The sequence below is a fragment of the Mesorhizobium sp. ISC11 genome (genome assembly GCF_037162595.1).
GTDB lineage: Bacteria > Pseudomonadota > Alphaproteobacteria > Rhizobiales > Rhizobiaceae > Mesorhizobium > Mesorhizobium ciceri.
Map to the genome: position 1 here is coordinate 6,032,073 of NZ_JAVSPW010000001.1, position 55,494 is coordinate 6,087,566.

Consider the following 55,494-nt stretch of genomic DNA (forward strand, 5'->3'; position numbering starts at 1 on the left):
GCTCGTCGAGGATCAGGATCTCGGCGCCGCGATAGAGCGCCTTCAGGATCTCGACACGCTGCTGCAGGCCGACCGGCAGTTCCTCGATGATTGCATCGGGATCGACTTCCAGCCCGTATTCACGCTCCAGCCGCTCCAGTTCGGAGCGCGCCTTGGCGATGCTCTTCTTCAAGAGCGCATCGCTTTCGGCGCCGAGGATGACGTTCTCCAGCACCGTGAAATTGTCGACCAGCATGAAGTGCTGATGCACCATGCCGATGCCGAGCGCGATGGCGTCATTGGGGGTCTTGATCGAAGCCGGCTGGCCGCCAACGCGGATCTCGCCGCTGTCGGCCTGGTAGAAGCCGTAGAGGATCGACATCAGCGTCGACTTGCCAGCGCCGTTCTCGCCGACAATGCCGTGGATCGTGCCGCGACCGATCTCAAGATTGATGTCCCGGTTGGCGCGCACCGCACCAAAACTCTTGTTGATGCCGATCAACTCGATTGCGGCTTGCGCCATGCAGCCTGTCCCACTCTTATTTTTTTATCGCTTGGTCAAAACGCCTAGCATGACGCTCCGCCCGTGCCAATTGGCGGAGCAGGTTCACTCTCGACAAATCCCGGTGCGCTTGTCAATTTGCAACGTGGCCGGGGCCTTCACATTCGCTAGTATGACGGAGCCGAAATTCGCATTGCGGCGCAAGACATCGCGGCGCAAGACATCGCGGTGAAGACTGGGGAATTCACATGACCATGCCCGCCAACCGGCTGACGACGCTGGAAATCCGCGCCGCCGAGCAGGAGAAGACCATCGAGGAACTGTCCGGCCAGATCGCCGAGCAGTGGAAAGTGATCGAGCGCATGCAGCGCAAGCTCGACGCGCTGACGGATCGTTTCCTGGCGCTGGAGGAGCAGACGGGAGATGAAGTGCCTGTAGCCAAGCCGCCGCACTGGTGAGGAAAAAGGGAAGGGCGCACGCCATGGCCAGTGAAAGCGATCGCATTGCACGGGCCAGCGACTATGTGCGTGGCCTGATGAACGATGCGGAGCGCGAACGGGCCGAACGTGATCTGGAGATCGACCCGGCCTTCCGCGACGAGGTCGTGCGACTTGCCGAGCGCATGCACGTCTTCGACCGTGCCGAACCGGGGGATGGCGAAGAGCGCTGGAAGCAGATCACGCAGCGCATTGGCGACCTGCCGCAGATGCGTAGTTCTGGCCTGAGCGACGCCAGGCCGCCAACCGTGATCCGAAGCCTGTCGCAGCGGCCATACGGCGTCGGCGTCCACGCGCTGGGCGGCCGGCGTGGATTTGTGGTTGCCGCCGGACTGATGGTGGCGTTCGCGCTCGGTTGTCTCGTCGCGAAGCTGCTATAGGCGAGGCCGGCGAGACATCAGAGCCATCGTCTCGCCGTCCGAACTGCATATCTCAACGATGTTCCAGCCGAGGGCCGCGTAGAAACCACGCGCATCCCATGTGTAGAGATAGAGCATCTCGACGCCCCGTGACGCCGCATGGGCTTCCGTTGCCTTGACCAGCGCGGTGGCGATGCCTTGGCGTCGATACCTTGCATCGACAACCAACCCGGCCAGCCATGGCGTCAGATCATGCGCGGGCTCCAATTCGTGGCGGACCAGCAGGCATGTCCCGACCGGGGTGTCGCCGATCCGGGCCACGAATGCCGCCTCGAAACCGTCACCGGCGATCAAGTCGCGAAGCCCTGCAGCATCTTCCCCGAGAGTCCTTCCGGTTCCCTCGAAAAAGGCAGACAGGCGCAGTTGCGCGACCGCTGCTACGTCGTGCTCGCCCATGGGTCCGATCGTCGGCTGCATCTGTATCTCGAAACGGTGTCCGGCACGGAGCGAAGGTTTCGCTCGATCCGGTAAAGGCAAAACCGCCGGGCTGGCGCCCGGCGGTTTGCAGATCATGGCTGTGTGTTCGTGCCGCTCAATAGGGGCAGGCGTTGTCAGTCGTATAGTCGTGTACTTCGACCTTGCCGGCAATGATGTCGGCCTTGGCTTTTTCGACGGCCGCCTTCATCTCGTCCGTCACCAGCGCCTTGTTGTTTTCGTCCATGGCGTAGTCGACGCCGCCTTCCTTGAGGCCGAGATTCTCGACGCCGCCCTTGAAGGTGCCGTTCTTGCCGTCCATGAAGGCGGTGTAGACGGCGACGTCTACGCGCTTCAGCATCGAGGTCAGTACCTTGCCGGGCTGCAGGCCGTTCTGGTTGGAATCGACGCCGATGCCGAGCTTGCCGGCATCTGCCGCCGCCTGCAGCACGCCGACGCCGGTGCCGCCTGCCGCGGCATAGACCACGTCGGAGCCCTGGTCGATCTGCGTCTTGGCGATCTCGCCGCCCTTGGCCGGATCGTTCCAGGCAGCCGGCGTGTCACCCGTCATGTTCTGGATGACATCGGTCGCGCCGGCCGATTTGGCACCGCCGACATAGCCGCATTCGAACTTGCGGATCAGCGGGATGTCCATGCCGCCGACGAAGGAGACCTTCTTCGACTTCGAGGCCATCGCCGCCATGATGCCGACGAGATAGGAGCCTTCGTTTTCCTTGAATACCAGCGAGCGGACATTGGGCATGTCGACGGCGTCGTCGATGATGGCGAAGTTGAGATCGGGATATTCGGCCGCGACCTTCTTCAGCGCATCCTCCCAGGCGAAGCCGGCCATGACGATCGGGTTGTGGCCGTCCTCGGCGAAGCGGCGCAGCGCCTGCTCACGCTGCGAGGCATTGGAGACCTCGAATTCGACGTAGGCCGTGCCGGTTTCCGTCTTGAATTTCTCGGCGCCGTGATAGGCAGCCTCGTTGAAGGATTTATCGAATTTGCCGCCGAGATCATAGAGGATGGCCGGCTGGACATCCGCGGCGAAAGCCGGAAGAACCATTGCGGTTGCGGCCAGGAGGCCGAGAACGATACGTTTCATGTGATCCACACCCTGTCGGTTATTTTTTCCGTTACGCACCGCATGCCGGCCCGGTTCTCCGGCAGGCATGCGACGTCAGCCAGGAGTGTATTCCCTCCCGCTCGGCGGCAATCTGGCATGGCCCGAAACAAAATTCACGCGGAATTTTGACCTTTTGGAAAAGCTTTGTGCAGGCAAGCCGCACCGCAGCTTGTCCTTGCGCCAAGTGTCAGGCGGAGGCGGCGGCAGGGATGGCGCAAGCGACACCGGTGCCTTTGAGGTTGCACGTGCCGTAAGGGTTCTTTGCCAGATATTGCTGGTGATCGGCTTCGGCGAAGTAGAATTCGGCCGCCGGGGCGATCTCGGTGGTGATCCTGCCGTGGCCGGCACCGCGCAGCGAGGTCTCATACGCATCGCGCGAGGCGCTCGCCGCCAACAATTGCGCCTCGTCGCTCGTGTAGATCGCTGAGCGATAGGCGGTGCCGACATCATTGCCCTGGCGCATGCCCTGCGTGGGATCGTGGCTTTCCCAGAACAGCTTCAGAAGCCCAGCATAGGAGACGATCCCGGGGTCATGGACCACCAGCACCGCTTCGGCATGACCGGTTAGCCCGGTGCAGGTCTCCTGATAGGTCGGATTGGGCGTGAAGCCGCCGGCATAGCCGGCCGCGGTGACCCAGACGCCTTCGATCTGCCAGAACAGCCGCTCCGCAGCCCAGAAGCAGCCGAGCCCGAACATGGCCGTCTCCAGCCCCTCGGGATAAGGACCCTTGAGCGGTCTTTTCAAGACCTTGTGCCTGGATGCGGTCGGGATCGCCCTGGCGCGGCCCGGCAGGGCCTCGGAGGGCTTCGGCAGATTGAGCTTCTTGTTCAGCATGTCGCTGAGAAAGAACATGCGCGGGTTTCCCTCTCTTCGCGGAAAGCGGATCAGTTTGCGACGAACTGTCCGGCGCGACGTTGCCGCCTGTAGCCTATCGCATAGAGCAGGAAAGCCAGCACCGCGAACACGGCGAAGCCCGGCTGGTTCAGCACCCAGGCGATGGCGCCATCCCACAGCAGCGGGCTGGTCTTGGTTCGGATGAAGGTCTCGAAGGCGGCCCGCGTGTCGGGCGAGACCGCCAGCCAACTGCTGTTGAGCGGGGTCAGCACCAGCACGGAGGCCGCCACTGTGCGTGTCGCGTCGAGCACCGCCATGATGACGGAAATCGACAGCGCGATCATTGCGGCAAGACGAAAGACGAAGCGAAACATCAGAACCCTCCTCCGGGCTGGTCCTCTCCCGAGGGGCTTTTCAGAGATAGAATGCGCATGGCTGGATCGCAATCGCCATACGCGAATTTGCAGACTCCAAACTCAGGTCAACGGAGGGCCGGACGACAGTCGGTCGGGTCGCTTTTCATTGACATGTGAGGGCAGCTATGCTAATAATTTCGGTATGGCGTTGACTTGCGCCGATGACCCGCCGCACAGGCGGGTTTTTGCGTTTGGTGCTCGCAAACCGACGCGCCGGCGAAGTCTCCAAAGACCGTGTGAACCCGGATTTGTTGCCCGCGCGAATTATGCGGCCGGCTTCCTTTTGTGCCGGTGGACACGCCAGACAGCAAAAACGCCGCCGCCGATGGCGCCGATCACCAGACCGGCCAGGCCGGTGAACACGGCGAAATAGCCGCAGGCGCCCTCGAAACAGCTCATCTCGGTGGCATCGGCGATCAGCGAGCCGATGGCGAATCCGCCCACGGCGCCGATGACCGCGCCCAGGACGATGCCGAGCAGCGCGGCGATGACCGAGACGAAGGCCGATGGGCTCTCGGTTTTAGGATTGACATAAACGGCATCGGCTTCGGATCCATGGCGCAGCAGATAGATGCAGAGCGCGCCGATGGCGATTTCGGCGCCGGTGATGACAAGCGCCTGGCCCGAGAAGACGAATCCCGGCACCGTAGGGGCATAGGCATGGATGACCAGCAGCCCGACGATTATGGCAATCTGCCAGATCGTGAACTGGCGCGGGAAGCGGGCCGAGCGGCCGAAGGCGAGGCCGAGCAGGTAAAGCCCCCATAGGATGGTGACGATGTCGACGACGAGCCCGCCATAGATAAGGTAAAGCACGCTGTCTGGCAGGCCGGTGGCGCCGACCGCGGGCCAGACGGAGATCAGGCCGTAGACCGACCACGCCATGACGAAGACAAGCCAGCCCACCGGCACGAAGGACAGCCCGCTGTCCGGCCGCCTGACTGGCGTCTGTCCATTGCTCGATGTCATGTCCGCACAATGCCCTCGCAAAGCCTCGGCACCCGACAGGCAACTCCGGGGGAAGTCAAGGGCGGCCGTCCCTGCGGTCCTGCCTGTGCACACCATTGCAGCGGCGGCGCCCGCAAAAACGGGCATGCCGGCGGCCTCGTGAAACACTGTGTGGCCGGCAAAGCGAATAGACTGCCGTTATGGCTTGGCATTCGCCGTCGGATCGACTAGATGAGCCCCGCGCCTGTTGCTTCGACGGCTCAGGTGCAGGGGAAGGCGTTTGCTGGTTGGCGACGCCGATGGCGAAAGTTCCGTCTTGCCCCAAGGGAGGTGCATCTCCCCAACCCGCGCGGCAAAACCGGCCGACGCGACATGCATGGACGGAGAGGTGGCCGAGTGGTTGAAGGCGCACGCCTGGAAAGTGTGTTTACGGGAGACCGTAACGCGGGTTCGAATCCCGCTCTCTCCGCCATCCTGCTTCGCTCTACGAGCTTCGCAGGACAAGCCCGAGCCTCTGCGCGAAGCAGGGCGGTAAACATCCCGCCGCGCTCTGCCCTTGAAACCTGCCAATCACAGGAGATGGCATGCCGAACGATGTAATCGTGCGCGACAGCAATGGCGCTCAATTGAATGACGGCGATTCCGTCACGCTGATCAAGGACCTCAAAGTCAAAGGCGCTTCGGAAACGATCAAGCGCGGCACGTTGGTGAAGGCTATCCGCCTGAACGGCAATCCCGGCGAGATCGAATGCAACACCAAGCAAGTGAAAGGCCTGGTGCTCAAGACCGAGTTCGTGAAGAAGGCGTGAGCCTCAGGGCGGCAAGCGATCTCGATGGCTCCTTCGGGATTTTGGAGAGCCTGCCGTCGCCAAGTGGAAGCGGAGCCGTTGAGCGTCCGGCACATGATCGTTGCGCTGCGAAATTGATAATTTCGCCGACCAGGCACAATCAAAAACCGCCAAGACCCAAGTCTGGAACCTCCGGCCTCATTGCGCGTTTCAGGGCGTCCCGTTCGCGGACCCGCCGGATATCTCTCCAAGCGCGCAAAAAAACCAGGAGCCCGCTTCATGCACGACAAGCTGTTTCATTCCCCGGTCGCACTCTCGGTCGGCCTTGGCTTCAAGCGCGAGATTGCGTCGCTGGCCGAAATGCACGACTTCCTCACCAATTGGACGACCTCCCGCCGCGGCCCGCTCTACCGCAACGCGGTGGAAGCATGTGAACTCGCCATCCCAGGCTATGTGACCATCGAGCAGGCCCGCCACGCGCTCGTCCAGTTTGCGCAAGCTTCTTGTATCCTGTGGCCGGACCTCGAGCCGGTGGCGGGCGTGCACGCCGTTGCGCGTGGCTATGGCGGCTACGCCGCCTGAAGATTGATGTTCTCCGTGGCGGGTAAAGCCACACCATCATAGAAGGCCCGGCTGACCCCCAGCCGGGCTTTCCTGTTTCCGGCAGTTCGCAAGGAAATCGCAATCCTGTGGCTGGCCGCGTGCGCGACAATCCCCTGCGTGGAGTGTTGGGAAGAGCCCGCGCAAAAATCTTTATGAAATTCCTATTTCTTTCCACTGCGCCCCGTCTCGAACCTTTATGGCGATCGGGTCCATATTCCCTTCAGAAAACACATTCGGTTTCGTCGCCAAAGATGCGACGGGACACTTTCGATATATTGCGAACTCTCCTGTCAAGTTCGCAAAGTACAAAAGAACAAAAGGAATAAAAACAATGGATATGGCCGTTATCGGAATCGGAATTTTGTTCTTTGCCCTTTGTTTCGCCTACATAAAAGCTTGCGACGCTCTCTAGAGCGAGGCTGAAAAAATGATCGTCGACTATATTCTCGGTGGCGGCGTTACGCTGTTCCTGCTCGCCTACCTGACCTACGCCCTCGTTCGTCCAGAACGCTTCTGAAGGCACGGAAAGCCACAGCCATGACACTGAACGGTTGGATACAGATCCTGGTCTATTGCGGGATCGTCATATTGCTGGTGAAGCCGCTCGGCGGCTACATGCACCGCGTCTTCAACGGCGACCGGACGCTGCTCTCGCCCGTCTTCGGCCCGCTCGAGCGCGGGCTGTACCGTGTTTGCGGAACCAGCGAACGGGAGGAACAGCACTGGACCACCTATGCGGTCGCCCTGCTGCTCTTCAACCTTGCCGGCTTCCTGGTGCTCTACGCCCTGCAGCGCCTGCAGGGCAGCCTGCCCTACAACCCGGCCGGCATGACAGCGGTTGAACCAGGGCTCGCCTTCAACACCGCCGCCAGCTTCATGACCAACACCAACTGGCAGAACTATGGTGGCGAGAGCACGATGTCCTATCTCGTGCAGATGGCCGGGCTGACGGTGCAGAACTTCGTTTCGGCGGCCACGGGCATTGCCATCGCCATCGCGCTGATCCGCGGCTTTGCCCGGGCTTCGGGCAAGTCGATCGGCAATTTCTGGGTCGATATGACCCGCTCCACACTCTATTTGCTGCTGCCGTTCTGCGTCGTGCTGACGCTGGCCTATGTCTGGCTCGGCATGCCGCAGACGCTGGGCGCCTATGTCAACGCCACGACGCTCGAAGGCGCGCAGCAGACCATCGCCGTCGGCCCGGTCGCTTCGCAGGTGGCCATCAAGATGCTCGGCACCAATGGCGGCGGCTTCTTCAACGCCAATGCCGCGCACCCGTTCGAGAACCCCGACGCGATCTCCAACCTGATCCAGATGGTGTCGATCTTCGCCATCGGCGCCGCCTTGACCAATGTCTTCGGCCGCATGATCGGCAACCAGCGCCAGGGCTGGGCGATCCTCTCGGCCATGGGCGTCATGTTCATCGCCGGTGTCGCCATCTGCTACTGGGCGGAAGCCGCCGGCAACCCGCTGGTGCATGCGCTGGGCATCGACGGCGGCAACATGGAGGGCAAGGAGACACGTTTCGGCATCGCCTTGTCGGCGCTGTTTGCCGTCATCACCACGGCCGCTTCCTGCGGCGCCGTCAACGCCATGCACGGCTCGTTCACGGCGCTCGGCGGCATGATCCCGATCATCAACATGCAGCTTGGCGAAGTCATCGTCGGCGGTGTCGGCGCGGGCCTCTACGGCATCCTGATGTACATCGTCGTCGCCGTCTTCGTCGCCGGCCTGATGGTCGGTCGCACGCCCGAATATCTCGGCAAGAAGATCGAGGCCAAGGAGGTCAAGATGGCGATGCTGGCCATATTGTGCCTGCCGCTGGCGATGCTGATCTTCACGGCCATCGCCGTCGTGCTGCCGACCGGCGTGGCGTCGATGGGCAATGCCGGCCCGCACGGCTTCTCCGAGGTCCTCTATGCCTACACGTCGGCGGCGGCCAACAACGGTTCGGCCTTTGGCGGCCTCAGCGGCAACACGCCCTGGTACAACATCACCATCGGCATCGGCATGCTGATGGGCCGCTTCCTGGTCATCATCCCGGCGCTGGCCATTGCCGGCTCGCTGGTGGCGAAGAAAACGGTTCCGGCCTCCGCCGGCACCTTCCCGACCGACGGCCCGCTGTTCGTCGGGCTGCTGATCGGCGTCATCCTGATCGTCGGTGGCCTCACCTTCTTCCCCGCGCTCGCCGTCGGGCCGATCATCGAGCACCTGGCGATGGCTCACGGGCAGACCTTCTGAGGCCGCCATGTCGTGGTTCAATGCCATGCGCCGCAAGGTCGCCCACAGGGACGATCACGGAAAGGAGGAGGGACCTCCTCCTTTCCCGACCCTGTCGACGTTTCTCGGCCTTGCGGCAGTCATGCTCGTCCTCTGGCTGCTGGCCTACGGGCCGCCCCATCTCTTTTCGGCATCCGATCATCCGGTGCCGTCCAACAACACCGAAGCCGGAGCTTCAAAATGAGCAACTCGAAATCAGCCAGCATCATGGATGCCAGCATCCTGCTTCCCGCCATCGGCGGCGCCTTCCGCAAGCTCGACCCGCGCACGCTGGCCAGGAACCCGGTGATGTTCGTCGTTGCCGTCGTCTCGGCGCTCACCACCGTGCTGTTCGTCAAGGACCTGGTCTCCGGCGGCGGCAATCTCGGCTTCACGCTGCAGATCATCATCTGGCTTTGGTTCACCGTGCTGTTCGCCAACTTCGCCGAAGCGGTCGCAGAAGGCCGCGGCAAGGCGCAGGCGGATTCGCTGCGCAAGGCACGCACCGAGACCAAGGCCAAGCTTTTGACCGGTGAAGACCGCACCAAATACAAACTTGTGCCCGGCACCAGCCTCAAGGTCGGCGATGCCGTGCTGGTCGAGGCCGGCGACATCATCCCGTCCGACGGCGAAGTGATCGAAGGCGTCGCTTCGGTCAACGAGGCCGCGATCACGGGCGAATCCGCGCCGGTGATCCGCGAATCCGGCGGCGATCGTTCGGCGGTCACCGGCGGCACGCAGGTGCTGTCCGACTGGGTTCGCGTCCGCATCACCGCCGCCTCCGGCCATACCTTCCTCGACCGCATGATCTCGCTGGTCGAAGGTGCGGAGCGCCAGAAGACGCCGAACGAGATCGCGCTCAACATCCTGCTCGTCGGCATGACGCTGATCTTCGTGCTGGCCACCGCGACGATCCCGAGTTTTGCTTCCTATTCGGGCGGCTATATTTCGGTGACCGTTCTGGTGGCGCTGTTCGTCACCTTGATCCCGACCACGATCGGGGCGCTGCTTTCGGCCATCGGCATCGCCGGCATGGACCGTCTGGTGCGATTCAACGTGCTGGCCATGTCGGGTCGCGCCGTGGAAGCCGCAGGCGACGTCGACACGCTGCTGCTCGACAAGACCGGCACGATCACGCTCGGCAACCGCCAGGCGACGCAGTTCCGCCCGGTCAAGGGCGTCACCGAACAGGAACTGGCCGACGCGGCCCAGCTTGCCTCGCTCGCCGACGAAACGCCGGAAGGCCGTTCCATCGTCGTGCTGGCCAAGGAGAAATACGCCATCCGCGCCCGCGACATGGCAACGCTGCACGCCACCTTCGTGCCCTTCACAGCACAGACCCGTATGAGCGGCGTCGACATCGATGGTTCGTCGGTGCGCAAGGGCGCCGTGGATTCCGTGCTTGCCCATGTCAACCAATCGACGGTCGCAGCCCATGCCACGCGGCCCGGCAGCGATACCGTCAGGGATCTCCAGGCCATCGCCGACGAGATCGCCAAGTCCGGCGGCACGCCGCTGGCGGTCGAACGCGACGGCCGCCTGCTCGGCGTCATCCACCTCAAGGACATCGTCAAGGGCGGCATCAGGGAGCGCTTCACCGAACTGCGCCGCATGGGCATCCGCACGGTGATGATCACCGGCGACAACCCGATGACGGCGGCGGCGATCGCCGCGGAAGCCGGCGTCGACGACTTCCTCGCTCAGGCCACACCGGAGGACAAGCTGAAGCTGATCCGCGACGAACAGGCCAAGGGCAAGCTGGTTGCCATGTGCGGCGACGGCACCAACGATGCGCCGGCCCTCGCGCAAGCCGATGTCGGTGTCGCCATGAACACCGGCACGGTCGCCGCCCGCGAGGCCGGCAACATGATCGATCTCGACAGCGATCCGACCAAGCTCATCGAGATCGTCGAGATCGGCAAGGCGCTCTTGATGACGCGGGGCTCGCTGACGACCTTCTCGATCGCCAATGACGTCGCCAAGTATTTCGCCATCATCCCGGCGATGTTCGCCGTCTTCTACGTCGCACCGGGACAGACGACCGGCCCGCTGCAGGCACTTAACGTCATGCATCTGGCGACGCCGCAGAGTGCCATCCTGTCGGCCATCATCTTCAACGCGCTGATCATCATCGCGCTGATCCCGCTGTCGCTGAAGGGCGTCAAATATCGGGCCATCGGCGCCGGCGCGCTGCTCAGCCGCAATCTTCTCGTCTACGGCCTCGGCGGCCTCATCGTGCCTTTCGTCGGCATCAAGGCGATCGACATGATCGTCACCACGCTTGGCCTCGCTTAACTCTTTGTTTTAACGCAATTCCCTAGGGAAAACCGCTTCACACTTTTCCTGGAATTGCTTTGAGGAACATCTCCATGCTCACCCAGATAAGACCCGCGATCATCATGATCGTCTTCTTCACGGTCCTGACCGGCCTGATCTATCCCCTGGGCATGACCGGCATCGCCCAGGCGCTGTTTCCGCGGCAGGCCAATGGCAGCCTGGTCGAGAGGGACGGCAAGATCATCGGCTCCGAATTGATCGGCCAGGGGTTTGCCAGCGACAAGTATTTCCACGGCCGCCCCTCGGCTGCCGGCGACGGCTACAATGCAGCCGCCTCGAGCGGCAGCAATCTCGGTCCGACCAGTCCCAAGCTGATCGACCGCATCAAGGGCGACGCCGAGAAGTTGAAAGCGGAAAACCCGAACCAGCCTGTTCCGATGGATCTGGTGACGACGTCCGGCAGTGGCCTCGATCCCGACATCAGCCCGGAAGCCGCCTACTTCCAGGTCGCTCGGGTGGCCAAGGCCAGGGGCATCGAGGAAGCCAGGGTCAAGGCGCTTGTCGATGCCCAAGTCGAGGGCAGGGAACTCGGCTTCATGGGTGAGCCTGTGGTCAATGTGCTTGGCCTCAACCTTGCGCTGGACGTAGCGAAAGAGTGAATGGCGGCGGCCGGGGATCGACAGTACCCCCGGCGCCATCCATGATCGATCCCGATGCCTGACGACAGAAGCAGCGACACCAGACCCTCGCCCGACGCACTGCTTGACCATGCCGAGCGGGAGGGTCGCGGCCGCCTGAGAATTTTCCTCGGCGCGGCACCGGGCGTCGGCAAAACCTATGAGATGCTGATGTCGGGCCGCGCCAGGCTGGCCGACGGCGTGGATGTGGTGATCGGCGTCGTCGAGACGCATGGCCGCAAGGAGACGCTGGCCCTGGTCGAGGGCTATGAGATCATTCCCCGCCGCAAGGTCGACTACAAAGGGCGCATCCTCGACGAGATGGATATCGATGCCATCCTCGCCCGGCGCCCGGCGCTGGTTCTTGTCGACGAACTCGCCCACACCAATGCGCCCGGCAGCCGCCATCCCAAGCGCTATCTCGATGTCCAGGAGATCCTGACGCACGGCATCGACGTCTATACGACGCTCAACATCCAGCATGTCGAAAGCCTGAACGACGTCGTCGCCCAGATCACCAAGGTCAGGGTTCGCGAGACGGTTCCCGATTCCATCATCGACCAGGCCGACGATGTCGAGATCATCGATCTCACCCCCGACGACCTGATCAAGCGGCTCGAGGAAGGCAAGGTCTATTTCCCCAATACCGCGCAGCGCGCAATCGAGAACTATTTCTCGCCGGGCAACCTGACGGCGCTCAGGGAACTGGCGCTGCGCCGCACCGCGCAGCGTGTCGACGACCAGTTGCTCATCCATATGCAGGCGCACGCCATTCCCGGACCGTGGGCGGCAGGCGAAAGGGTCCTCGTCTGCCTCGACGCGCGACCTGGAGGAGCGGCCCGCGTGCGCTATGCGCGCAGGCTGGCCGACCGGCTGCGTGCGCCGTGGACGGCGCTGCACGTCGACAGCACGCGCTCGGCCAGCATGCCTGAGGATGACAAGGACCGGCTGGCGACGAACCTGCGCCTTGCCCAGCAGCTTGGCGCCGAGGTGACGACCATTCCGGGTCAGAATGTGGCGCAGGACATCGTGCGTTATGCGACGGCGAACAATTTTACCCATATCGTCGTCGGCAGGCCGACCCGGTCGCGCTGGCGCGAATTGATCGAAGGCTCGCTCACCTATGACCTCATCCGCAATGCCGGCGATATCAGCGTCCATGTCATTTCGGGAAGCGAACGCGGCACCGAGGCGGCGTCGCGGAGCGTCAAGGCGGCCGACGAGCAGTGGCAGTTCGAAATCCGGCCCTATCTCAAGGCGACGGCCTTTGTCATCGGCTCGCTCGCCTTCGCCGTCCTTCTCGATCAGTTTCTCGACGTTCGCAATCTGGCGATCATTCTGCTCATTGGGGTGCTGGCATCGGCGGTGACCGGCGGCCTGTGGCCGGCTCTGTATGCTTGTTTCGTCAGCGCCCTTGCTTTCAATTATTTCTTCCTGGAGCCGCGCTATACGCTGACGATCAGGGATCCGGAGAGCATCGTCGCGCTTGGGGTCTTTCTCGTCGTTGCGGTCATTGCCAGCAATCTGACGGCGCGCGTGCAGCGCCAGGCGGTCGCCGCCCGCTCGCGGGCGCGGGCGACCGAGGATATCTACCTCTTTTCGAAGAAGCTCGCCGGCGCCGGGACGCTGGACGACGTCCTCTGGGCCACCGCCTTCCAGATCGCCTCGATGCTGAAGTTGCGCGTGGTGCTGCTTTTGCCGGAAGACGGGACGATCACCGTCAAGGCCGGCTATCCGCCTGATGACACGCTGGCCGAAGCCGACATCGCCGCCGCCCGCTGGGCCTGGGAGCACAATCGTGCCGCAGGTCGCGGCGCCGACACGCTTCCGGGTGCCAAGCGCCTCTATCTGCCCTTGCGGACAGGACGCACGCCCATCGGCGTCGTCGGCCTCGACAACGACAAGCAGGGACCGTTGCTGACGCCCGAGCAGCAGCGGCTTCTCGACGCACTGGCCGACCAGGCGGCAGTCGCCATCGAACGTATCCAACTGGTCGCCGACGTCGACCGGGCCAAGCTCGCCGCCGAGGCGGACAGGCTGCGCTCGGCGCTGCTCACCTCCATTTCCCATGATCTGAAGACGCCGCTCGCCGCCATCATGGGCGCCGCCGGCACGCTGCGGGATTTTTCAGCAGCACTTCCCGAACCGGATCGGGCCGAACTGCTGTCGACGGTGCTCGACGAATCCGAGCGGTTGAACCGCTTCATCGCCAATCTGCTCGACATGACCAAGATCGAGTCCGGCGCGATGGAGCCGAACTACGCCTTTCACTATGTCGGCGACATCGTCGGCTCCGCCCTGCAAAGGGCCAGGAAAATCATCGGCGAGCACAAGATCGAGACGGACATCCCCAGGGATTTGCCGATGTTGAAGGTCGACCCGGTGCTGTTCGAGCAAGCGTTGTTCAATCTTCTCGACAATGCGGCGAAATATGCCCCGGCCGGCTCGACGATCCGCGTCCAGGGCTGGACCGACAATGGCTCCGTCCTGCTGCAGATCATGGATGAAGGGCCGGGCATTCCTCCCGGCGATCTGGAACGGATTTTCGACACCTTCTACCGGGTGCGCAAGCGCGATCAGATCCGCGCCGGCACCGGGCTCGGCCTGTCGATCTGCCGCGGCTTCATCGAGGCGATGGGTGGCACGATCACGGCGGCAAACCGGACCGACGGTTCGGGCGCGGTCTTCACCATCAAAATGCCCAAGCCGGCAAATCCGCCCAATTTCGACGCTTCGAATACCGACGATGTGGGTGACCTGGCATGACAAACTCGAACGTCAGGATACTGGTCGTCGATGACGAGCCGCCGATCCGCAAGCTGCTGCGCGTCGGCCTCGGCAGCCAGGGCTACGCGATCAGCGAGGCGCCGAATGCCAGGGCGGCCATCGAGCTGATGGAGGCGGAGAAGCCGGACCTCGTCTTGCTCGACCTTGGCCTGCCCGGCATGAGCGGCCATGAGTTGCTGCGCAAATGGCGCGACGACGGCCTCGACATTCCGGTGGTCATCCTGTCCAGCCGGACCGACGAGGCCGGTATCGTCCAGGCCCTGGAGCTCGGCGCCGACGACTATGTCACCAAACCCTTCGGCATGAACGAACTGGTCGCACGCATCCGCGTGGCGCTCCGCCACAAGTTCCAGCAACAGGGCGAGAAGCCGATTTTCCAGACCGGCGATCTCAGCGTCGATCTGGTCAAGCGCATCGTCAAGGTCGAGGGCAAGGAGGTAAAGCTGTCGCCGAAGGAATACGACATCCTGCGCATGCTGGTGCAGCACGCCGGCAAGGTGCTGACCCACCATTTCCTGTTGAAGCAGGTCTGGGGCGACTCGACCGACGTGCAGTATCTCAGGGTCTATGTGCGGCAGCTCAGGCAGAAGATCGAGAAGAGCCCCGATCAGCCGCGCTACATCACCACCGAGACCGGCGTCGGCTACCGCCTGCGCGAGGTCGAATGAGCGGGTTGGGCGCTTCTAGCCAGTAGCTTCCAGCTGCTGGCCAAGCGGCTTGGAAACCCGCAAGGCCGCCAGGCAGCCGACAATGCCGAGCGGGATGAAGGCAAGAAACAGCCAGGACGCGACATTCGCCGCCGCGTCGTGGTTCAAACCTTGCGAAAAGCCGCTGGCATTGGCGACGATGCCGGCAAGGGCTGCACCCACGGCGTAGCCGATGCGCTGCATGGTCGGCACCGCCGCCGAGGCGATGGTCTGCTCGCTCTTCGGGGCGGAGGCGACGATGACGCGTGTCAGGAACGGCCAGGCGATGCCGAAGCCGCCGCCTTGCAACAGGGCACAGATCAGGATGAGCGGGATGGAGCCCAGGGGTATCGTGTAGGCAAAGCCGGCGATGCCGGCCGCGATCATCACCGCGCCGCCGATGATGATCAGCCGCTCGCGCCGCGGGGGCGCGTTGGCGACCAGGATCGACAGGATCGACCAGGCGATCGATTCGGCGGCGATGATGTAGCCGGTGGTCAGCAGCGGAATGTCGTGAAGGCTGGTCAGCAGCAGCGGCCCGTAGACGCCGAAGGAACAGGTGGCCACCGAAAAGGCGGCAACCATGGTCATGCCGGCGCCGACCGGCGTGCGCCATGAGAACAGCCGCGCCGGGAACAGCCGCGAAAGCGGCTTCAGCGCGTCGATGGTGAAGAACAGCAGCAGGCCGATGAGGCCGAAGGCCATCAGCAGCGAAGAGCGTAGCAAGGCGATGTCGACGCCGGCCGAGGCGATCAGCACCACGGCAACGGTAAGGCAGGCAAGGGCCGCGAACGGGAAGGGCGGCGCCCCGCCTGCGCTCGCCTTCGGCCTCGTCGCCTCCGGCGTGTCGAGCACGATGAAACTTGCCAGCGCCATGGCTGCGCCGCCGAGGGTGAAGATGCCGAAGGCCCAGCGCCATGACAAAAGCTCGGTCATGATCGCGCCGAGCAATGGTCCGCTGAAGGCGGCGACGCCCCAGATCGCCGACATGATGCCGAAAAGCTGCGGCCAGATGGCGCGCGAGAACAGTCGTTCGACCGAGACGAAGGCCAGCGACACCAGCGCACCGCCGCCAAGTCCTTCGATCAGGCGGCCGGCGAGGAACAGTTGCATGGAAGGCGAGGTGGCGCAGATCAGGGCGCCTGCTGCGTAGAGCAGGGCTGCGACCACCATGTTGGTGCGCAAGGGGACATAACTCACCAGCCGTCCGGCGGCCGCGCCGGCAACGATGGCACCGAGTTCGTAGATCGCCAGCGACCAGCCGACGAGCTGCACGCCCGCCAGTTCGCCGACCATGGCCGGCATCACCGTTGCCACCATCGTCTCGTTGGTGGCGTGCAAGAGGATGCCGAGGCTGATGAAGCAGAAGCGCGCCAGGTCGCCGCTTGCCCATAATCCGCGCCAGTCGACCTTGTTTGTGCTGATCCCGGTCATTTCCACCCCTGTCTTGCATATCTCGACGCCAGCGCAGGACGCCAGAAGCCAGTACGGCTTTCCGGCAGGACCATGCGGTTCGACAGCGCCGGATCGGGCGCCGCATCGAGGCGTTGTTGCGTTCGGGGCAGGCTTGTAAAACCTCAACCGGGGTTGAGCTCAAGCGGTTTTTTGAGGACCGTTCGCGCGGCAGCCTTTCCGATTGGCGGGTTCGTTGCGCGATCAGTTCTCGGTGCTGCGCAGCTGGAACTGGCTGACGCCGATCGCGAGGTTCATGCCGGTCTGCGTCTGCAAGCTGAGCGGCTGCAAGGTGAAGGCCTGAGCGGAGCCGCCGACCAGGAGATTGGCGCCGGCGCCGACGGCGGCCGTCACCTCGGCGCTGGCGCCGATGTAGTCGCCGGCCAGCGCACCCGGCGCGTAGATGTTCTTCAGCGGCGTCAGCACGATCCACTGCATGACCGTCTGCTTCGTCGTGCCGATGTCGAGGCCGTATTTGTTGACGACGCCGAAATAGGCTTCCGGCGCGAAGCTCTTGTCGGCGGGGTTGAAGGTGCAGCTCAGATCCTTGCTCGAGCCGAAGATGAAGCCGGTGCCGCCGCCAATGGCACAGTCAAGCGTACCGAGCTCTATGCCTCGGTCCTGCGCCTGCGCTGCTCCGACAAACACGGTAGCGAATATGGCAGCAGCAATGGCTGTCTTCAGCATGATGGTCCCCTCAAAAATCAACGGCGCGGAACCATCCTATCTGGTTCCGCGCCGCGGGGTGAGGGGTCATGGAGCGCACGGCTCCATGCGATCACTTGAATGAATGGATCAGCTGGAGCGAGGTCACGGCCACGGCAAGGTTGACGCCGGTCTGCGCCTGGACGCTGAGCGGCTCCAGCATGAAGGCGCTGTCCAAGCCGCCAACCAGCAGATTGGCGCCGCCGCCGGTCACCACGCTCGCCTCGGCGTTGACGCCGTAATAGCTGCCGGCGAGATCGCCTCCGTCACGGTCCCGGGTCGCAGCCAGCACGGCCCAAACGAGCTGGCCCTGATGCGTCTGGCCGACATCGAGGCCGATCTTGGAGATGACGCCTGTGTAAACCTCGGACGGCCCGTGATGATGAGGCCGGAAGACACAGGACACGCCCTTGTTGGAAGCGACGATATAAGCGGTGCCGCCGTCGATGGTGCAATCGAGCGTGCCGAGTTGCAGCTTGCCGGCGCTGGCTGGAGCCACCGCGAACATCGTCGTGGCGAGGGCAGCGGCGCAGGCGAGTTTCTTGATCATGGGAGGGTCCTTTCGCAAATTGCTTTTCGATAACGGCTTGGGAGGCCAGACCGTTCCGCTGAAAACTTGGCGCGATCAAGGCAGGGGCCGAAAGCCTCCTGCCGGGGTTAATGCGCAGTTGCGAAGTGCGTCTTTTCGGACACGCCAAGAATCCCGCGGCACTTGGATGTCACGCGGCTTTGTATGGGAAGCGTTTGCCGAAACCGAGATCAGCTGACGCGGGCGAGGCCATCCTTGGCCGGCTGGTAGGTCGGGTCGAGGCGAACGGCTTCCTTATAGGATTTCGCGGCTTTCGCCTTGTCACCGCGCCGCTCGTAGATCAGCGCCTGGTTGGCCCAGGCCTCGGCGTTCTTGCCGTCGAGCTTGATCGCCATGTTGAAATCGGAGAAGGCGTTGTCCTCGTCATTGGTCGCCAGATAGGAGAGGCCGCGGCCGTTGTAGGGCTCGGCGGCGTCCGGCGCCAGCGAGATGGCGGTCGAGAAATCCTCGATGGCGAATTTGTGCTGGCCCTGGCTCTGATAGATCAGGCCTCGATTGTGGTAGGCGCGCGCGTCGGTCGTATCGAGTTGGATCGCCTTCTGAAAGTCGTTGAAGGCATCCTGGGTGCGACCCGCCTTGCGGTAGAGATTGCCGCGGCCGATATAGGCGGCGTCATAGTTCGAGTTGATCTGGATCGAACGGTTGTAGTCCGCGAGTGCGGCTTCCTGGTTGCCGAGGAAGCGCTGGATGAGCGCACGATTCGAATAGGCCTGGAAGAAATTCGGATTGAGCTGGATGGCTTGATTGAAATCCTTGAGCGCCGCCTGGTACTGACCGCCACGGCCATAGGCCGAGCCGCGCACATTGTAGCCTTCGGGATCCTGGGGATTGCGCTGGATGACCGCCGAGAGCGAGGAAATGTTCTCGCTCGAGCCTTGCGCCTTGTCGATGTTGTTGAATTCACCGGTCGGGCCCGCCGTTTGGCAGCCGGCAAGCGCCAGTCCGGAGAGCAGGGCCGCTGTCAGGGCGAAACCACGCAATGCGGTCCCGCGCTCCACGCTCGTTGCGTTCATGTCTGCCCTGTCCTCACTTCAAGCCGCGTCGTTCAGATCCGGCTCCCCCTCCGGACCGGTCACATCAAAACAAAAAGGTGGCGGCGATTCCACATCGCGCCACCTCTGATATCCTTCGAAAAGGACGAAAAATTGGCGTTAGAACCGCGGCGGACGCGGAGCGCCAGCTGCACCACCAGCGGCGCCGGCTGCAACAGGGCGCGGCGTCATCGGCAGCAGGCCTTCGCGCTGGGCGCGCTTGCGGGCCAGCTTGCGGGCGCGGCGAACGGCTTCAGCCTTTTCGCGGGCGCGCTTCTCGGACGGCTTCTCGTAGTGACCGCGCATCTTCATTTCGCGGAAAATGCCCTCGCGCTGCATCTTCTTCTTGAGAGCGCGAAGCGCCTGATCAACGTTATTGTCGCGGACGAGTACCTGCACGGGCAATCCTGTCTTTCGGGTTTGATATCAACAGGCAAGCGATCATAGCCGCTAGCCTCCGCGGCGGTTTACACCACGAATTGTGGCGGCTGATAGCAGAATCATGCCGCGCTGTCCACAGCGGAAATGAATTTGCGGTGTCAGCCGCAGTCTGTTTGCCTTGAGATAAGGAGCCGACTAGGCCGTCGCGAGGTGCAGCAGCTCGAAATCCTCGAAGAACTCGCCGTAGTCGCAGGTGATCTCCTCGCCCACGGCGATGTCGCGGGTCGCGGTGGCCCCGCCATATTGCGAAAAATCCGTATTCGGATTGCTGGAATGGTTCATGAAGCGGCCATTGTCGACTTCATAGACCATGAAACCTGGCCGGTCGGGGCTGGGATAGGCATAGCGGTCGAGCAGTTCCCTGAGATGCGGGGGGGCCGCTTCGTATTTGTCCATGGGGACCAGTCGGTCGAAATCCGGATCGAGCCGCCAGATCGAAGCCCCTTTCCTGATCGGCTCCGCAGCGAACACGCCGACGCCTTCGATCGCACTCGCAGTCACATAGGTTCTGATCAGCAACATGGTTCCAGACCCCGCTTTTGGACAAAACGGAATCGCCAAATCGCGGCAAAAAATCAAGACCGGTCGTCTGCCTGGCGGCTATGAGCATGCATTCCGGACGCGAAAAGTCTTCACGTCCGGTTGATCGACACGCCGCCATCGGCAAACAGAGCGGCTCCGGTGGTAAAGCTCGAGGCATCGGAGGCGAGATAGAGCGCCGAACGGGCGATCTCCTCCGGCATAGCGACACGCTTCAAAGCATGCAGGCCTTCGACGAAGGCCCGTGATTCCGGGGTCTTGAAGGTTGCCGCCGGCGTGTCTGTGCCGCCGGGCAGCAGCGCGTTGACCCGCACGCCTTTCGGGCCGTATTCGGCGGCAAGCACCTGTGTCAGTCCGATCAGGCCGGCCTTGCTTGCGGCATAACTGGTCATGCCTGGCATGCCGACTGTGTGGCCGACGAAGGTGGAGGTGAAGATCAGCGAACCACCGCCACGCTCGACCATTGGCGGCACCTGGTATTTGGCGCCGAGAAACGCGCTGGTGAGATTGGTGTCGAGCGTCTCGCGCCAGCCTTCCAGCGGCAATTCGGCTATCGGTCCCATCAGGCCGACAGCGCCGGCATTGTTGAAGGCGATGTCGAGCCCACCGAACTTTTCGGCCGCCAGATCGACAAGGGCCTTTGCGTAGGCTTCGTCGCGGACATCGCCGGCAAGCGCGATGGCGATGCCATCGGCATCCGCGATTTCGGCGACAAGCGCGTCGAGCTCGGCCTGGCGGCGGGCGGCGACGATGACCTTGGCGCCTTCCTCGGCAAAGAGTTTTGCCGTGGCGCGGCCGATGCCGGAACTGGCGCCGGTGACGATGGCGACCTTGTTGGCGAGTGCGAACATTTTTGCATCCTTTTCTTCGCGCCGGCTTGACCGGCAGTTGGGATGCTTGGTCGCAGATCGAGGCAAAGCGAGCCACCCGATACTCGCCAAGATGCTGGAAAGCGCCGACGCGCCGGATGCGTCTTTTTCACCACGGCGCAAAACGGCAAGCGCCGTCGCAAACAGCGCAAGGGTGGAAGCGCTGTTTCGCTAGTGATACACCTCGCGCGCCGGGACCGAATGAACGCCGGCCGCCATTCGCGAAGCCTTTTTGGGGCGAGGTTGGGACGTTGAAGAAATATTCGGTATTCGCCATCGCCCGTGAAGCCATGCGCGGTCACAAGGGCTGGGAAGAACAGTGGTCCTCGCCTGAGCCCAGGAAAGAATACGACGTCATCATCGTCGGCGCCGGCGGCCATGGCCTGGCCACCGCCTATTACCTCGCCACGGTTCACGGCATCACCAATGTCGCGGTGCTGGAAAAGGGCTGGCTCGGCGGCGGCAACACAGGCCGCAACACCACCATCATCCGCTCCAACTATCTCTATGACGAGAGCGCCGGCATCTACGACCATGCACTGAAGCTGTGGGATGGGCTGAGCCAGGAGCTCAACTACAACGTCATGTATTCGGCGCGCGGCGTCATGATGCTCGCGCACAATGTGCACGACGTGCAGGTGCTGAAGCGCCACGTGCACGCCAACCGGCTGAACGGTATCGACAATGAGTGGCTGACGCCGGAGCAGGCGAAGGAATTCTGCCCGCCGCTCAACACCTCCAGGGATGCGCGCTATCCGGTGGTCGGTGCGGCGCTGCAGCGGCGCGGCGGCACGGCGCGCCACGATGCGGTTGCCTGGGGCTATGCGCGCGGCGCCTCGGCGCGCGGCGTGCACATCATCCAGAATTGCGAGGTCACCGGGGTCAAGCGGGCGCCCAATGGCGCGGTCATGGGCGTCGACACGACACGCGGCTTCATCGGTGCCAAGAAGGTCGGCGTCGTTGCCGCCGGCCATTCCTCCGTCATCATGAACATGGCCGGCGTGCGTATGCCGCTGGAGAGTTATCCATTGCAGGCGCTGGTGTCGGAACCGGTCAAGCCGGTGGTGCCCTGCGTGGTCATGTCGAACACGGTGCACGCCTATATCTCGCAGTCCGACAAGGGCGAGCTGGTGATCGGCGCCGGCACCGACCAGTATGTCTCCTATTCGCAGACCGGCGGCCTGCACATATTGCAGCACACGCTGGACGCCATCTGCGAGATGTTCCCGATCTTCACGCGCATGAAGATGCTGCGCTCGTGGGGCGGCATCGTCGACGTCACGCCCGACCGCTCGCCGATCCTGGCCAAGACGCCGGTGCCCGGCCTTTATGTCAATTGCGGCTGGGGCACCGGCGGCTTCAAGGCGACGCCGGGCTCGGGCCATGTCTTTGCTCACACCATCGCCAAAGACGATCCGCATCCGATCAACGCGCCCTTCACCATCGAGCGCTTCCGCACCGGCCGGCTCATCGACGAGGCGGCGGCGGCGGCGGTGGCGCACTGATGATGGCTGGGATGGCTGTCGCGATGCCGCTGATTCTGGCGGGGGAACACGTGCTGGCGGGGGAACGGGGCATGTTCCATTTTCCGTCGGCTGACGAAGTGCGCACGCAACCGATCAGCCGCACCGGCAACGAGACCGTCTGGCCGTTTTCGGTCGACGACGGCACGCTGGCCTGCGTCTGGAGCGGCGGCCAGCGGGTGGTGATGTTCTTCGAGGGACGTCCCGAAGGGCTTGACGAAGACGAGACATTCCAGCCGCGTCAAGTCATCGTCACCACCGATCCGATGCAACTCACTCTCGGCAACATGGCGTCGCGCGATCTGTTTCGTCCCGCTGCAAGCGTGGAGGAACGCATCCGGCTCGTCGCGCCGTTCGCGACCCTGGGACAGAAGCTTTGCGATCAACCGGCGGGCGCCCGCGTCGGCCACGGCGAATTGTAGGAACGAACAAATGCTTCTCATCCGCTGCCCCTATTGCGAGGAAGAGCGTCCGGAACTCGAGTTCCGCAACGCCGGCGAGGCGCATATTGCGCGCTCGGCCAATATGGCCGGCGAGAGCGACGACGATTTCGAAAAGTTCTTCTTCATCCGCTCCAACCCCAAGGGCATCATCTATGAGCGGTGGCGGCACATGCATGGCTGCGCGCGCTTCTTCAACGCCGTGCGCGACACCGTCACCGACAGGTTCGTCATGACCTACAAGGCCGGCGAACCCAAACCCTCCAAGCTGCCAGGAGTTGGCAAATGAGCGGCGCGTCGTACCGCATTTCCGGCGCCGGCCGCTTCAGCCAAGCCAAGACCGCGCGTTTCAGCTTCGATGGCCAGTCCTATGCCGGCATCGAGGGCGACACGCTGGCCTCGGCGCTGCTCGCCAATGGCGTCCATCTGGTCGGCCGTTCGTTCAAGTACCACCGTCCGCGCGGCATCCTGTCGGCGGGCGCCGAGGAGCCGAACGCGCTGGTCGAAATCAGGCGCGACGCGGCACGCAAGACGCCGAACGTGCGCGCAACCGTGCAGGAGCTTTATGACGGGCTCGACGCGCAGTCGCAGAACCGCTGGCCGTCGCTGTCCTTCGACGTCGGTGCGGTCAACGACATTGCGTCGCCGATGTTTTCGGCCGGCTTCTACTACAAGACCTTCATGTGGCCGAAGGCGGCATGGAAGAGCCTCTACGAGCCAAAGATCCGCGCCGCGGCCGGTCTTGGCGTTTCCCCGGACAAGCCCGATCCCGACCATTATTCATCGCGCTATGCACATTGCGACGTGCTGGTGCTGGGCGGCGGTGCGGCGGGCATCGCTGCGGCATTGGCAGCGGCGGAGACCGGCGTGCGCGTCATCCTCGCCGACGAGCAGGCCGAGTTCGGCGGCAGCCTGCGTTTCGAGAGCGGCGCGAAAATCGACGGCCAGGACGGTTTTGCCTGGGCGCAAGCTGCCGTGGCGAAACTCACTGCGATGGACAATGTCCGCGTGCTCCCGCGCACGACGGCGTTCGGCTATTACGCGCAGAATTTCGTCGGCCTGGTCGAGCGTGTCAGCGATCATCTGAAGGCTCCCGGCCACGATCTGGCGCGCGAGCGGCTGTGGCAGGTCAGGGCCAAGCGCGTGGTGCTGGCCTCGGGCGCCATCGAGCGGCACATGGTGTTTGCCGACAACGACCGCCCGGGCATCATGCTGGCGGGTGCCGCGCGCACCTATCTCAACCACTATGGCGTCGCGGTCGGCAGGAATGTCGGCGTCTACACCGCCAATGATTCCGCCTATGCGGCGGCGATCGACCTGAAGAAGGCCGGCGTCAACGTGGCGGCGATCGTCGATCTGCGCGACAATCCGACCGGACCGGTGATCGACGAGGCGAGGGCGCTCGGCATCGAGGTCAATTTCGGCCGCGCGGTGATCCGCGCCGGCGGCAAGCTGCGCGTTTCCTCAATGACGGTGCAGCCGAAGAATGGCGGCGGCGAACGCACCATCGCGGTCGATGCGATCCTGATGTCGGCCGGCTGGACGCCGTCGGTGCATCTGTTCTCGCAGTCGCGCGGCAAGGTCGCCTTCAACGACGAGACCAAGCGCTTCGTGCCGGGCACCTATGCGCAGGATTGCGTCTCTGTCGGCGCCTGCAATGGTACCGACGGCCTATCGGCGACGGTCGACGAGGCCTATGCCGCGGGCGCCAAAGCGGCCAGGGATGCGGGCGCCAAAACCGCCAAGGGTACGAAGCCGAAGGTCGACACCTCCGAGAGCTGGTCGCGGGGCATGCTCGGCGCGGCACCCGGCGCCGGGCCGGACACCACGGTGAAGGCGTTTGTCGACTTCCAGAACGACGTCACCGCCAAGGATATCCGCCAGGCGGTGCACGAAGGCATGCGCTCGATCGAGCACGTCAAGCGCTTCACCACCAACGGCATGGCCACCGATCAGGGCAAGACCTCCAACATGCACGGCCTGGCGATTGCCGCCGAGATGCTGGGAAAGCCGATCCCGGAGGTCGGCCTGACCACGTTCCGGGCGCCCTATACGCCGGTGACCTTCGGCGCGATCGTCAGCCATGCGCGCGGGCCGCTGTTCGACCCCACGCGTAAAACGGCGATCCATCCCTGGGCCGAGGCGCAAGGCGCGGTGTTCGAGGACGTCGGCCAGTGGAAGCGCGCCTGGTATTTCCCCAAGGCGGGCGAGGACATGCACGCCGCGGTCGACCGCGAATGCGTCGCCGTGCGCAAGACGGCCGGCCTGTTCGACGCCTCGACGCTGGGCAAGATCGAAGTGGTCGGGCCGGATGCGGCCAAGTTCATGGAACTGCTCTACACCAACCCATGGGAGAAGCTGGAACCCGGCCGCTGCCGCTACGGCATCATGCTGCGCGAGGATGGCTTCATCTATGATGACGGCGTCGTCGGCAGGCTGGCGGCCGACCGCTTCCATGTGACGACGACGACCGGCGGTGCGCCGCGCGTCATGAACCATATGGAGGACTATCTCCAGACCGAGTTCCCGCATCTCAATGTCTGGCTGACCTCGATCACCGAGCAGTGGGCGGTCATCGCCGTGCAGGGACCCAAGTCGCGCGACATCATCGCGCCGCTGGTCGCAGGCATCGACATGTCGGACGAGGCGCTGCCGCACATGTCGGTGCGCGAAGGCAAGATCTGCGGCGTGCCGACGCGGCTGTTCCGCATGTCGTTCACCGGCGAGCGCGGGTTCGAGGTCAATGTGCCGGCCGATTATGGCCAGACGGTCTGGGAAGCGCTGTGGGCCGAAGGCCAGAAGCATGGTGCGGCTGCTTATGGCACCGAGGCGATGCACGTGCTGCGCGCCGAAAAGGGCTACATCATCGTCGGCCAGGACACCGACGGCACGGTAACGCCGAACGACGCCGGCCTCGACTGGGCGGTCGGCAAGAAGAAGACCGATTTCGTCGGAATCCGCGGCCTGACTCGGCCGGACCTTGTCGCCAAGGGCCGCAAGCAGCTGGTGGGCCTCAAGACCAAAGATCCCAAGGTGGTGCTCGAAGAAGGCGCGCAGATCGTCGAGGATCCGAAGCAGGCGATCCCGATGAAGATGATCGGCCATGTCACTTCGAGCTACTGGTCGGAAAATTGCGGCCGCTCGATCGCGCTGGCGCTGGTCGCCGGCGGCCGCGACCGGATGGGCGACACGCTCTACGTGCCGATGCCGAACGGGGTGATCGAAGTGGAGGTTACCGGCATGGTGTTCTTCGACGAGACGGGAGGGCGCCTCAATGGCTAAGGCCGCTGCAAGGAAGACGGCTCCGGCTGCATCGCCTTCGGTCGAGCGCCGTCCGGCGCTGGCTGGACGCAGCACCACTGCTGCCGCCGTCAAGGTCGAGGTGCTGCCGCCGGCCGAGCGCATTTCGCTGCGTGCGCCGGAGGCTTCGGCCGCAGCGCTTTCGAAGGCGCTCGGCGTGACCTTGCCGAAAAAGCCGAAGACATCCGCCTCGAAGGGCGGGCGCACCGCCTTGTGGCTCGGCCCCGACGAATGGCTTGTCATCGATGAAGCCGGCAACGATCCGCTGGCCGATTGCGCCGGGGTTGCCGCTTTGCACTCGGCGGTCGGCATCTCGCATCGCAACATCGCGATTGCCGTGACGGGCGCGGGGGCAGCGGCGACGATCAATGCGGGCTGCCCGCAAGACCTGTCGCTCGACGCGTTCCCGGTTGGAGCGGCGTCGCGCACCATCCTGGGCAAGACCGAGATCGTGCTGTTGCGCACAGCCGCCGATGCCTTCCGGGTCGAATGCTGGCGTTCCTTCTCGGACTATGTCTTTACTTTCCTGTCCGAGGGATCGCGCGACGCGGCGGTCTGAACTCGGAACGTTTTGCAGGGCACGCTCGTTCTGCATCCGCACGCCGAGGGAGAAATGCCGATGCCGTCGAATTCCGCGCCGAAGTCGCCGGTCAAAAAGACATCGGCCGTCCGCTCGCTCGAACATGAGCGACATGAAGCCCCGAGCGCCGAAGAGGAACTCGAGGAAGGCCTTGAAGACACGTTCCCGGCCAGCGATCCGGTATCCATTACCGGAACCGCCATCCCCGGCGCACCGGCGAAACCGGGCAAGGCCAAGACCGTGCCGGGGCGCAAGAAGCGCAAGACCTAGTATTCCATCGGGCCAGATCGCATCGGACCTTCTCAATCTCCTTGGGCGTGCTATTTAAAGCGCTTTGGGAGATGAAAATGCCGACAAAAGCGATCGTTTGGGGCGAGAACGTCCACGAGCAGACCAATGAAGCCGTGCGCGAACTCTATCCCTTGGGGATGCACGGCACCATCGCCGCCGCGCTCAACCAGGACAAGGGCATTGAGGCGGCCACCGCCACCTTGCAGGAGCCCGAGCACGGCCTGAGCGAAAAGCGCCTGGCGGCCACCGACGTGCTTTTGTGGTGGGGCCACGCGGCGCATGGCGAGGTCAAGGACGAGATCGTCGAGCGGGTGCAGAAGCGGGTGTGGGAAGGGATGGGCCTGATCGTGCTCCATTCCGGTCACTACTCAAAGATCTTCAAGCGGCTGATGGGCACGCCCTGTTCGCTGAAATGGCGCGAGGCGGGCGAGCGCGAGCGCGTCTGGGCGATCAACCGCGGCCACCCGATCGCGCAAGGCATTGGCGAGTGCCTGGAGATCGGCGAGACCGAAATGTATGGCGAGCCGTTCGCGGTGCCGGAGCCGCTGGAGACGGTGTTCGTCTCCTGGTACGAGGGCGGCGAGGTGTTCCGGTCCGGGCTGACGTACCAGCGCGGCGCGGGACGGATCTTCTACTTCTCGCCCGGCCACGAGACCTATCCGATCTATCACAATGAGGGCGTGCAGCAGGTGCTGCGCAACGCCGTCCATTGGGCGCACAACCCGGCGCCGGCATGGTCCGGCATCACCAATGCGCCGAACGTGCCGACGGATGCGGCCAAGGAGAAGATCGTGCAGAAGGGGCTGCGCCTGCATGCCGATGGCGACAAGGGCCTGAGCTGATTGGGGCGGCCTGAGCTGATCGGGCCTGAGTTGCCCAAGGCGTGAGTTGATTTTGGGGGCTTGGGGCTAATGCATCGAATTCTTCTGCTCGGCACCGGCGGTATCGCCGGGCATCATGTCGAGGAGTTTGCCGGGATTCCCGGCTGCAGCATCGTCGCCTGTGTCGACCAGGTGCCCGGCCGCGCTGCGGCGTTCGCCGCGGCCAGCAAGATCGGCGATTCTTTCGAGAGCCTGGAGGCGGCGATCGCCTGGGGCCAGTTCGATGCCGCCATCAACGCGACGCCGGATGGTGCGCATAGGGCGACGACGCTGGCGCTGCTCGGCGTGGGAAAACATGTGTTTTGCGAAAAGCCGCTGGCGCCGAACTACGCCGACGCGTTTGATATGACGCAAGCGGCCGAGGCTGCCGGGGTGATCAACATGGTCAACCTCACCTATCGCAACTCACCGGCGATCCACGAGGCGCGGCGCATGGTTCAGGCCGGCGAGATCGGCGCGTTGCGCCATGTCGAGGCGAGCTACCGGCAAAGCTGGCTGGTCAGCAAATCATGGGGTGACTGGCGGGTCGAGGACAAATGGCTGTGGCGCTTGTCCAGCCGGCACGGTTCGACCGGCGTGCTGGGCGATGTCGGCATCCATATCCTGGATTTCGCCACCTATGGCGCCGGCCAGGATATCGTCAGCCTGCATGCCGATCTGGTGACGTTTCCGAAGGCCGAGGGCGAGCGCATCGGCGACTATGTGCTGGACGCCAATGACAGCGTGGCAATGACGGCGCGGCTCGATTGCGGCGCGCTTGCCACGATCGTGGCGGGCCGCTACATGACCGGTCACGCCAACGATTTGTCGCTGGCCCTGCACGGCACCCAGGGCGCCATCAAGGTCGAGACCGACGGCAAGGCATCGAGCCTGTCGGCCTGCCTCGGCGGGGATGTCGATCTTCAGCGCTGGCGGACTTTGGATCTGCCCAGTGTCAAGCGCAATGCGCGACGCTTTGCCGATGCGCTGGATGCAGGCCGGAATGGCGATCCGTCGTTCCGGCGCGCCGCCGACATGCAGAAGCTGATCGACGCAGCCTTTGAGAGTTCAGCGGCGAAGCTGCCGATTTCGGTCGCTTGAAGCTGGCCGGCTTGTGCCGGCCAGACGTGATCTTTGCTGATATCAGAATGCGCTCGGCACAATCCACGGATTGATGCTGATGCCGAGCCGCGGGCCCTTGCCTTCAGCGGTGTTTTCCGTGGCACCCTTCTTCTCGACCGAACCGGTCGAAGCGCAATCGAGCTTCAGGTTGGTCTTGGTGTCAACGCAGGCCGCCACCGGCGCATGCTTGACCGGATGGGTGGTGTTGGCGGCGAAAGCCGAGCCCGAAAGTGCCAGCACGGCGGCGAGGGTGAGGAGTGTCTTTTTCATTGTCAGTCTCCGGTTTCCGGGTCGAATTCAATTCGTACCGACGGGTGAATTTTTCTCGTACATGTACGATAGACTGTACATATACGCCGTCGATTGGGAATTCAAGGGAAAACCGTACGCGTACGATAAATTTTTCGTTAACCAAGAAATCCCCCCAGGGTCTGGCTGGGGCGGAGAGAAAATATGGAAATGAAAGGGAACGGCGTTCAGCAGTTGACCGGTGTCTCGGTCAATGGCGGGACGTTTTGCGTGCTGAGCGTGGCGAGCGTGAAATCGCACATCCGCTTCACGAAGGCCTGCGGGTCGCCGAAGGGGTAGAATGGAAAGGTGATGAGCAGCGAGATCGTGCCGTGGCCGACCGCCCACAGCATGGTGGCGATGGCGCGCGGATCGCCCTGCAATTTTCCGGCGGCAACGCAGGCCTCGACCCGGCTGATCAGCGCCTTCATCGCCGGGTTGCTCTCTTCCATGTCGTCGTAGCTCCTGCCTTCCGGCAGCTTGGTCTTTTCGGTCATGAATACGGTGCGGTATTCGTTGGGATTGCCGAGCCCGAAGGCGGCATATTCCGTCATCACCGCCTGCAAGGCTGCGATCGGATCATCGGACGGATGCTCCTCGATGCGGCGAGCAAGCGTCTCGAATGCGTCCTCGGCCAGAGCGAACAGGATGTCCTGCTTGTCGGCGAAGTAGGAATAAACGGACATCGGGGCGTAGCCGACCCGCTTGGCCAGCTTGCGGATGGTCAGGCCCTCATAGCCCTCTTCCTGGACAAGCTTATGCGCGGCCTCGAGCAATTCGGAGCGCAGTTCTGCTTTTTGTTTCTCGCGGCGTGTCTGGACGCTCTGCGGCAAGATCTGGTGCCTTCGGTTGGGTTGGTGGCTGGCTAAATTATATACGCTGTACGGAAACGGACAAGGGCACGGGAAGTTCCCAAACGGTATGCTTCGGATCGTGCCGACGCTTGTCGTAATTTGGCAGCCCCGTGATCAGCACCGTTCCTCTCTCGAAATGGCCCATCACGCCTCCCTGTCGATCAGTTCTGCGGCAAGACACGAAAGCAGTTTCACCGCCTCGCCATAGGTTTTCGCCTTCTCGGGATTGGAGGCGTTGCCGTCCAGCGCCCGCTTGAAGACGCCCTGGCAGATGGCAGCCAGCCGGAAGAAGGAAAAGGCGAGGAAGAACGTCCAGTTGCCGATACCGGTGAGCCCGCGCCGCCGGCAGTAGGCGGCGACGTAGTCCTCTTCGGAAGGCAGGCCGAGTGCGGAACGATCGATACCGCCCAGGCCGCGAAAGCCGGAAGCGTGCGGCAGCCGCCATTGCATGCATTGATAGGCGATATCGGCGAAGGGGTGGCCTGATGTCGAAAGTTCCCAGTCGAGCACCGCCAGAACCGTTGGCCGGTCCGGCGCGAAGATCAGATTGTCCAGCCGGTAGTCGCCATGGACCAGTGAGATCCGGCCGTCATCTACGGGCATATGCGTTTCCAACCAGGCAATCAGCCGGTCCATGTCGGCGACGGTGCCGGTTTCCGAGGCACGGTACTGGCTCGTCCAGCGCGCCAGTTGGCGCTCGAAATAATTGCCCGGCCGGCCGAAATCGCCGAGTCCCACTGTTTCGACATCGACCTCGTGCAGGGCGGCGAGGGTGTCGTTCATGGCATCGTAGATGGCGGCGCGTTCATCATTGTCGCCAGCCTCCGGCAGAGCCGGATCCCAGAAAATGCGGCCGTCGAGGAAATCCATCACGTAGAACATGCGGCCGATGGGCGAGCCTTCCGCCGACAGATGCAGCATGGCCGGCACAGGCACGGCGGTGCCGGCAAGCGCGCTCATCACCCTGAATTCGCGGTCGACCTGGTGTGCCGATTTCAGCAATTGCCCCGGCGGCTTGGCGCGCAGCACGTAACGGCCGCTTGCCGCCGTCAAAAGGTAGGTCGGGTTCGATTGGCCGGATTTGAACTTCTCGACTGCAGCAAGCCCGGAAAAGCCCGGTATGCTCGCCTCGAGGTAAGGCGCAAGCGCTGCCTGGTCGAGAACGGGATCACTCATGCCGTCTCGGGCTGGCGTTCGATCAAGGTCAGCGTCAGCCAGCGCGCGGTCAGTGCCGGCTTCTTCGAGCCCTCGATCTCGATCGTCACGTCATGCGCGGTCTGCACCCAGCCCGACGGCCTGACCTTGACGTCGGCCAGCACGAAACGGGTGCGGATGCGCGCGCCGGTTTTCACCGGCGCCAGGAAGCGCAGCGAATCGAAGCCGTGGTTGACGCCCATCTTGCCGTTTTCCAGCGGCGGCATGGTCTCGAAGGTCATCGCCGACAACAGCGACAGCGACAGGAAGCCGTGCGCGATGGTGCCGCCGAACGGCGTTTCACGCATCGCCCGCTCCGGATCGCAGTGGATGAACTGATGGTCGTCCGTGGCGTCGGCGAACTGGTCGATCATGCGTTGCGTGACCACCCGCCACGGCGACACGCCGACCTCCTTGCCGACACTGGCCAGAAGCACATCGAGACTGATCGGTTCCACGCTCATGTCCTCCAGTTCACCCCCGGCTTCTATGGCCGGAAAATGTCATTCCTTGAACAGCGTCAACCCATGCTGCACCGACTGTCCGCCATCGATCGGCAGGATGGCGCCAGTGACATAGCTGCCTGCACGGCTGCACAAATAGAGCGTTGCGCCGGCAATGTCATCCGGTGCGCCGATACGGCCGATCGGAACACGGCTGCCGACGTGCCTGGCCTGTTCCTCTGTGGCGGTGGCAAATGCCGTCATCCGGCTCTGGAAGGGGCCGGGGGCAAAGGCGTTGACGGTGATGCGGCGGGCGGCGAACTCGAGCGCCAGTGTGCGCGTCAGATGATGAACCGCAGCCTTCGAGGCGGTGTAGGAATAGGCGTCGTCGGCCAGCGGCTGCGTGCCCATCACCGAACCGAGGTTGATCACCCTGGCCGGATCGGCGTCGCTGGCGGCGGCATCGAGCAGCGGCAGCAATTCACGGGTCAGGTGGAAAACCGCGGTGACGTTGACGCCAAACACCTTGGCCCATGCCGAATAGGGGAAGCTTTCCAGCGGCGCGCCCCAGGAGACGCCGGCGTTGTTGACCAGAATGTTCAGCCGTTCGATGCGCGATTTGACCTCGGCGACGAGTGCGGCGATGCCGGCTTCGCTGGAAACGTCGCCGACGAAGCCGTCGGCCCGGCCCGGTGCACCAAGCTGGTTCAACTCTTCGGCGACCTTGATACAATCCTCGCCCTTGCGCGACGCGATCATCACGCTGGCGCCGGCCTTGACCAGCGCGGTCGCCGCCATGCGGCCGATGCCGGTCGCCGCACCCGTCACCAGTGCGGTCTTGCCGGCCACCGAAAACAGTTCGTCCAGATAGCTCATCACAATCCTCCGCGCTCGGCATGCGGGCAAACAGTTCGTTGACAAGGCTATCCGAAGTGCGGTCATCCTTGCCACTGACAAAATGCCTGGCGTGTATGAAGGGTTAGCGACCGATGACGGAGATGAATCTCGGCATGACCGAGCGGCTGAAGCCAATCCACGCGCGCGTCGCGGCCATGGTGCGCGACGAGATCATGCCGCTCGACCATGAATTCCTCAGCGAAGTGGGCAAGGCAGGCAACCGCTGGGTCTACAGTGCGCGTCAGAGCGAGATCCTCGAAGGGCTGAAGAAGACCGCAAGAGAGCGCGGCCTGTGGAATTTCTGGCTGACCGGCTCGGAACGCGGCTATGGCCTTTCCACCGTCGAATACGCCTATCTGGCCGAAGAGATGGGCAAGGCGCATCTCGGCGCCGAGACCTTCAACTGCTCGGCGCCCGACACCGGCAACATGGAGGTGCTGGAGCGATACGGCTCGACCGACCACAAGAAAGCATGGCTGGAACCGCTGCTCGACGGCAAGATCCGCTCGGCCTATCTGATGACCGAGCCGGATGTCGCTTCATCCGATGCCACCAACATTGCCATGCGCTGTGAACGCCACGGCGGCGACTATGTGCTCAATGGCGAGAAATGGTGGGCTTCGGGCGCCGGCGATCCGCGCTGCGCCATCTACATCGTCATGGTCAGGACCGGGGGCGATGACGAGCCGCAGCACCGCCGCCATTCGATGATCCTGGTGCCATCAGACACCAAAGGCGTGACCAAGGTGCGGGCCATGCAGGTCTATGGCGATGACGACGCGCCGCATGGCCACATGCATCTTCGCTTCGACAATGTGCGCGTACCGGCGTCGAACCTGATCCTCGGCGAGGGCAGGGGGTTCGAGATCGCGCAAGGGCGGCTCGGTCCCGGCCGCATCCACCACTGCATGCGCGCCATCGGACAGGCCGAGATGGCGCTCGAGATGCTGTGCCAGCGTTCCGTGCGCCGCGAGGCCTTCGGCCAGAAGCTGGCAAAGCTCGGCGCCAATTTCGACATCATCGCCGAATGCCGCATGGAGATCGAGATGGCGCGGCTGCTCTGCCTCAAAGCGGCGTGGATGATCGACCAGGGCGATGTGCGGGCCGCTGCTCCCTGGATCAGCCAGATCAAGGTGGTCGCACCGCGCGTCGCGCTCAAGGTCACCGACGAGGCGGTGCAGATGTTCGGCGCGCAAGGCATCAGCCAGGACACACCGCTGGCGCGGTCGTGGACGCATCTGCGGACCTTGCGCCTTGCCGACGGGCCGGACGCCGTGCATCGCCGTCAGGTGGCGCGGACGGAGTTGAGGAAATACACGCAGGAGAAGGTCTGAGCGCCGGCATCGTCATGCGGGCGCGACCCGAGGCTCGAGCGAGGAGTGTTCCGATGACCGTCCCATCCGAAATGAAGGCGCTGCTGCTTGTCGGCGATGGCTACACCAGGACGCGGAGCGGCAGTGTGCTGGAGGCGATGGAGCCCTATCTCGAGCCGGGCAGCATCGCGGTGCCGACACCGGGCCCCAGCCAGGTGCTGATCAAGGTCAGCCTCGCCTCGATCAATCCGTCCGATGTCGCCTTCGTCAAGGGCCAGTACGGCCAGCCGCGTGCCAAGGGCCAGCCGGCCGGCTTCGAGGGTGTCGGCATTGTCGTTGCCAGCGGGGACGAGCCCTATCCCAAAAGCCTGATCGGCAAGCGCGTGGCTTTTGCCACCGGCGTCACCAACTGGGGCTCGTGGGCCGACTATGCCGTCGCCGAGGCGGCTGCCTGCATCCCGCTGCTCGACACCGTTCGCGACGAGGACGGTGCGGCGATGATCGTCAACCCGCTCACGGCGCTCGCCATGTTCGACATCGTCAAGGAGGAAGGCGAGAAGGCCTTCGTCATGACCGCCGGCGCCAGCCAGCTCTGCAAGCTGATCATCGGCCTGGCCAGCGAAGAGGGTTTCCGGCCGATCGTCACCGTGCGCCGCGATGACCAGACCGCGGCTCTGAAAGCGCTTGGTGCGGCGCACGTGCTCAATGAAAGGGCGCCGGATTTCAAGGCGGCGCTGCGCGAGGTGATGAAGGCCGAACAGCCGCGCATCTTCCTTGACGCGGTAACCGGGCCGCTTGCCTCCGCCATCTTCGACGTCATGCCGAAGCGGTCGCGCTGGATCATCTATGGGCGGCTCGATCCCGAAGCCACCGTTATCCGCGAGCCCGGCCAACTGATCTTCCAGCACAAGCATATCGAAGGGTTTTGGCTGAGTGAGTGGATGCGCCAGTTCCGCGACCGTCGCGGCCCGGCGATCCTGGAAGCGCAGAAGCGTTTTTCCGATGGGCGCTGGTCGACCGACGTGACGGCGGTGGTGCCGCTTGCCGAAGCAATGGCGCGGCTGCCAGCCGAACTGGCCAAACCCAACGGCAAGGTGTTCATCCGGCCTTGAACGAAAATGGCTGGCGAGCGAAGTCCAGTTACTGCAAAAAAGGGGCTGCTTGTGAGAACAGGCTGCCGAAAAGTTCCCGCCGTTTTGGCGCAAGGCGATGACGAACGATCCCGGTACGAATTACTTTCTCAAGAAATATTCGGCCCCGCTGGATGATCCTGCCGGGACTGCGGTCAGGAACATCATGCTGGCGCGGGTCGTCGGCGCCGAATGTCAGGCCTCCAGACTCAACAAGGCCAAGATCAAAGCCTATCGCGACAGGATGATCGGGCCGCTCATGCCTGAGCAACTCAAAACAGCTGCATTTGAAGGTGGCAGTGCGTTGCGCAGTTTCAACTACCAGGATCTCGCTCACCTCTGTGCCGGCATCGACTATCAGTTCGGGCCGAAAGGCGTGCTGATTCCGGGGGCTGTTCTTGCTGGTAAGGGCGAGCCGAAATATCCCTTTGATCCGCGCAACCCCTATTTTCGTTTGCCCGAATTCACTGACGATTAGTCAGGTCGCCAGCCTCGGACGGCAGCCATGAAGGTGGGAACGCATATTCGAGGCGAAGGAGGTGCGGCCCTGACGTTCGTCAGCCCCCTATGCCACGCCACTTCGTCCGTGATATGCCGCCGCCATCGAATGCCGGGACAGGCTGGACTGATCCAGTTCCGGGATTGTGTGGAGCGCCTTGATGACGATTTCCAAGCCGGTTTTCGACCGTTTGGGGTTTGGCCTGTGGATCGGAGCGTTCCTGGTCGTTCTTGCCCTGGTCCTGTGGTCACCGCACACGCGGACGGTATGGCAGGCCTATATCGACGGCAGCGTGGCGCTTCAGGCCGGTCTGCCGCTCTACGACACCCAGTCCGAGATGGGGTATCTCTACGCGCCGGCCTTTGCCGCGCTCTACACTCCAATAGTCAAGCTTGGTCCGCATCTGGGCGGCTTGGTTTGGCATTCCATTGGCTTTGCGGTGCTGACCTACGCCGCGATGCGGCAGGTGCGCAAGCTCGGCGGCGGCGAACTGACATGGCTGCTTTCTTTCGGTCTTTTCCTCGCTTTGCCGATGGCGGTGGGGGCGATCCGCAACGGCCAGGCGACGATCCTTTTGACCGGCGCTTGCTGGATTCTCACCCTGTCGGCGCTGGAAGGGCGGCGGGCGGAGACGTTCTTCTGGGCTTCGCTTGCCATCATCGCCAAGCCGACCGCGATCATAATGCTGTTGTTGGTAGGAGCCCTTCGGCTCCGGCTGATACCGGTGCTGGTGCTGGCGCTGCTGTTCGTGCTGGCACTGCCTTACGCTTTTGCTCCCGCCGGCTATCTCAACGACCAGTATCGTGTCTTCATCCAGATGCTGACCTCCATGGCCGTCGACAACACCAGCCATTTCGTGCCCACCGATTTCACGGCACCGTTCACCACGATAGGACTGCCAATTCCGGAATTCGGCGCAACGATCGTGCGCATGGTCATGGCCCTGTTTACGCTTTCTGCCGTCATCTGGTTCGACCGCAGGCTCGAACAGGGAAAGGCGGCGCTGGCGATCTTCCTGACAGCCACTTTCTACATGTGCGTCTTCAACCCGCGCGTCGAGCCAAACACCTTTGCCATGATCGCGGTACCAGCCGGTCTTGCCATCGCCCTGTTGTGGCGCGAAGAACGGGGCGGCGTCCTTGCCTCGGTGCTGTCGACGACGCTGTTCGTGACCGGGTTGAGCGGCGTCGAGCGCCATGTGCACGATTTCCTCTTCCCCTGGTTCCGGCCGGTCGCCGTCACTTTTATCGCCGGTTCGCTGATCTGGTGGTTCTGGGCCAAGGCACGGGAAAAGGTGGTGAATGCGGGAGTCGCGAATGGTTGAGTTGCGGCCGAGCCTCGATATCGTCGCACCGTTCTTCAACGAGGCGGCATCGGCATCGGCCTTCGCGCGCCTGCTCGGCGAGCTCGAAGTGGCCGTGGTACAACGCTTCGGCATGGGCGTGCACAAGATCCTGGTCGATGACGGCAGTCGTGACGATGGTGCCGTGCGGTTTTCGCAAGCGCTGACGGGGTCGTGGGAGATCGTGCGCCTCAGCCGCAATTTCGGCAAGGAAGTCGCGGTGCTCGCCGGCCTCGACCAGTCGCGCGGCGACATGGTGCTGATCATGGACGCCGACCTCCAGCATTCCCTGGACATCAGCCTGAAGCTGATCGCCGAGCTGGTGGACCATCCGGACATCGACGTCGTCTATGCGCAGAACGACCGCCGCGAGGCGAGCTGGCGGCGCAGCCAGCTTGCACGGCTTTTCTACAGCCTGATCAACTCGAGCCAGCGTTTCGACATTCCCGAAAATGCCGGCGACTTTCGCGTCATGCGCGGCGCCGTGGCGCGCGCGCTGACCAGCCTGCGCGACAAGCGGCGCTTCAACAAGGGCCTGTTTGCCTGGGCCGGCTTTCGCCAGAAGGCGTTGCCCTATTCGCCGGAAGGCCGCGCCAGCGGCACGTCGAAATGGAGCCGGCTCAACCTGATCGCCTTCTCGCTCGAAGGTTTTACTTCCTTTTCCGTCATTCCCTTGCGTCTCATCAGCCTCAGCGGGCTGCTCGCGGCGTTGGCCGGTGCGCTCTATGGCGCCAAGGTGCTCTTCGAGGTGATCTTCTACGGCATTGCCGTTCCGGGCTACCCCAGCCTGCTGGTTGCCGTCGTCCTGCTCGGCGGCCTCAACCTGACCTTGCTTGGCCTGATCGGCGAATACGTCTGGGTCACGCTCAGCGAGAGCAAGGATCGGCCGGTCTATCTCGTGCGCGATGTCGTGCGCAGCGAGGCCCCCGCCGACCGGCCGGAGCCGGGCTCTTCGAACAGATGACGCGGCGCATTCGCCTGATCGCCGACGATTACGGCTTGGCGCCTGGCGTTTCCGCCGCGATTCTCGATCTTCTCGATCGGGGGCGCCTGACCGGCACCAGCTGCATGACCGGCTTTCCCGAGTGGGCAAAGGAGGCAGAGCGCATAAAACCGCTGTGCGGCCGGGCCGCGGTTGGGCTGCACCTCACCTTGACCGACCAGTTGGCCGTCACCGGCCGGTCGGCCCTGGCGCCGGAAGGCCGGCTGCCACCGCTCCGCGCACTGGCCTTGCCTGTTCTGCGCGGCCGCATCGGCGCCCGCCATGTCCATGCCGAGCTTGACGCCCAGTACAGCCGCTTCGTCGAGGCGCTTGGCCGCCGCCCCGATTTCGTCGACGGGCATCAGCATGTGCATTTCCTTCCCGTCGTGCGCACATGGCTGCGCGCGCGGTTTCCAGAAGGCGCCGACAGGCCGGCCCTGCGCGGCGGCCCGGCGCTGGCCGCAGGGTCGAAGGTCGCCGCGATTGCCGCGCTCGCCGCCGGGTTCAACCGCTCGATGCAGCGCGCGGGCTTCACCGTTTTCCAGCCGCTCGCCGGCATCTATGACTGGCGGCAGCCCGAAAAATTCACTGCAGTTCTGCAGGCCGCCGTCGAAGGGTTGCCGGAACAAGGGCTGTTCATGTGCCATCCCGGCCATGTCGACGAGACGCTGCGCGCGCGCGACACGATGCAAGCTGTGCGCGAGGTCGAATTCGCGGCCCTGGCATCGGACGCGTTCGGAGCCAGCCTGGCCCGCGCCAATGTCGCAATCATGGAGGGCAGGGGATGAACGACGCCGAGCGGCCCCCGCGTTCGACCGGCAACAAGATCGTCCGCTTTGCCATTGTCGGACTGGCCAACACAGCCATCGACCTTGCCAGCTTCTTCCTGCTGCTCAAGCTCGGTGCTTCGCCGCTGCCGGCCAACGTTGCTGCCTGGTTCATCGCCGTCACCTTTTCCTTCGCGGCGAACGGCTTCTGGTCGTTCGAGCGCAATCGAGCCATCCGGCTGCGTGACGCATTCCTTCGCTTCGCCTCGCTTGGAGGGCTGATTTCGCTCGGCGTCTCCAGCCTCTCCATCGTGCTGTTCGCCGGCATCATCGGGGTGTGGCCGGCGAAAATCGGCGGCGTCGTGGTGGCGGCGGTGCTGAATTTCCTCGCCGCGCGCTGGTCGATCGAAGGCCGGTTCTTGAGATAGGCGGAATTATTTTTCTTACGAAATTCCGGACGAAAAACCGCTACACATTTTTCCTGGGATTTCTATTCAGCCGGCTCCACATTGGTGTAGGCGGCTTCCTCCAACTCGCGCTTCAGTCGCGCTTCCTCATGGGTCTTCGGCGTGACGAAGCGGCCAAGCAAGAGATAGGCGACCGGCGTCAGGAACAGCGTCGAGACGGTGGCCAACCCCAGGCCGCCGACGATGACCCAGCCGAGCGCGACGCGCGCCTCGGCACCGGCGCCGCTCGCCAGCACCAGCGGCAAGCCGCCGAGCACGGTGCAGATCATCGTCATCATCACCGGCCGCACGCGGATGATCGAGGCCTGCTCGATCGCTTCGCGCACGCCAAGCCCGCGATCGCGCAGCTGGTTGGCGAATTCGACGATCAGGATGCCGTTCTTGGCCATGACGCCAACCAAAAGCACCAGGCCGATCTGGCTGTAGGCGTTGAGACTGGTGCCCGAGAGCAGAAGCGCGAAAATCGCGCAGGCCAGTCCCAGCGGCACCGTCGCCATGATGATGACGGCACTGACGAAACTTTCGAACTGGGCGGCCAGCACCAAAAGGATGATGACCAGCGCGAAGCCGAAAATGGTGATCATGGCGCTGTTGGTTTCGCCCAGCGTCGCCGCCTCGGCCAGAGGCAGGATGCGGCTGCCCGCAGGCAGCAGCGGCGTGGCGATCTCCTCGGCGCGGGTGAGCGCGTCGCCAAGTGCGAAGTCGCCACTGAGGTTGGAGGTGATGGCCACCGAGGGCTGCTGCTGTTCGCGCGACAGTGATGGCGGTACGGCACGTTCGGTCAGGGTGGCGATGGTCGACATCGGCACGAAACGTCCGTCTGATGTTTTCAGGAAGATGTTTTCCAGATCGGTCGGATCGTTGATCGGATTGGTGGTCGAGACCAGCTTCACGCCGTAGCTGCGGTCGGCGATGTAGACGTCGACGACATCGTTGCCGTCGAGCATGGCCTGCAAGGTGTTGGCCAGTCCCGATATGTCGATGCCGAGGTCGGAGGCGCGCTCGCGGTCGATGGCCACGGCGAGCTGCGGTTGCGTCGGGTCGATCGACAGGCGCGGTGTCTGGAAGCGCGCGTCCTTCTGCATCTCGGCGATGATCTTCACGGCTGCGTCGCCGAGCGCCTTGCGGTCGTTGCCGACCAGCGCGAACTGCAGGCCGTTGCCGGCGCCACGGATGCCGAGGCTGTTGGGCTGTACCGGGAAGATGCGCACGCTCGGCACCTGCCTGGTCAACTGGCTGATCTCGGCCATGATCTCCTGCTGGCTGCGGCTGCGCTCGTTCCACGGCGCCAACGTCATCACCATGAAGCCGGAATTGTAGGAGCCGTTCTGGCCGGCATTCTCGAAGGTCGAGCGGATCTCGCCGGAATCGCGCATCGGCTGGATCAGTCTCTCGATCTTCTGCATCTGCTGCGTCGTATAGTCGAGGCTGACGCCTTGCGGGGCGCTGATGCGCAGAAGCACGGCGGCGCGGTCCTCGGTCGGCGTCAGCTCCTGGCGGATGGTGCCGAACAGCGTGAAGGCGGTGCCGGCAAACAGCACCGCGACCAGAAGCACGATCCATGGCGCGTCGAGGCAGGCGTGTAGGCCGCGCTTGTAGGCCGTACTGAGCGCGCCGCCGATGCGGGCGCCGATGCCATGGCCCCCTTCGTGGTGGAGCGATGCGCTGGTCAGCATGCGCGAGGCGAGCATCGGGCACAGCGTCAGCGCCACAACGCAGGACAATAGCACCGACATGGCAAGCACGAAGCCGAATTCGCGGAACAGGCCGCCGGTCTGGCCGGGCAGGAACGAAATCGGCACGAAGACGGCGACCAGCGTCAAGGTGGTGGCAATGACGGCGAAAAACACTTCCTGCGCGCCAAGCACGGCGGCGGCGCGGGGCCCCATGCCCTCATTGCGTCGTCGCACGATGTTTTCGAGCACGACGATGGCGTCGTCGACGACCAGTCCCGTCGCCAGCACCAGAGCGAGCAGGGTCAGGATGTTGACCGAGAAGCCGGCCAGATAGATGGCAGCGATGGTGCCAATCATGGCGACCGGCATCGACAGGCCGGGGATCAGCGTCGCGCGCCAGTCGAGGAGAAACACATAGATGACGATCAGCACCATGGTCACGGACAGGCCGAGTGCGATCTCGACCTCGTGCACCGCGCCCTTGACGAAGACGGCGTCGTCGCTGGTGATCTTGATCGACATGCCCTTGGGCAGGTTTTCCTGCAGCTTGGCGACGGCGGCCTGGACACCGGTCGAGATGTCCAGCGTGTTCGATTCCGCCTGGCGGATGATGCCGATGCCGATGCCGGTCTTGCCGTCCGAGCGCAGCGTGGTCTGGCCGACGTCGGGACCGAGCGTGACGGTGGCGACGTCGCGGATGCGCGTCGTGCCGCCGACAATGATGTTTTCGAACTCTTCCGGCGTGGTCACGTCGGCAGTCGTGCGGACGATCAGGTCCTGGTTGGTCGTGGTGATCGAACCGGCAGGGGAATCGAAAGCGACCGAGGCAAGGGCGGCCCTGAGATCGGCAACCGTGAAGCCGAGGCTGGCCAGCTTATTCTGGTCGACATCGATGCGGAAGATCTTGTCGCGGTCGCCATAGACCTGGACGTCGGCAACGCCGGGCACGGCGGCAAGCTCGTCCTCGATCTGGTCCTGGACCACCACGGTCATGTCCTGGATCGACATGTTGTCCGAGGTCACCGCCAGTCGCATCACCGCGTCGGAATTGGCGTCGGCCTTGACGATGCGCGGCGGATCGGCGGTGTCGGGCATCTGATTGGCGACGCGGCCGACGGCATCACGCACGTCCGAGGCGGCGACATTCAGATCGACGCCGTCGTTGAACTCGATGGTGACGCGGCTCGAGCCGAACGAGGAAGACGACGAGATCGACTTGACGCCTGAGACGCGGGCGACGGCGCCCTCGATCGTGTCGGTCAGTTCGCGGTCGACGGTCTCGGCCGCCGCGCCCTCGAAGGTGGTGGAAACAGTGACGACCGCGCGATCGACATCAGGCAGTTCGCGGATCTCGACGCCGTAGAAAGCGGCCAGGCCGGCGACCGCAATCAGTGTGTTCAGCACGAAGGCCATGACCGGCCTGCGGATGAACAGGGCGGTGAAGCCGGTCTCGCTGGCGGTGTTGATGGTTCCGGTCATGAGCCTGCGGCGGCGTCCGCGGCGCGCTGCTCTTCGCCGGCAAGGCGAACCGCGCCGCCCTCGCTGACGCTCTGGGTGCCTTCTGTGACCACCATGTCGCCATTGTCGATCTCGGCGTCGATCAGCACGGTCTCGGTGTTGCGCTGGATGATGCGCACCGGGACCCGCCTGGCTTTGCCATCCTCGATCTGCCAGACATAGGCGCCGTCCGACCCCCACAGGATCGCCAGCGGGCTGACGGCCGGATAGGTTTGCCCCGGAAATTTCATGGTGATGCCGAACGACATGCCGGCGCGCAGCGAATCGGCCGGGTTGGCGATCTTGGCCTTGACCAGCAGGGTGCGACTCTTTTCATCGATGTGGTTGTCGATGGCCGAAACGGTGCCGCTATAGGCGTTGCTGGGATTGGCGATCGGCGTCGCTGTCAATTGCGCACCGACCTTGACGGCGGCGGCGAAGCGCTCGGGCACCAGGAAATCGACCAGGATCGAGGACCGGTCGTCGAGCGTGGCGATGGCCGACTGGTTGGTGACGTAATTGCCGGCCGAGATCGGCAGGATGCCGACGGTGCCGGCGATCGGCGCCAGGATCGACCGGCGCTGCAGTGCAAGTTCCGCGTCCTGAAGCGCCAGCTTGGCGCCCGCCAGCACCACCTCGGCGTCAGCCACGGCTACCGGGGTCGCGGCATTGGAGGCACGCAGCGACTTGACGCGGTCGAGCTTGGACTGAGCGTCCTGCAAGGCGAGCTTGGCACGGTCCTGAGAGATCACTTCGGTCTCGGAATCGAGGGTGGCGAGGATCTGTCCCTTTTCGACATGGCTGCCGGACTCGACCAGCAGTTCGGCGAGGCGGCCGGAGCTGTAAGGATTGACGGTCACCGAGGCGTTGGCACGGCCGGTGCCGATCGCCTGCAGGCGGTCGTTGATAACAGCCGAAGTGGCCGCCAAGGCGACCACGTTCACCCGCTGGTTGCCGTTGCGGCCGTTTGCCTGCCTCGCGTTGGCGGCACCGGTTTCAGCCGGGGGCGTTGCCGCGTAAGCCCAGTCGATGCCCCAACGTGCCAGCACGTCCGGTGCGCCGGGATAAAAGCGCAGCCAGGCGGCTGCCGCCACCACCAGCACCATGAGTGCAAAAAGTATCTGTTTCCAGGCGGCCATCAGCACTCCGGTTGGTAAAACAATCCTTCCGTCTACCGGTTTCCCGAAATGAAGCAGACGCAGCGAGGCTATTGTAAGGCAAAGAAGCCGTCTCGATATCGCGTCTTTATGACAATTCTCCGGGTGCTGCGCACATTAAATATATGTAACGTTTGAGAAAATATGCGTAACGCTTCGGATCATCGCATATGCACTAACGCAGACTTTCCATCTCGCGAATGCGTTTGGCGCCTTCTGCTTCCAGTTGCCTGGTGACGGCGCCGATCAGCGTTTCGGCGACGACGAAAAGGGCCGCCGATGAATCCCATGCCGACGGCACCGCGGTTCGTCCGGCGATGACATGGCGAGCAAGGCGGGCGATCGGCGACAGCCACTGGTCGGTGAACAGCACGATCTGCACGCCACGCTGATGCGCCTTCTCGGCGAAGCGGAGGAGGCTGTCCTGGTAGCGCCTGATGTCGAAGATGACCAGCACGTCGCGCTTGCCCATGTCGATCAGCCGGTCACGCCACATGCTTTCCTGCCCGGCGAGGTGAAAGACATCCGGCTGGATGATGGCGAGGTGGGCGGCCATGTAGCGCGCCAGCGGATCGGTGAAGCGGCCGCCGATCAGGAAGGTCTTGCCGCGCCGGTCCGCTAGCCGGGCGGCGATGTCGGCAAGCTGCTTGTCGGACAGGTGTCTGAATGTCTCGCGCATATTGTCGAGCGTCGCTTCCAGCATCGGCGACACGGTCCCGCCGCCGGGCGAGGGCGGATTGAGCGTCCTTGTCGCCGGCGATTGCAGTTGCGCCGCCAGTTCGTCCTGCAGGCTCGACTGGAACTCCGGATAGTTCTGAAAGCCCAACCGGGCGACGAAACGCAGGATTGTCGGCGAGGAAACGCCGGCTGCGGCCGAGAATTCAGCGACCGTTTTCAAGCCGATCATCGGGTAGAAGGCAATCAGTGTCTGGGCCGCGCGCCGTTCGCTGGCCGGCATCGTGCCGATGCGGTCGGCGATCAGTTCGGCAATGTTGGAAATCATCTTTTCCCCACCCTTGGCTCGGTCGATGGTCTTTTCCGAAATCGCATTTGACAAAGCCGGACAAACTGTATGAAATCATCCACAGGGACGCAATGAGGCAAAATACGTAACATACGATACAGCGCTCCCCGGGGACGGCAGAGTATGGAGAAAGCACGGCCCGCCAGCCTTGCATCGTCTGATACCGTAAGGGTGACGAACCCCGGCGGATCAAGCCCTTTCGTGCTGACCTGCGATCACGCCTCGAACTTCCTGCCCGCCGAATTCGGCACGCTCGGCCTTGCTGTCGAGGACCTGTCGCGCCACATCGCCTGGGATCCCGGCGCGCTGCCGGTTGCCCGCCGCATGGCGCAGGCGCTCGACGCGACGCTGGTCGAAACCCGCATTTCGCGCCTTGTCATCGACTGCAACCGGCCGCTTGACGCGCCCGACCTGGTGCCGCCGGTCAGTGAGACAACGGCCATACCGGGCAATGCCGGCCTGTCGGAAAGTGAGCGTGCCGCGCGTGTCGCGCTTTCGTGGCGCCCTTTCCACGATACGATTGCGGATATCATCAGCCACAGGCTGTCACACGGTCAGGAAACGCGGCTGGTTTCGGTCCATTCCTTCACGCCGGTATACAAGGGCCGCAACCGGCCCTGGCATATCGGCATCATCCATGACGAGGATCGCCGGCTGGCGGCGCCGCTGATATCGGCGCTGAAGCGGCTTTCCGGTGTCACCGTCGGGGTCAACGAGCCGTATTCACCTGATGACCGAGTCTATTTCACGCTGGAACGGCATGCGCGCTCGCGCGGACTGCCCTGCGCGATGATCGAAATCCGCAATGACGAAATCGCCGGCGAGACCGGGCAGCGGAAATGGGCGGATCTGCTCACGGGCATTTTTTCGGATCTGGAGCCAGAGGAGGCCGGACACACCAGATCGCATTCAGTCGGAAAGTCAGTTCAATCGGCTAGCTAGGGCGGGATCTCATCCCGACCCGAAAACCAACAGGGGACACTAAAATGGCAGCACCGGGTTATACTGAAGTTGACAAGGCGGAGGACGTAAAGCACCTCCACAGCATGGGCTATGCCCAGGAATTGGAGCGGCGCCTCAGTCGCTTTTCGAACTTCGCCGTTTCCTTCTCCATCATCTGCATCCTGTCGGGCGGCATCAATTCGCTGGCCCAGGCCACCTCCGGCGCCGGCGGCATCGGCATCGGCATCGGCTGGCTGGTCGGCTGCTTCGTTTCGCTGACCTTTGCGGTCGCCATGTCGCAGATCAGCTCGGCCTATCCGACGGCCGGCGGCCTCTATCACTGGGGTTCGATCCTCGGCAACCGCGGCACCGGCTGGGTCACCGCATGGCTCAATCTGCTCGGCCTGATCACCGTGCTCGGCGCCATCAATGTCGGCACCTGGACGTTTTTCATCGGCGCTTTCGGCCCGACGCTCGGAATCGAAGGCACGCTGACAAACCAGATGATCTTTCTGATCATCATCACCGGCGCGCAGGCGCTGATCAACCATCTCGGCATCAAGCTGACGGCGAAGCTGACCGATTTCTCGGGCTATCTCATCTTCTTCGGCTCGATCCTGATCGCCATCGTCTGCCTGGCTTCCGCTGAGACCTGGGATTTCAGCCGTCTCTTCACCTTCAAGAACTATTCCGGGGACGCAGGCGCCGGCGTGTGGCCATCCGTCTCGAATGCCTGGGTGTTCGCGCTCGGACTGTTGCTGCCGATCTACACGATCACCGGTTATGACGCTTCCGCGCACACCTCGGAGGAAACCATCAAGGCGGCTTCTTCCGTGCCGCGCGCCATGGTCATGTCGGTGATCTGGTCGGCCGTTTTCGGCTATCTGTTCCTGGCCGCCTTCGTGCTGATGATCCCGAACATGGACGATGCCGCCAAGCAGGGCTGGAACGTGTTCTTCTGGGCCTTCGACCAGCGTGTAAGCCCCGGCATCAAGGAGTTCGTCTACCTCGTCGTGTTCGTCGCGCAGCTGCTGTGCGGCCTTGCCACGGTGACGTCTGCCTCGCGCATGATCTTCGCCTTCTCGCGTGACGGCGGCCTGCCGGGTTCGGCGGCACTCGCCAAGGTCAGCCCGACCTACCGCACGCCGGTGGCGGCGATCTGGACGGCTTCGATCCTGTCGGTGCTGTTCGTCTGGGGTTCGACGCTGGTTTCGGTCGCAGGCACTTCGGCCTACACCATCGTGGTTTCCTGCACCGTCATCTTCCTGTTCCTCTCCTTCACCGTGCCGATCGTGCTCGGCATGCTCGCCTGGGGCACGCCGAAGTGGGACAAGATGGGTCCCTGGAACATGGGGCGCGGCGTGTTCATGCTGTTCGCCTTCCTGTCGATCGTCTCAATGATCCTGATCTTCATCATCGGCATCCAGCCGCCGAACGATTGGGCGCTCTACATCACCGTCGGCTTCTTCATCCTGACGGCAGTCGTCTGGTTCGGCTTCGAGAAGCGCCGCTTCCAGGGGCCGCCGCTCGGCGACATCATTGCGGCGCGTCAGGCGGCCATCAAGGCGGCCGAACAGGCAGTCGGCGAAACCGGCCACTGACCTCGACCATCATGGCCATGGCCGGCATCGTGCCGGCCATGGTTTCGTTCAACTCATTCAAAGCCCAAGCGCTGGAGTGCCAAAGGAATGGCCGGAAATTTCTCGTTCGATCAGTTGAAGAAAGCGGTCTCCAGCGGTGAGATCGACACCGTGCTGGCCTGCATCGTCGACATGCAGGGACGGCTGGCGGGAAAACGCTTCCTGGCGCAGTACTTCGTCGATTCCGCGCATGACGAAACGCATGGATGCAACTATCTGCTGGCGGCCGACATCGATATGGAGCCGGTGCCGGGCTACAAGGCGGCGAGCTGGTCGAAGGGCTATGGCGATTTCGTCATGAAGCCGGATCTCGCCACGCTGCGGCGCATTCCCTGGCTGGAAAAGACCGCGCTCGTGATCTGCGACGTGCTCGACCACCACACGCATGACGACCTGCCGCATTCGCCGCGCGCCATCTTGAAGAAGCAGGTCAAGCGGCTGAGCGAGCGCGGCTATATCGGCTATTTCGCATCCGAGCTCGAATTCTATCTGTTCAACGAGACCTACGATTCGGCCCGCAAGAAGCACTGGCAAGGTCTCGACACCGCATCGCCCTATATCGGCGACTACCAGATCGGCATCACCACCAAGGAAGAAGGCGTCATGCGCCGGCTTCGCAACGAAATGGAAGCGGCCGGCATTCCGATCGAGAATTCCAAGGGCGAGTGGGGTCCTGGCCAGGAAGAGATCAATGTGCGCTATGCCGAGGCGCTCGACATGGCCGACCGCCACGTCATCCTGAAGAACGGCGCCAAGGAAATCGCCGAGTCCGAGGGCAAGGCGATTTCGTTCATGTCCAAGTATAATTACGGGCTCGCCGGCAATTCCAGCCACATCCACAATTCGCTGTGGAGCGCCGACGGCAAGACACCGCTGTTCTTCGACAAAAAGGCCGACTGGACGCTGTCGACACTCGGCCAGCAATGGGCCGCCGGCCAGCTCAAATACGCCAAGGAATTCACCTGGTTCCTGGCGCCCTATATCAACTCCTACAAGCGCTTCCAGGCCGGCACCTTCGCGCCGACCAAGATCATGTGGAGCGAGGACAACCGCACCGCAGGCTTCCGCCTGTGCGGCGAGGGCACCAAGGGCATCCGCATGGAATGCCGCATCGGTGGCGCCGACCTCAACCCATATCTTGCTTTCGCAGCCCTGATCGCCGCCGGGCTTGCCGGCATCGACGAAAAGCTGGAATTGCAGAAGCCGTTCGTCGGCGATGCCTATCAGGCATCTCGCCTGCCGGAGATTCCGAAGACGCTGCGCGATGCCACCGACACGCTGGCGAAGTCGAAGATGCTCAAGCAGGCGCTCGGCGAGGATGTGCTCGAACACTATGTCCACACCGCAAAGTGGGAGCAGTTCGAATACGATCGCCGGATTACGGATTGGGAACTGCACAGAGGTTTCGAGCGGTATTAGGTATCGACGGTTCGTCGGCGCCACCCCTTCACTCTTAGCCTTTCCCCGTGGGGGAGGATGCCGGCAGGCAGATGAGGGGCAGCGCCAGGCCACACGATTTTGTTGTAGAATACGAGGACTTACAAAATGACCGAGACGGTCAAACTCATTACCCCCGTCGATGGCTCGATCTATGCCGAGCGGCCGATTGCTACAGACCAGGCGATCAACGCCGCAGTGGAACGCGCCAAGGCGGCGCAAGAGAAGTGGGCTGAGACACCTATCGTCGAGCGCGGCAAGTACATGTTGGCTATGCTGGAAGCGCTGGTCGCGATGACCGACGAGATCGTGCCGGAAATCGCCTGGCAGATGGGGCGGCCCGTGCGCTATGGCGGCGAATTCGGCGGCGTCAGGGAGCGCACCAACTACATGGTCGAGATCGCCGAGCAGGCGCTCAAATCGGTGCCGGCCTCCAACCCCAAGGACGGTTTCCGCCGCTATGTGAAGAAAGACCCGCTCGGCGTCGTCATGGTGATCGCGCCGTGGAATTATCCCTATCTGACCGCCGTCAACACCATCGTGCCGGCGCTGATGGCCGGCAACACCGTGATCCTGAAGCATGCGGCGCAGACGCTGCTGGTCGGCGAGCGCTTTCAACAGGCTTTCGACAAGATCGGCCTGCCCAAGGGCGTGTTCCAGAATGTCGTGCTGAACCACGCCCAGACCGAAAGGCTGCTCGGCTCGGGCAAGATCGACCACGTCAATTTCACCGGTTCGGTCGGCGGCGGCCGCGCCATCGAAAAGGCGGCGGCGGGCACCTTCATGACGCTCGGCCTCGAGCTTGGCGGCAAGGATCCGGCCTATGTGCTGCCCGATGCCAAGATGGACCATGCGGTCGCCAATCTGGTCGACGGCGCCTTCTACAATTCCGGCCAGTGCTGCTGCGGCATCGAACGCGTTTATGTGCACGAGAAGGTCTATGACGAATTCGTCGAAGGCTTCATCGCCGAGACCAAGAACTATGTCGTCGGCAATCCGCTCGACCAGGCGACGACGATGGGACCGATGGCGCAGGCGCGCTTTGCTGACCTGATCCGTGAACAGAAGGCGGAAGCGCTGCGCAAGGGTGCCAAGGCGCACATCAACATGAAGGTGGCTAACGACAAGGCTGGTTCGCCTTATCTGGCACCTGAGGTGCTGACAGAAGTCGATCATCAGATGAGCGTCATGCGCGAGGAAAGCTTTGGCCCGATCGTCGGCATCATGAAGGTGCGCAACGACGAAGAGGCGATCGCGCTGATGAACGACAGTCCCTACGGGCTGACCGCTTCGATCTGGACGCGCGATACCGAGCATGCCGTGGCGATCGGCAACCGCGTCGAGACCGGCACGGTGTTCATGAACCGCTGCGACTACCTCGACCCGGCCTTGGTCTGGACCGGCGTCAAGGACACCGGCAAGGGTGCGGGCTTGTCGGCCATCGGCTACGACAATCTGACCCGGCCGAAATCATTCCATCTGCGCGAAGCCATCTGATTTATTGAAAGACAAAAATGTCCAAGCTGATCTCCAAATGGAACTACCCCACCACCGTCCGCTTCGGCGCCGGCCGCATCAAGGAATTGCCTGAGGTGCTGGCGGCCACCGGCATCAAGCGGCCGTTGTTCGTCACCGACCCTGGACTGGCGAAACTGCCGGTCGTCGCCTCGACGCTGAAGATACTCGACGACGCCAAGGTTCCCTACGGCGTCTTCTCCGAGGTCAGGCCTAACCCGGTCGAGTCCAATCTGACCGCCGGCATCGCCGTGTTCAAGAAGGGCAAGCATGACGGCGTCATCGCCTTCGGCGGCGGTTCGGCGCTCGATCTCGGCAAGCTGATCGCCTTCCAGGCCGGGCAGGTCAGGCCGGTATGGGATTTCGAGGATGTCGACGACTGGTGGACGCGCGCCAATTCGGACGCCATCGCGCCGATCATCGCCGTGCCGACCACCGCCGGGACCGGATCGGAAGTTGGCCGCGCCGGCGTTATCACCAATGAGGCGACGCACACCAAGAAGGTCATCTTCCATCCGAAACTTTTGCCAGCAATCGTTATTGCCGATCCGGAGCTGTCGGTCGGCATGCCCGGCTTCATCACCGCCGGCACCGGCATGGATGCGCTCGCCCACTGTCTCGAGGCCTATTGCGCGCCGGGCTATCATCCGATGGCCGACGGCATCGCCGTCGAAGGTGTGAGGCTGGTCTTCGAGAACCTGCCGAAGGCCTATGCCAACGGCAGGGATCTCGTCGCGCGCGCCCACATGATGAGCGCCGCCGCCATGGGCGCCACTGCCTTCCAGAAGGGGCTCGGCGCCATCCATTCGCTGTCGCATCCGGTCGGTGCGCTCTATGACACCCATCACGGCATGACCAATGCGGTGTTCATGCCCTATGTGCTCGCCTTCAACCGTGACTCCATCGAGGAGCGTATCGGCCGGCTCGCCGCCTATTGCGGCATCAAGGGCGGCTTCGACGGGTTCGCCAAGGCGATTATCAAGCTGCGCAAGGAATTGAAGGTGCCGCATGCGCTGCCGGGCCTTATCAAGGGGCTCGACATGGACAAGAAACGCAAGGCGCTGATCGCCGACATGGCGGTGGTCGATCCGACCGCCGGCGGTAACCCGGTCAAGCTGACCAAGAAGGCGGCGCTGACCTTGCTCGAAAACGCCATTGCCGGCACGGTCTGAGGCGTTTTCCGCGCCGCAAAGTGATCTGAAAAGGGGCTATGAAAACAAGGGGGAGGATGACGGGCAAGGCACAAACTAGTTAGCCGGAAAAAGAATCGCGGAGCGATTGCTACATCAGGTTAAAAAGAGTTTACTTTTTCGCACTGCGAGCAGCCGCTTTCACAAAGCTTTCATCTGGCTGTCACATGAAAACGATACCGCATCGCAGGCGTCCAACGGCGTCAGTTCAACGGAGAGAACACATGTTCAAGTTCACGGGGAAAGTGCTTTCCCTTTCGGCCGCGGCGCTTTTCGCGTCGACGGTGATTTCGTCCGCGGATTCGCTGGACGATCTCGTCAAGGCCGCCAAGGCGGAAGGCCAGCTCACCACCATCGCGCTGCCGCATGACTGGTGCGGCTATGGCGATGTCATCGCAGGTTTCAAGGCGAAGTATCCGGAAATCACCGTCAACGAACTCAACCCCGACGCCGGCTCCGGCGACGAGGTCGAGGCGATCAAGGCCAACAAGGACAACAAGGGCCCGCAGGCGCCCGACGTCATCGACGTCGGCCTGTCCTTCGGCCCGACCGCCAAGGCCGATGGCCTGATCCAGCCCTACAAGGTGTCGACCTGGGACTCGATCCCCGACAGCGCCAAGGATGCCGACGGCTTCTGGTACGGCGACTATTACGGCGTTCTGTCGTTCATGGTGAACAAGGACCTGATCAAGGAATCGCCCACCGACTGGGCCGACCTCTTGAAGCCGGAATTCGCCAACGCGGTCGCTCTTGCCGGCGATCCGCGCGTTTCAAACCAGGCCATCCAGGCTGTCTACGCCGCCGGCCTTTCCGGTGGCGCCGCAGCCGGTGAAGCTGCCGGCACTGCTGGCCTAGACTTCTTCAAGAAGCTCAACGCCGCCGGCAATTTCGTTCCGGTCGTAGGCAAGCCGGCAACGCTTGCCCAGGGTCAGACCCCGATCCTGATCAACTGGGACTACAACGCGCTCGCCGGCCGCGACACGTTGAAGGGCAACCCGCCCGTCGACGTCATCGTGCCGAAGACCGGCGTCGTCGCCGGCGTCTACGTGCAGGCGATCAGCGCCTACGCGCCGCATCCGAATGCAGCCAAGCTGTGGATGGAATACCTCTACTCCGACGAAGGCCAGATCGGCTGGCTGAAGGGCTATTGCCACCCGATCCGCTTCAACGATCTCGCCAAGAACGGCAAGATCCCGGCGGACGTGCTGGCCAAGCTGCCGCCGGCGGAATCCTATGCCTCGGCCGCGTTCCCGTCGCTCGACGAGCAGGCTAAGGCCAAGGAAGCTATCAGCAAGAACTGGGACGCCACTGTCGGCGCCAACGTCAAGTAAGACTTGAAATCCACCGGGCGGCCGCGAGGCCGCCCGGTCCTTCCTCGAAGACGGTAGCCGGCGCATGACCGATCTCTCGCTTTCAAATCAGGCATTCGCCACCAAGCCGGTGCCGCCGAAGGAGGCGACCGCCTTCCGCTTGCCGACGCAATGGATCGGCGTGGCGCCGTTCTTCATCTTTGCCCTAATGTTCTTGATCCTGCCCACGCTCTATCTCGTCGTGGGAGCCTTCCGGAACGGTGAAGGCGGGTTCACGCTCGACAATATTCTGCAGCTGGTCAGCGATCCGTCGATCAGCAATTCCTACTGGTCTTCGATCAAGATCAGTTTCTGGTCGGCCATCATCGGGGCGTTTGCCGGGCTCGCCATCGCGATCGCGATCGTGCGCGGCGGACTGCCAAGCTGGACGCGCTCCGCGACCCTGACGTTTTCGGGCGTCGCCTCGAATTTTGCCGGCTTGCCGCTCGCCTTCGCGTTCCTGGCTACGCTCGGCCGTGTCGGTATCGTCACGACGCTTCTGCGTGACGTGCTCAACATCAACATTTACGCGATGGGCTTCAATTTTCTCACCACAACGGGCCTGATCGCGGTCTATCTGTTCTTTCAGATTCCCCTGATGGTGGTCATCATCGTGCCAGCCATCGACGGCTTGAAGAAGGAGTGGGGCGAGGCTGCGGCCACGCTCGGTGCCACGCAGGCGCAGTACTGGCGCATGGTTGTCATCCCTGTGATATGGCCGAGTTTTCTCGGTACGGTCATCCTGTTGTTTGCGAACGCCTTCGGCGCCATCGCCACCGCTTATGCGTTTGCCGGTCCGACGCTTAATATCGTTCCGATCAAGCTCTACTCGCAGATGAATGGCGACGTGCTGCACAACCCGCAACTCGCTTATGCCATAGCCTTTGGCATGATCGTCATCACCGGGCTTGCGAATGTCTTCTACATCTGGTTTCGGACTCGGTCCGAAAGGTGGCTCAAATGAAGTCGGGTAAGTTCTGGGCCTGGGTCGTCTTTGTTGTCGGGGCCGCCTATTTCTTTATTCCGTTGATGGCGACGGTCGAGTTCTCGCTGCGCATGCGGCGCGGCGTCCACTCCTTCGACGCCTATCAAGTCGTGCTGGGAGACGCGCGCTTCCAGTCAACTTTCCTCTTTTCAGTCATCGCTGCGCTCTGCACCATTATCCTGGGGGTGCTGATCGTGGTGCCGGCGGCATACTGGATCCGGCTGCGTCTGCCTCAGCTCAGGCCAATCGTCGAATTCATCACCCTTTTGCCGCTGGTCATTCCGGCAATCGTCATCGTCTTCGGCTATATCAGGATGTACGGCTCGAACTCGCCGCTGCCATTCTTGGCAAGCAATTGGGGTGCGAACGCGTTGCTTGTCATTGGCTATACGACGCTGTCTCTGCCTTACATGTATCGGGCCGTTGACACCGGTCTGCGCACCATCGATGTGCGTACGCTGACCGAAGCCGCGCAAATTCTGGGTGCGGGCTGGGGCACCATCATCACCCGCGTCATCCTGCCCAATGTGCTGATCGCGGTGCTGTCCGGCGCATTCCTGACTTTCGCCATCGTCATTGGCGAGTTTACAATGGCCAGCCTGCTCAGCCGTCCGGCTTTCGGCCCGTATCTGCAGAACATCGGCGCCAACCGTGCATACGAGCCCGCAGCCCTTGCAGTGATCGCCTTCGCCATCACCTGGGGCTGCATGTCGCTGATCCAGATCCTGTCCCGCTTCGCGCCGAAATCGGCGAACCGCCCAAATTGATCGAGAGAACCACGCCATGGCCGACCCATTCCTCTCCATCCAGCACGTTCGAAAATCCTTCGGCGCCACCACGGTGGTGGAGGACTTCAATCTCGACGTAGAGCGCGGCGAATTCGTCTCCTTCCTCGGGCCATCCGGCTGCGGCAAGACGACGGTGTTGCGCATGGTTGCCGGTTTCGAGGAGCCGAGCGCGGGCACGATCGTCGTCAGCGGCAAGGACATTACGAGACTGAAGCCCAACCAGCGCAATGTCGGCATGGTTTTCCAGGCCTATGCGCTGTTCCCGAACCTGACCGTGGCGCAGAATATCGGCTTCGGCCTGAAGGTCGCCGGCATGCCGAGGGCGGACATCGATGCCCGCGTCGCCGAGATGCTCGGCATCATCAAGCTGCCGCAGATGGCGGATCGCTACCCCTACCAGCTCTCGGGCGGCCAGCAGCAGCGCATCGCGCTAGCCCGCGCCATCGCGCCGAAGCCAAAGCTGCTGCTGCTCGACGAGCCGCTGTCGGCGCTCGACGCCAAGGTGCGCGTGTCGCTGCGCGAGGAAATCCGGTCGATCCAGAAGAAGCTCGGCATCACCACCATCTTCGTCACGCACGACCAGGAAGAGGCGCTGTCGATCTCGGACCGCATCGCCGTCATGTACGGCGGCAAGGCCGAGCAGGTCGGCACGCCATTCGAGATCTACAACCGGCCGGCAACCAAGTTCGTCGCCAATTTCGTCGGCACGCTGAATGTGCTGGAAGGCACCGTCACCGATGCCGCCGCGGGCACGGTGCGGGTCAATTCCGAACAGGTCTCGCTCAAGGGCAAGCTCAACGGTTCCAAGTCGGGCGACACGCTGTCCCTGGCGCTGCGTCCGGAAGCCATCTCGCTTGGGCGCCAGCCCGGCCGCGACTCCAGCCTTTCCGGAGAAATCTCCGAAGTGCATTTCCTCGGATCGGTCATCCGGGTTCGTGTCGGCATCGGCGGCAACACGGTCTCGCTCGACACGTTCAACAGCCCGGCAACGCCGCCCCCCGCAGTTGGTGAGAAGGCCGAGATCTCGTTTTCTTCGAGCGATATGCTCGTGCTGCACTAGGCTGCTGCGCTTGTTTGGAATGAATGGCTGTATCCCGGTTAGCGAAGGGGGAAGGATGCTTCCGCCCGCGTGGCATGGGCTGCAGTGCAGGGAAGTCCG

General features: G+C 63.3%; 56 protein-coding genes and 1 tRNA gene (1 of these 57 cut by a window edge). 36 read left to right on the forward strand and 21 right to left on the reverse strand.

The annotated features are described in order from the left end of the window. Positions 1–502, reverse strand: the 5' portion of a protein-coding gene (locus RPF88_RS29190) for an ABC transporter ATP-binding protein (RefSeq protein WP_013529633.1). Its footprint begins 1,031 nt before the window's first position; the window shows 502 of its 1,533 coding nt (coding positions 1–502); the start codon lies at positions 500–502; its stop codon lies off the left edge, out of view. A gap of 227 nt (positions 503–729) precedes the next feature. On the opposite strand from RPF88_RS29190, the gene RPF88_RS29195 reads away from it, so the two are divergent. Continuing rightward, the gene (locus tag RPF88_RS29195) at positions 730–939 is read left to right on the forward strand and encodes a SlyX family protein (protein WP_337123646.1); all 210 of its coding nucleotides are present in this window, start codon (positions 730–732) and stop codon (positions 937–939) included. Positions 940–962: 23 nt separating this feature from the next. Next, positions 963–1,358, forward strand: a complete 396-nt coding sequence (locus RPF88_RS29200) for a hypothetical protein (RefSeq protein WP_127368211.1) — start codon at positions 963–965, stop codon at positions 1,356–1,358. Here RPF88_RS29200 and RPF88_RS29205 read toward each other — a convergent pair. The 5 genes from RPF88_RS29205 to RPF88_RS29225 form a co-directional block, all read right to left on the reverse strand. Further along, positions 1,353–1,814, reverse strand: coding sequence for a GNAT family N-acetyltransferase (locus tag RPF88_RS29205; protein ID WP_013529636.1), 462 nt, complete (start codon positions 1,812–1,814; stop codon positions 1,353–1,355). The genes RPF88_RS29200 and RPF88_RS29205 overlap by 6 nt on opposite strands. A 115-nt stretch (positions 1,815–1,929) precedes the next feature. Continuing rightward, complete coding sequence (locus RPF88_RS29210; RefSeq protein ID WP_013529637.1) at positions 1,930–2,919, reverse strand: BMP family lipoprotein; 990 nt, start codon at positions 2,917–2,919, stop codon at positions 1,930–1,932. A 208-nt stretch (positions 2,920–3,127) separates the two neighbouring features. Next, the gene (gene msrA / locus RPF88_RS29215; RefSeq protein ID WP_013529638.1) at positions 3,128–3,793 is read right to left on the reverse strand and encodes a peptide-methionine (S)-S-oxide reductase MsrA; all 666 of its coding nucleotides are present in this window, start codon (positions 3,791–3,793) and stop codon (positions 3,128–3,130) included. A gap of 32 nt (positions 3,794–3,825) precedes the next feature. Further along, a complete protein-coding gene (locus RPF88_RS29220; RefSeq protein ID WP_024502789.1) occupies positions 3,826–4,149 on the reverse strand; it encodes a hypothetical protein in 324 nt (107 codons plus the stop codon). Positions 4,150–4,455: 306 nt separating this feature from the next. Continuing rightward, complete coding sequence (locus RPF88_RS29225) at positions 4,456–5,160, reverse strand: hypothetical protein (protein WP_245322014.1); 705 nt, start codon at positions 5,158–5,160, stop codon at positions 4,456–4,458. A 361-nt stretch (positions 5,161–5,521) separates the two neighbouring features. Here RPF88_RS29225 and RPF88_RS29230 point away from each other — a divergent pair. The 10 genes from RPF88_RS29230 (at position 5,522) to RPF88_RS29275 (ending at position 15,198) form a co-directional block, all read left to right on the forward strand. Then, positions 5,522–5,611: transfer RNA gene (locus RPF88_RS29230), tRNA-Ser, on the forward strand. Between the two features lie 112 nt (positions 5,612–5,723). Beyond that, positions 5,724–5,948 (forward strand): alkylphosphonate utilization protein, encoded by a 225-nt coding sequence (locus RPF88_RS29235; RefSeq protein ID WP_337123650.1) that lies wholly within the window; start codon positions 5,724–5,726, stop codon positions 5,946–5,948. 258 nt (positions 5,949–6,206) lie between these two features. After that, the gene (locus tag RPF88_RS29240; RefSeq protein WP_013529642.1) at positions 6,207–6,509 is read left to right on the forward strand and encodes a DUF982 domain-containing protein; all 303 of its coding nucleotides are present in this window, start codon (positions 6,207–6,209) and stop codon (positions 6,507–6,509) included. 448 nt (positions 6,510–6,957) lie between these two features. Continuing rightward, positions 6,958–7,047: a K(+)-transporting ATPase subunit F gene (locus tag RPF88_RS29245; protein WP_032808122.1), complete on the forward strand. Its 90-nt coding sequence runs from the start codon at positions 6,958–6,960 to the stop codon at positions 7,045–7,047. A gap of 20 nt (positions 7,048–7,067) precedes the next feature. Continuing rightward, positions 7,068–8,771 carry a potassium-transporting ATPase subunit KdpA gene (gene kdpA, locus RPF88_RS29250; protein WP_064995589.1) on the forward strand — a complete coding sequence of 568 codons (1,704 nt, stop codon included), beginning with the start codon at positions 7,068–7,070 and terminating at the stop codon, positions 8,769–8,771. Positions 8,772–8,796: 25 nt separating this feature from the next. Continuing rightward, positions 8,797–8,994 (forward strand): hypothetical protein, encoded by a 198-nt coding sequence (locus RPF88_RS29255; protein WP_224621338.1) that lies wholly within the window; start codon positions 8,797–8,799, stop codon positions 8,992–8,994. Then, complete coding sequence (gene kdpB / locus RPF88_RS29260) at positions 8,991–11,084, forward strand: potassium-transporting ATPase subunit KdpB (RefSeq protein ID WP_063168982.1); 2,094 nt, start codon at positions 8,991–8,993, stop codon at positions 11,082–11,084. Before RPF88_RS29255 ends, kdpB begins: the two co-directional genes overlap by 4 nt. A gap of 74 nt (positions 11,085–11,158) precedes the next feature. After that, positions 11,159–11,725 carry a potassium-transporting ATPase subunit KdpC gene (gene kdpC, locus RPF88_RS29265; protein WP_063173076.1) on the forward strand — a complete coding sequence of 189 codons (567 nt, stop codon included), beginning with the start codon at positions 11,159–11,161 and terminating at the stop codon, positions 11,723–11,725. 54 nt (positions 11,726–11,779) lie between these two features. Beyond that, positions 11,780–14,509: a sensor histidine kinase KdpD gene (locus tag RPF88_RS29270; protein ID WP_337123656.1), complete on the forward strand. Its 2,730-nt coding sequence runs from the start codon at positions 11,780–11,782 to the stop codon at positions 14,507–14,509. Further along, entirely contained in the window at positions 14,506–15,198 is a 693-nt protein-coding gene (locus tag RPF88_RS29275; RefSeq protein ID WP_013529648.1) for a response regulator transcription factor, read from the forward strand. Before RPF88_RS29270 ends, RPF88_RS29275 begins: the two co-directional genes overlap by 4 nt. Positions 15,199–15,213: 15 nt before the next feature. On the opposite strand, the gene RPF88_RS29280 is transcribed toward RPF88_RS29275, so the two are convergent. The 7 genes from RPF88_RS29280 to RPF88_RS29310 all read right to left on the reverse strand — a co-directional run bounded on the left by RPF88_RS29280 (position 15,214) and on the right by RPF88_RS29310 (position 20,825). Continuing rightward, on the reverse strand, positions 15,214–16,650 hold the full coding sequence (locus tag RPF88_RS29280) for an MFS transporter (RefSeq protein ID WP_224675278.1): 1,437 nt from the start codon (positions 16,648–16,650) through the stop codon (positions 15,214–15,216). A 222-nt stretch (positions 16,651–16,872) separates the two neighbouring features. Continuing rightward, positions 16,873–17,355 (reverse strand): DUF992 domain-containing protein, encoded by a 483-nt coding sequence (locus tag RPF88_RS29285; protein ID WP_337123658.1) that lies wholly within the window; start codon positions 17,353–17,355, stop codon positions 16,873–16,875. A 91-nt stretch (positions 17,356–17,446) separates the two neighbouring features. Next, positions 17,447–17,923 (reverse strand): DUF992 domain-containing protein, encoded by a 477-nt coding sequence (locus RPF88_RS29290; RefSeq protein WP_024502781.1) that lies wholly within the window; start codon positions 17,921–17,923, stop codon positions 17,447–17,449. Positions 17,924–18,132: 209 nt separating this feature from the next. Next, positions 18,133–18,975, reverse strand: a complete 843-nt coding sequence (locus RPF88_RS29295) for a tetratricopeptide repeat protein (protein ID WP_013529652.1) — start codon at positions 18,973–18,975, stop codon at positions 18,133–18,135. A 138-nt stretch (positions 18,976–19,113) separates the two neighbouring features. Beyond that, the gene (rpsU, locus tag RPF88_RS29300; RefSeq protein ID WP_013529653.1) at positions 19,114–19,392 is read right to left on the reverse strand and encodes a 30S ribosomal protein S21; all 279 of its coding nucleotides are present in this window, start codon (positions 19,390–19,392) and stop codon (positions 19,114–19,116) included. A 177-nt stretch (positions 19,393–19,569) separates the two neighbouring features. Next, positions 19,570–19,956, reverse strand: a complete 387-nt coding sequence (locus tag RPF88_RS29305) for an SET domain-containing protein (RefSeq protein ID WP_013529654.1) — start codon at positions 19,954–19,956, stop codon at positions 19,570–19,572. Between the two features lie 110 nt (positions 19,957–20,066). Continuing rightward, positions 20,067–20,825, reverse strand: coding sequence for an SDR family oxidoreductase (locus tag RPF88_RS29310; RefSeq protein ID WP_337123661.1), 759 nt, complete (start codon positions 20,823–20,825; stop codon positions 20,067–20,069). Positions 20,826–21,094: 269 nt separating this feature from the next. On the opposite strand from RPF88_RS29310, the gene RPF88_RS29315 reads away from it, so the two are divergent. The 8 genes from RPF88_RS29315 (at position 21,095) to RPF88_RS29350 (ending at position 28,938) form a co-directional block, all read left to right on the forward strand. Then, positions 21,095–22,348: a sarcosine oxidase subunit beta gene (locus RPF88_RS29315; protein WP_337123663.1), complete on the forward strand. Its 1,254-nt coding sequence runs from the start codon at positions 21,095–21,097 to the stop codon at positions 22,346–22,348. Further along, positions 22,348–22,788: a hypothetical protein gene (locus tag RPF88_RS29320; RefSeq protein ID WP_013529657.1), complete on the forward strand. Its 441-nt coding sequence runs from the start codon at positions 22,348–22,350 to the stop codon at positions 22,786–22,788. The genes RPF88_RS29315 and RPF88_RS29320 overlap by 1 nt, the downstream gene beginning before the upstream one ends. A 10-nt stretch (positions 22,789–22,798) precedes the next feature. Then, complete coding sequence (locus tag RPF88_RS29325) at positions 22,799–23,095, forward strand: sarcosine oxidase subunit delta (RefSeq protein ID WP_013529658.1); 297 nt, start codon at positions 22,799–22,801, stop codon at positions 23,093–23,095. Then, positions 23,092–26,088, forward strand: a complete 2,997-nt coding sequence (locus RPF88_RS29330) for a sarcosine oxidase subunit alpha (protein WP_337123664.1) — start codon at positions 23,092–23,094, stop codon at positions 26,086–26,088. The genes RPF88_RS29325 and RPF88_RS29330 overlap by 4 nt, the downstream gene beginning before the upstream one ends. After that, on the forward strand, positions 26,081–26,665 hold the full coding sequence (locus RPF88_RS29335) for a sarcosine oxidase subunit gamma (protein ID WP_337123665.1): 585 nt from the start codon (positions 26,081–26,083) through the stop codon (positions 26,663–26,665). The genes RPF88_RS29330 and RPF88_RS29335 overlap by 8 nt, the downstream gene beginning before the upstream one ends. Positions 26,666–26,725: 60 nt before the next feature. Further along, positions 26,726–26,956 carry a hypothetical protein gene (locus RPF88_RS29340; protein ID WP_024502775.1) on the forward strand — a complete coding sequence of 77 codons (231 nt, stop codon included), beginning with the start codon at positions 26,726–26,728 and terminating at the stop codon, positions 26,954–26,956. A 77-nt stretch (positions 26,957–27,033) separates the two neighbouring features. Beyond that, a complete protein-coding gene (locus RPF88_RS29345) occupies positions 27,034–27,819 on the forward strand; it encodes a ThuA domain-containing protein (RefSeq protein WP_027161369.1) in 786 nt (261 codons plus the stop codon). Between the two features lie 69 nt (positions 27,820–27,888). Next, the gene (locus RPF88_RS29350; RefSeq protein ID WP_337123667.1) at positions 27,889–28,938 is read left to right on the forward strand and encodes a Gfo/Idh/MocA family protein; all 1,050 of its coding nucleotides are present in this window, start codon (positions 27,889–27,891) and stop codon (positions 28,936–28,938) included. 42 nt (positions 28,939–28,980) lie between these two features. Here RPF88_RS29350 and RPF88_RS29355 read toward each other — a convergent pair whose 3' ends face one another. From RPF88_RS29355 to RPF88_RS29375, 5 genes are all read right to left on the reverse strand, one after another. Further along, complete coding sequence (locus RPF88_RS29355; RefSeq protein ID WP_013529664.1) at positions 28,981–29,229, reverse strand: DUF680 domain-containing protein; 249 nt, start codon at positions 29,227–29,229, stop codon at positions 28,981–28,983. A gap of 206 nt (positions 29,230–29,435) precedes the next feature. Beyond that, on the reverse strand, positions 29,436–30,080 hold the full coding sequence (locus RPF88_RS29360) for a TetR/AcrR family transcriptional regulator (RefSeq protein WP_013529665.1): 645 nt from the start codon (positions 30,078–30,080) through the stop codon (positions 29,436–29,438). Between the two features lie 165 nt (positions 30,081–30,245). Then, entirely contained in the window at positions 30,246–31,277 is a 1,032-nt protein-coding gene (locus RPF88_RS29365) for a phosphotransferase family protein (RefSeq protein WP_024502772.1), read from the reverse strand. Next, positions 31,274–31,759: a MaoC family dehydratase gene (locus RPF88_RS29370; protein WP_263484965.1), complete on the reverse strand. Its 486-nt coding sequence runs from the start codon at positions 31,757–31,759 to the stop codon at positions 31,274–31,276. Before RPF88_RS29370 ends, RPF88_RS29365 begins: the two co-directional genes overlap by 4 nt. 39 nt (positions 31,760–31,798) lie before the next feature. Then, positions 31,799–32,614, reverse strand: a complete 816-nt coding sequence (locus tag RPF88_RS29375; RefSeq protein ID WP_337123668.1) for an SDR family oxidoreductase — start codon at positions 32,612–32,614, stop codon at positions 31,799–31,801. Between the two features lie 113 nt (positions 32,615–32,727). On the opposite strand from RPF88_RS29375, the gene RPF88_RS29380 reads away from it, so the two are divergent. The 7 genes from RPF88_RS29380 (at position 32,728) to RPF88_RS29410 (ending at position 39,096) form a co-directional block, all read left to right on the forward strand. Further along, positions 32,728–33,969 (forward strand): acyl-CoA dehydrogenase family protein, encoded by a 1,242-nt coding sequence (locus RPF88_RS29380; RefSeq protein WP_337123669.1) that lies wholly within the window; start codon positions 32,728–32,730, stop codon positions 33,967–33,969. A 53-nt stretch (positions 33,970–34,022) separates the two neighbouring features. After that, complete coding sequence (locus RPF88_RS29385) at positions 34,023–35,060, forward strand: zinc-binding dehydrogenase (protein WP_337123671.1); 1,038 nt, start codon at positions 34,023–34,025, stop codon at positions 35,058–35,060. 97 nt (positions 35,061–35,157) lie between these two features. Further along, a complete protein-coding gene (locus tag RPF88_RS29390; protein WP_013529672.1) occupies positions 35,158–35,556 on the forward strand; it encodes a hypothetical protein in 399 nt (132 codons plus the stop codon). A gap of 181 nt (positions 35,557–35,737) precedes the next feature. Continuing rightward, on the forward strand, positions 35,738–36,901 hold the full coding sequence (locus RPF88_RS29395) for a glycosyltransferase 87 family protein (protein WP_337123672.1): 1,164 nt from the start codon (positions 35,738–35,740) through the stop codon (positions 36,899–36,901). Further along, the gene (locus RPF88_RS29400) at positions 36,894–37,883 is read left to right on the forward strand and encodes a glycosyltransferase family 2 protein (protein ID WP_337123674.1); all 990 of its coding nucleotides are present in this window, start codon (positions 36,894–36,896) and stop codon (positions 37,881–37,883) included. The genes RPF88_RS29395 and RPF88_RS29400 overlap by 8 nt, the downstream gene beginning before the upstream one ends. Continuing rightward, positions 37,880–38,689, forward strand: a complete 810-nt coding sequence (locus RPF88_RS29405) for a ChbG/HpnK family deacetylase (RefSeq protein WP_337123676.1) — start codon at positions 37,880–37,882, stop codon at positions 38,687–38,689. The genes RPF88_RS29400 and RPF88_RS29405 overlap by 4 nt, the downstream gene beginning before the upstream one ends. After that, positions 38,686–39,096 carry a GtrA family protein gene (locus RPF88_RS29410; protein WP_337123678.1) on the forward strand — a complete coding sequence of 137 codons (411 nt, stop codon included), beginning with the start codon at positions 38,686–38,688 and terminating at the stop codon, positions 39,094–39,096. Before RPF88_RS29405 ends, RPF88_RS29410 begins: the two co-directional genes overlap by 4 nt. A gap of 62 nt (positions 39,097–39,158) precedes the next feature. Here the strand turns inward: RPF88_RS29410 and RPF88_RS29415 are convergent, their stop codons facing one another. The 3 genes from RPF88_RS29415 to RPF88_RS29425 form a co-directional block, all read right to left on the reverse strand. Beyond that, entirely contained in the window at positions 39,159–42,290 is a 3,132-nt protein-coding gene (locus RPF88_RS29415) for an efflux RND transporter permease subunit (protein WP_337123679.1), read from the reverse strand. After that, positions 42,287–43,447 carry an efflux RND transporter periplasmic adaptor subunit gene (locus RPF88_RS29420; protein WP_013529678.1) on the reverse strand — a complete coding sequence of 387 codons (1,161 nt, stop codon included), beginning with the start codon at positions 43,445–43,447 and terminating at the stop codon, positions 42,287–42,289. Before RPF88_RS29420 ends, RPF88_RS29415 begins: the two co-directional genes overlap by 4 nt. 193 nt (positions 43,448–43,640) lie before the next feature. Then, positions 43,641–44,468 carry a MurR/RpiR family transcriptional regulator gene (locus tag RPF88_RS29425; protein ID WP_013529679.1) on the reverse strand — a complete coding sequence of 276 codons (828 nt, stop codon included), beginning with the start codon at positions 44,466–44,468 and terminating at the stop codon, positions 43,641–43,643. Positions 44,469–44,612: 144 nt separating this feature from the next. Here RPF88_RS29425 and RPF88_RS29430 point away from each other — a divergent pair, with 144 nt between their 5' ends. The 9 genes from RPF88_RS29430 (at position 44,613) to RPF88_RS29470 (ending at position 55,395) form a co-directional block, all read left to right on the forward strand. After that, positions 44,613–45,431, forward strand: coding sequence for an N-formylglutamate amidohydrolase (locus RPF88_RS29430; protein WP_024502760.1), 819 nt, complete (start codon positions 44,613–44,615; stop codon positions 45,429–45,431). Between the two features lie 44 nt (positions 45,432–45,475). Next, positions 45,476–47,032: an amino acid permease gene (locus tag RPF88_RS29435; protein ID WP_013529681.1), complete on the forward strand. Its 1,557-nt coding sequence runs from the start codon at positions 45,476–45,478 to the stop codon at positions 47,030–47,032. Positions 47,033–47,119: 87 nt separating this feature from the next. Next, entirely contained in the window at positions 47,120–48,490 is a 1,371-nt protein-coding gene (locus RPF88_RS29440; protein ID WP_013529682.1) for a glutamine synthetase family protein, read from the forward strand. A gap of 126 nt (positions 48,491–48,616) precedes the next feature. Continuing rightward, the gene (locus RPF88_RS29445) at positions 48,617–50,005 is read left to right on the forward strand and encodes an aldehyde dehydrogenase family protein (protein ID WP_063168962.1); all 1,389 of its coding nucleotides are present in this window, start codon (positions 48,617–48,619) and stop codon (positions 50,003–50,005) included. Positions 50,006–50,022: 17 nt separating this feature from the next. Further along, positions 50,023–51,195: an iron-containing alcohol dehydrogenase gene (locus RPF88_RS29450; RefSeq protein ID WP_013529684.1), complete on the forward strand. Its 1,173-nt coding sequence runs from the start codon at positions 50,023–50,025 to the stop codon at positions 51,193–51,195. A gap of 242 nt (positions 51,196–51,437) precedes the next feature. Next, positions 51,438–52,544, forward strand: coding sequence for an ABC transporter substrate-binding protein (locus RPF88_RS29455; RefSeq protein WP_013529685.1), 1,107 nt, complete (start codon positions 51,438–51,440; stop codon positions 52,542–52,544). Between the two features lie 187 nt (positions 52,545–52,731). Continuing rightward, on the forward strand, positions 52,732–53,526 hold the full coding sequence (locus RPF88_RS29460) for an ABC transporter permease (protein WP_224621361.1): 795 nt from the start codon (positions 52,732–52,734) through the stop codon (positions 53,524–53,526). Further along, complete coding sequence (locus RPF88_RS29465; protein WP_013529687.1) at positions 53,523–54,314, forward strand: ABC transporter permease; 792 nt, start codon at positions 53,523–53,525, stop codon at positions 54,312–54,314. The genes RPF88_RS29460 and RPF88_RS29465 overlap by 4 nt, the downstream gene beginning before the upstream one ends. 16 nt (positions 54,315–54,330) lie before the next feature. Next, positions 54,331–55,395 carry an ABC transporter ATP-binding protein gene (locus RPF88_RS29470; protein ID WP_013529688.1) on the forward strand — a complete coding sequence of 355 codons (1,065 nt, stop codon included), beginning with the start codon at positions 54,331–54,333 and terminating at the stop codon, positions 55,393–55,395. Positions 55,396–55,494 lie beyond the last annotated feature (99 nt).

What these genes read in the sequence shown, in the direction of transcription:
- RPF88_RS29195 (WP_337123646.1), top strand. Translation starts at nt 730, where the DNA reads ATGACCATGCCCGCCAACCGGCTGACGACGCTGGAAATCCGCGCCGCC.
- RPF88_RS29200 (WP_127368211.1), top strand. Translation starts at nt 963, where the DNA reads ATGGCCAGTGAAAGCGATCGCATTGCACGGGCCAGCGACTATGTGCGT.
- RPF88_RS29205 (WP_013529636.1), bottom strand. Translation starts at nt 1,814, where the DNA reads ATGCAGCCGACGATCGGACCCATGGGCGAGCACGACGTAGCAGCGGTC.
- RPF88_RS29210 (WP_013529637.1), bottom strand. Translation starts at nt 2,919, where the DNA reads ATGAAACGTATCGTTCTCGGCCTCCTGGCCGCAACCGCAATGGTTCTT.
- msrA (WP_013529638.1), bottom strand. Translation starts at nt 3,793, where the DNA reads ATGTTCTTTCTCAGCGACATGCTGAACAAGAAGCTCAATCTGCCGAAG.
- RPF88_RS29220 (WP_024502789.1), bottom strand. Translation starts at nt 4,149, where the DNA reads ATGTTTCGCTTCGTCTTTCGTCTTGCCGCAATGATCGCGCTGTCGATT.
- RPF88_RS29225 (WP_245322014.1), bottom strand. Translation starts at nt 5,160, where the DNA reads ATGACATCGAGCAATGGACAGACGCCAGTCAGGCGGCCGGACAGCGGG.
- RPF88_RS29235 (WP_337123650.1), top strand. Translation starts at nt 5,724, where the DNA reads ATGCCGAACGATGTAATCGTGCGCGACAGCAATGGCGCTCAATTGAAT.
- RPF88_RS29240 (WP_013529642.1), top strand. Translation starts at nt 6,207, where the DNA reads ATGCACGACAAGCTGTTTCATTCCCCGGTCGCACTCTCGGTCGGCCTT.
- RPF88_RS29245 (WP_032808122.1), top strand. Translation starts at nt 6,958, where the DNA reads ATGATCGTCGACTATATTCTCGGTGGCGGCGTTACGCTGTTCCTGCTC.
- kdpA (WP_064995589.1), top strand. Translation starts at nt 7,068, where the DNA reads ATGACACTGAACGGTTGGATACAGATCCTGGTCTATTGCGGGATCGTC.
- RPF88_RS29255 (WP_224621338.1), top strand. Translation starts at nt 8,797, where the DNA reads ATGCGCCGCAAGGTCGCCCACAGGGACGATCACGGAAAGGAGGAGGGA.
- kdpB (WP_063168982.1), top strand. Translation starts at nt 8,991, where the DNA reads ATGAGCAACTCGAAATCAGCCAGCATCATGGATGCCAGCATCCTGCTT.
- kdpC (WP_063173076.1), top strand. Translation starts at nt 11,159, where the DNA reads ATGCTCACCCAGATAAGACCCGCGATCATCATGATCGTCTTCTTCACG.
- RPF88_RS29270 (WP_337123656.1), top strand. Translation starts at nt 11,780, where the DNA reads ATGCCTGACGACAGAAGCAGCGACACCAGACCCTCGCCCGACGCACTG.
- RPF88_RS29275 (WP_013529648.1), top strand. Translation starts at nt 14,506, where the DNA reads ATGACAAACTCGAACGTCAGGATACTGGTCGTCGATGACGAGCCGCCG.
- RPF88_RS29280 (WP_224675278.1), bottom strand. Translation starts at nt 16,650, where the DNA reads ATGACCGGGATCAGCACAAACAAGGTCGACTGGCGCGGATTATGGGCA.
- RPF88_RS29285 (WP_337123658.1), bottom strand. Translation starts at nt 17,355, where the DNA reads ATGCTGAAGACAGCCATTGCTGCTGCCATATTCGCTACCGTGTTTGTC.
- RPF88_RS29290 (WP_024502781.1), bottom strand. Translation starts at nt 17,923, where the DNA reads ATGATCAAGAAACTCGCCTGCGCCGCTGCCCTCGCCACGACGATGTTC.
- RPF88_RS29295 (WP_013529652.1), bottom strand. Translation starts at nt 18,975, where the DNA reads ATGAACGCAACGAGCGTGGAGCGCGGGACCGCATTGCGTGGTTTCGCC.
- RPF88_RS29305 (WP_013529654.1), bottom strand. Translation starts at nt 19,956, where the DNA reads ATGTTGCTGATCAGAACCTATGTGACTGCGAGTGCGATCGAAGGCGTC.
- RPF88_RS29310 (WP_337123661.1), bottom strand. Translation starts at nt 20,825, where the DNA reads ATGTTCGCACTCGCCAACAAGGTCGCCATCGTCACCGGCGCCAGTTCC.
- RPF88_RS29320 (WP_013529657.1), top strand. Translation starts at nt 22,348, where the DNA reads ATGATGGCTGGGATGGCTGTCGCGATGCCGCTGATTCTGGCGGGGGAA.
- RPF88_RS29325 (WP_013529658.1), top strand. Translation starts at nt 22,799, where the DNA reads ATGCTTCTCATCCGCTGCCCCTATTGCGAGGAAGAGCGTCCGGAACTC.
- RPF88_RS29330 (WP_337123664.1), top strand. Translation starts at nt 23,092, where the DNA reads ATGAGCGGCGCGTCGTACCGCATTTCCGGCGCCGGCCGCTTCAGCCAA.
- RPF88_RS29335 (WP_337123665.1), top strand. Translation starts at nt 26,081, where the DNA reads ATGGCTAAGGCCGCTGCAAGGAAGACGGCTCCGGCTGCATCGCCTTCG.
- RPF88_RS29340 (WP_024502775.1), top strand. Translation starts at nt 26,726, where the DNA reads ATGCCGTCGAATTCCGCGCCGAAGTCGCCGGTCAAAAAGACATCGGCC.
- RPF88_RS29345 (WP_027161369.1), top strand. Translation starts at nt 27,034, where the DNA reads ATGCCGACAAAAGCGATCGTTTGGGGCGAGAACGTCCACGAGCAGACC.
- RPF88_RS29350 (WP_337123667.1), top strand. Translation starts at nt 27,889, where the DNA reads ATGCATCGAATTCTTCTGCTCGGCACCGGCGGTATCGCCGGGCATCAT.
- RPF88_RS29355 (WP_013529664.1), bottom strand. Translation starts at nt 29,229, where the DNA reads ATGAAAAAGACACTCCTCACCCTCGCCGCCGTGCTGGCACTTTCGGGC.
- RPF88_RS29365 (WP_024502772.1), bottom strand. Translation starts at nt 31,277, where the DNA reads ATGAGTGATCCCGTTCTCGACCAGGCAGCGCTTGCGCCTTACCTCGAG.
- RPF88_RS29370 (WP_263484965.1), bottom strand. Translation starts at nt 31,759, where the DNA reads ATGAGCGTGGAACCGATCAGTCTCGATGTGCTTCTGGCCAGTGTCGGC.
- RPF88_RS29375 (WP_337123668.1), bottom strand. Translation starts at nt 32,614, where the DNA reads ATGAGCTATCTGGACGAACTGTTTTCGGTGGCCGGCAAGACCGCACTG.
- RPF88_RS29380 (WP_337123669.1), top strand. Translation starts at nt 32,728, where the DNA reads ATGACGGAGATGAATCTCGGCATGACCGAGCGGCTGAAGCCAATCCAC.
- RPF88_RS29385 (WP_337123671.1), top strand. Translation starts at nt 34,023, where the DNA reads ATGACCGTCCCATCCGAAATGAAGGCGCTGCTGCTTGTCGGCGATGGC.
- RPF88_RS29390 (WP_013529672.1), top strand. Translation starts at nt 35,158, where the DNA reads ATGACGAACGATCCCGGTACGAATTACTTTCTCAAGAAATATTCGGCC.
- RPF88_RS29395 (WP_337123672.1), top strand. Translation starts at nt 35,738, where the DNA reads ATGACGATTTCCAAGCCGGTTTTCGACCGTTTGGGGTTTGGCCTGTGG.
- RPF88_RS29400 (WP_337123674.1), top strand. Translation starts at nt 36,894, where the DNA reads ATGGTTGAGTTGCGGCCGAGCCTCGATATCGTCGCACCGTTCTTCAAC.
- RPF88_RS29405 (WP_337123676.1), top strand. Translation starts at nt 37,880, where the DNA reads ATGACGCGGCGCATTCGCCTGATCGCCGACGATTACGGCTTGGCGCCT.
- RPF88_RS29410 (WP_337123678.1), top strand. Translation starts at nt 38,686, where the DNA reads ATGAACGACGCCGAGCGGCCCCCGCGTTCGACCGGCAACAAGATCGTC.
- RPF88_RS29415 (WP_337123679.1), bottom strand. Translation starts at nt 42,290, where the DNA reads ATGACCGGAACCATCAACACCGCCAGCGAGACCGGCTTCACCGCCCTG.
- RPF88_RS29420 (WP_013529678.1), bottom strand. Translation starts at nt 43,447, where the DNA reads ATGGCCGCCTGGAAACAGATACTTTTTGCACTCATGGTGCTGGTGGTG.
- RPF88_RS29425 (WP_013529679.1), bottom strand. Translation starts at nt 44,468, where the DNA reads ATGATTTCCAACATTGCCGAACTGATCGCCGACCGCATCGGCACGATG.
- RPF88_RS29430 (WP_024502760.1), top strand. Translation starts at nt 44,613, where the DNA reads ATGGAGAAAGCACGGCCCGCCAGCCTTGCATCGTCTGATACCGTAAGG.
- RPF88_RS29435 (WP_013529681.1), top strand. Translation starts at nt 45,476, where the DNA reads ATGGCAGCACCGGGTTATACTGAAGTTGACAAGGCGGAGGACGTAAAG.
- RPF88_RS29440 (WP_013529682.1), top strand. Translation starts at nt 47,120, where the DNA reads ATGGCCGGAAATTTCTCGTTCGATCAGTTGAAGAAAGCGGTCTCCAGC.
- RPF88_RS29445 (WP_063168962.1), top strand. Translation starts at nt 48,617, where the DNA reads ATGACCGAGACGGTCAAACTCATTACCCCCGTCGATGGCTCGATCTAT.
- RPF88_RS29450 (WP_013529684.1), top strand. Translation starts at nt 50,023, where the DNA reads ATGTCCAAGCTGATCTCCAAATGGAACTACCCCACCACCGTCCGCTTC.
- RPF88_RS29455 (WP_013529685.1), top strand. Translation starts at nt 51,438, where the DNA reads ATGTTCAAGTTCACGGGGAAAGTGCTTTCCCTTTCGGCCGCGGCGCTT.
- RPF88_RS29460 (WP_224621361.1), top strand. Translation starts at nt 52,732, where the DNA reads ATGTTCTTGATCCTGCCCACGCTCTATCTCGTCGTGGGAGCCTTCCGG.
- RPF88_RS29465 (WP_013529687.1), top strand. Translation starts at nt 53,523, where the DNA reads ATGAAGTCGGGTAAGTTCTGGGCCTGGGTCGTCTTTGTTGTCGGGGCC.
- RPF88_RS29470 (WP_013529688.1), top strand. Translation starts at nt 54,331, where the DNA reads ATGGCCGACCCATTCCTCTCCATCCAGCACGTTCGAAAATCCTTCGGC.